This is a genomic window from Cyanobacterium sp. T60_A2020_053, from assembly GCA_015272165.1.
GTDB lineage: Bacteria > Cyanobacteriota > Cyanobacteriia > Cyanobacteriales > Cyanobacteriaceae > Cyanobacterium.
This window is the reverse complement of record JACYMF010000058.1, coordinates 1-57,671: the sequence shown is the minus strand read 5'-3', so window position 1 is coordinate 57,671 and position 57,671 is coordinate 1. Positions and strand designations below refer to the sequence as shown.

Here is a 57,671-nt window from a genome sequence, read left to right as displayed (position 1 = left end):
TAATGAGCTAAATTAGCTATAATTTGAGCAAAATTTGCCCTAATTTTCTTAACCACCATGAATAAAAAAGTAAATTTACTGCTAACAGTAATCTCAGGCTTACTTTTTAACCATCATACCAGCGCCCTCGCCCAAGAAATAAAAATTGATGGTACAACTGCCACCATCATCACCAGAGAAGGACAGCAAATCACCATTGATGGTACAAGTTTATCAAGGGATGGTCAAAATTTATTCCATAGTTTCCAAGAATTTGGTTTAAGTCAAGATCAAATCGCTACATTCTTGACTAATCCTAATATTCAAAATATTTTAACTCGTGTAACCGGTGGCAATGTTTCCCAACTTAATGGGTTGATGGAAGTTATGGGCGGTAACTCTAATCTCTTTTTTCTCAATCCTGCTGGTATTGTTTTTGGGGATAATTTTAGTTTAAATGTACCAGCAGATTTTACCGCTACCACTGCCACAGGTATCGGTTTTGGTGAAGAAACCTTTAGCGCCCTCCACCCCAACAATTACGATAATTTGTTAGGTAATCCTAGCAGTTTTATTTTTAATCAAGATAATATCGGTAGCATCGTCAACAAAGGTGATTTATCTTTAGCCACAGGGCAAAATTTAACTCTTATCGGTGGCAATGTTATCAATACCGGAAAAATCACCACCCCATCAGGAAATATTCTCATACAAGCCATTGAAGGCACATCAAGGATAAAAATAACCCCTGAAGGCAGTTTACTGAGCTTAGAGCTTAATATACCGCAAGATGAGCAAGGAAATTTATTAGGGTTCACCCCCCAAGATTTGCCCACTTTATTGACGGGGGAGAAAGTTACTATTAATAATACAGAAATACCAACAGGGCAGGGCAACGCCATTGTTAATAATAGTTTGAATGCTGACGGAGTAGAGACGGGAGGAAGCGTAACAGTTTTAGGGAAAAATGTCGGTTTATTGGGTGCAAATCTTTCCGCACAAGGGGAAACGGGGGGAAGTGTCAAACTTGGTGGCGATTGGCAAGGTAAAGGAAATTTACCCACCTCAGCGGTTACTGTGATGGATAGTGACTCGACTATTAATGTGGATGGTAGTCAACAGGGGGGAACTGTTGTATTATGGTCAAAGGAAAATACCCAATTTTATGGCAATATTAGCGCCCGAAATGGTGGTAAAGTGGAGACATCCAGCGCCCTCCACCTTTCTGCATTAGGATCAGTTTTAGCAGGGGAATGGTTGTTAGACCCCTCAAATATTGTTATTAATAGAACAGAAGATGGTAGTATTGACGGTAATTTTGACGGTGGTAATCCTAATTTATTTCAACCCACAGCAGATAATTCCTTTGTGGATGCCACACAAATTGAAAATTCTTTAAATGAAGGGGTAAGCGTCACCATTACTACCGCCTCGGAAGCATTGGCAGAAGGTAATATCACCGTAGAAACTGATATTAATGTCACTCAGGAAGGAGAAATAGTGCCGACTTTGAGTCTCATTGCTGATAATGACATTATTTTCAAGAATAACTTTTTGGGGGGAGGGGCGCTTAATGTTGCTTTAACAGCAGGGGGAGATATAAAAGGCGCAGATTTAGAAATCTCTAGTAATAACGGTAGTATTAACATTATCAGTGGTGGCGGTATAAATATTGATAATCTTGATAGTTCATCTTTATTAAGCGGTGGCAATGGCGGTAATATTAACCTTGAAACTGGGGGAAATATTCTGATAACCAGTTTAACCACAAGTTCAGATGATCCGATTAATAGTAACGGTGGTAATTTAAGTATTAGTAGCGGTGGTAATGTGGCATTAGGAGGAATTTTTACAGGAGGTGCGATTTCCTCTGGTGATATAACCATCACAGGGAGTAATATTCTTCTCAGTGGTGCGGTGGCTGATTTACCCTCTATTCCTCAAGATAATAGCGCACCTAACCCCACGGAGGGCGCTGGGGATATTACCATCACGGGAGGTGATACTATTGTTTTATCTGGTTTATTTGGTAAATCTTTAACGGTTTCGGGTAATTTAGCCTTAGTTACTTTGAAAGATAACCCTCAATTAGCGCCCTTCTTCCCAAATGGTGGCTTAAATGCGGTGGCAATCATTGACGGTAAAATTATCACAAGCGGGAATCAAACCGTTAGCGGTAATCTTTTCTTAGGTAATGATTTTGCTTTTCAAGGTAATAACTTAACTTTCAATCAAATTAACTCAGCTAATATCAATATTCCTGTTAATCCAGAAGATAGCGCAGAAACAACCATTAGTAATGCCTTTGGGGTGTTAGCGACTTTACCTATTCAAACCAATGCCAACCCTCGTAATTTACTGCTAGATAGTGCTGGATTAATTAACTTTAATGCAGATGTGGGGCGCCAAAATCCTCTCAATACTTTAACAATCGCTGATAGTCAAAAAGTTAATTTGGGCAATGATTTAATTAGTGTCAATGATATTCTAATTAACGCGCCCCTCGCCCTATCAGGTAACATATTGATGGATTCTCAACAGGGTAGTATTACTGTAACAGAAGACACCACAGTAGAAGCTGGTAGTAATATTACTCTTTCCGCTACGGAAGACTTAACCTTAAATAATGTTACCGTGATTCCTGCTTCGGAAGTTGATGAAACAAGAAATGACGGCGCTAATAGTAATAATAATTTAACTGTCACCGCTTCTAATGATGCCCAACAGTTAGCTGATGCCATTGTGGGAGAAGGTGTTGACGTCACAGAGGCTAAATTTACGGGCGCTGATACTTCTGCTGGTAGTTTTAGCGGTGGCAGTGGTGTAGGTTTGGGTATTGATACGGGGATTATCCTTTCTACGGGTAATGTTAATGATGCGGTGGGCGCTAATACAGAAGGCGGTAAAACTACTGATAATTTAACTCCCGGAGATGTGGACTTGAATGGTTTAATTACGGAAGGTTTAACTCAGGATGCTTCAGTATTAGAGATTACCTTCGAGACGGAAGGGGGAAATTTATTTGTTAACTATATTTTTGCTTCAGAAGAATATAACGAGTTTGTTAATAGTAGTTTTAATGATGTATTTGGTTTCTTTCTCAACGGTAGAAATATTGCTGTAGTGCCGAATACTAATCAACCAGTGACAGTGAATACTATTAATAATGGTAATCCATCGGGGGTTGATGCCACTAATCCACAGTTATTCAATGATAATACTATCAATCCAGAAACGGGACTCTCTCCTTTTAACTTAGAGTTTGATGGTTTTACCAATACTTTAACCGCTCAAACGGGGAATCTTGAACCGGGTAGCTATACCATTAAATTTGCCATCGCTGATGTGAGTGACACTGCATTAGATTCGGCGGTATTTATTCAAGGTAGTTCTTTTGGTGATACTCGTGTACTGGGTGGCAATACGGGAGGTTTAGCTAATATTAACCTCGAAAGTCGTCAAGGTTCAGTTATTACCAATAACCTTAACTTAGCTGGGGTGAGGGGCGCTGATCTTAATATTAATGCTGGTAACAATGTTTTAGTTAATACTATCAATGCGCGCGGAAGTGACGGTAGAGGGGGAATTGTGGATATTCGCACTGGTAATTTATTCCAAGCTACGGGGGTATTACCTGAATCAAATGTGAGTATTTCTACGGTAGGGACAGAATCGGGAGATTTAGTTAAAATTCAATATGGTGGTTTAAATGATAATAATTTACCTGTGCCTTTTCAGGTGACTGGTGAGGATATTATTAATGGCACTAAAGGCAATATCGAAACTTCTCGCCTCAATATTTCTGATGAGGTTTTCCCTTTTACTTCTATTCAAGAAAATGTTAGTATTATATCTCAGTCTCCTTCTGTAGAAGCTCCCGTAGAAACTCCTATCGATCCTAGAGAGGAATTATTAACAGAAGGGAAAATATTTCCTAACCCCACTAATAACGAATCACCTTCTAGCACAAATCTTGATCCCAATGCCAATTATACGCCCAATCTAGCGGTAACAACTATTGAGGGCGCTCAAGGAATTTTACAGGATTTGGCCACAGAAACGGGGGTTAAAAGTAGCTTTATTCATGTCACCTTTACTCCGGCTAACTATAATCCTGCCACAGCCGATGATGATTTGGCACGGCGAGAGGCGCTGAAAACTCAAGAATTTGAAGCGGTAGGGGTTGACACTCCTGATATTGCTACTTTTTTGCGCCCAGATAGCGCCCCTAGCGATCGTCTGGATATTCTCATGATTACCCCAGATGGTAAACCGTTAAGGGTAGTTGTGCCTGTTAGCCGTGAGGAAGTGGTGCAAACTGCTACGGATTTATGGGCCAATGTTTCTAATGCTTTTGATTTGAATGATGATTATTTGCCAGACGCTCAAAAGTTATATAGCTGGTTAGTGGAACCTTTGGAGGAGTTACTGACAGCGCAGGAAATAGAAAATTTGGTATATTTATTACCCGGGGATATTCGTTTTGTACCTTTGGCGGCACTTCATGATGCCAAGAGTGGTCAATTTTTGGTGGAAAAATACAGTAGTGGTTTAGCACCAAGTATTAATCTTAATGATAACCGTTACCGTAGCATCAAAGACCGTAATTTACTGGCCATGGGCGCTTCTGAGTTTGCTAATCCTGAAGTTGTACCTTTACCGGCGGCTGGACTAGAATTACCTACGGTGCAGACTGTTTGGCAAAATAATCCTAATGTTTCCCGATTGGATAGTAGTAATTTTACTTTAGATAATGTTCGTGCTAGTTTGAATCAGAGTTATGGTATCGTACATTTTGCGACTCATGGGGAGTTTAACCCTGATGATTTGAGTCAAAGTTATATTCAATTATATGATTCTCGTCTCAATATCAATGAGTTACGCACTTTAAATCTAGGTAATTTGGACGTTGATTTATTGGTGTTAAGTGCTTGTAATACTGCTTTTGGTAATGAGTTGGCTGAGTTGGGTTTTGCTGGTTTGGCTGTACAAGCTGGGGTGCGGAGTGCGCTGGGTAGTGTGTGGCAAGTCAGTGATACTGGCACTTTGGCTTTAATGACGGAATTTTATCAACAATTACAAAATCAAACTATTAAGGCGGAAGCGTTACGTCAAGCCCAACTGAGTATGTTAACAGGTGATACGGCTAAATCTGCTGATGGTGAAATTATTACTACTTCAAATAAAGAGATTTCTTTGGCTGATTTACCGCCAGTGTCTCGACAAGGGGAGGATTTTTCTCATCCTTTTTATTGGGCGCCCTTCACCATGATTGGTAATCCTTGGTAATTTAGAATGTAGAATTTTTGATTAGAGTAAAGACTGGATTAATCAAATTAAGTTTGGGCAATGATCAAAAGATTCTATCTTGGCAATTTGCCCATTTTTAAGAGATTAAATTAGGATAAAATAACTTGGTTAAACCTAAGATTAAAGCTACTATTATACCGCCTACGACGGTGCGCGCTAGAAAGTCTAAATTATCAATTCTTTTATTAACATCATCAATCCTTTTGTTAACATCATCAATCCTTTGATTGAGTCCATTTTGTCCTTCTTTTAAAACAGCTATATCAGTTCTTAAATCACTTAATTTAAGATTAACTTCTTCTTTGACATGGTTCAATTTTTGATTAACTTCTTCTTTAACATCATTCAATTTTTGGTTAACTTCTTCTTTAACATCATTTAATTTTTGGTTAACTTCTTCAAATTTGTGGTCGATGCGCTCAAATTTAGTGTCAATACGATCAAATTTGCTGTTGATTAAATCTTTTAATTCTCTTAAATCATTATCGGTAATGGTAGCCATTTCAACACCTCTCAAATATTCCCTAGATTTATTTTAACAAGGGGCTTAAGCCCCATGTTACCCCTTGCTATATTAATTAATCTTTTAATCTTTTTAAGACTTTTTCAGCAGACCCTAGATAGTATGCTACGAAGACTGTAACCCTTACTCTCTCGTTCTCAAAATGCAATTTGCATACCAAGTAATGAAGAGCCAATTCTACATTCTAAATTCTACATTCTAAATTCATTCCATTGTCAATTATCAATTGTTAATAGAACTACCGTCACCCACAATAATTTGCTTGAGGGTGGTAAAAGTTTCTAAACTAATTAAACCCCGGCGATGACCTTTTTGATTAGAAACTCCCAAAAATACCGAGTTACTACCCTGTAAATAACGATAAAAACGAGGGGATGAATTGATATACACAAGGGCGCTATCGGCTTCCATGGCAAAAATGCGCCCTTCTTGGTAAGAATCAGTTACTAAACAATTAGCATGACCACTACTATATTCATTGATGAAATTAATGGCGCTGTGGAGGTCTGGAGTGCGCTGGAAAGCGATTTTTCGAGTCAAAAAGGGTTCGCTCCATTGAGTGCTTTTAAGAGGGCTTAAATATTCGGGAAATTCCTCAACTAAATCAGCTTCTCCTTTGAGGATAAATTCTTGTTCTTTGAGGTAGCTAAATAAACGTATGATCGAGTTGGATTTTTGTTGAGCGCTAATCAATACTTTTTCGATGGCATTAACAGGATCAGGGATACTATTATGACTATCCACAATGATAGATTTTAACAAGTCTAAATCGCTGGATACTGACCAGTATAAATAACAATTACCCATAGCTGATTTGAGGACGGGCGCTGTGGCCATTTGTGTCACCTGTTGAATTAAACGAGGCCTGCCGTAGGGGATAATTAAATTCAGATATTGATCTTGGGTAATTAAATCTTGAATGGAGTAACCTTGTTCTGAGGGCAAAAATTCCACGCAACCATCAGGAAAATTAGCTTCTTCCAGCGCCCCTCGCAATATTTCTGAGATCACTGTGTTGGTATTACTAGATTCACTACCACCGCGCAAAATTAGACTATTACCCGTTTTTATGGTCAAACCAGCGGTAATAATCGCCAAATCGGGTAACGCCTCATAAATTAAAGCAATTACCCCTAAAGGCATCAACTGAGAGTAATTTTGACAATATGTCACCTGATAGGGAGAATTAATCACCTTTTGAAAAGGATCGGGTAATTCGGCTAGGGTTTTGAGGATTTCTACCGCACTGATTAACCTTTGGGGTGTTAATTTTAGCCAATCTAAAATCAAATCAGGTACAGACATTTCTCGACTAATTTCCAAATCAAGGGTATTTGCTTGTAGAATGTCATCGAAGGAATCTTCTAGCTTTTGCGCCATCAAAGATACCGCCAAAGAGCGCTCAGTGCCTTTTATACTAGCCATGGCGAGGAAGGCTTCATGAGCTTTTTTTACCCTTACTTTAATTGATTGAGTCATGGAATTAGTGGTCATAAAAATTAGTATCGATAGGGTAAAAACCAAATAAGTAAACTAATCATCATTAAAATAATGATTGCCACCGCCCAAAAAGTGATACCCCTAGGCATTACCGCCAATAGTAATGACATGATACCAATGGTAAACCACAAAGCGAACAAAAAATAATTTTTCGGAATACTTTGTTGTTTTCTCAAAACCCATGTTTTGCCACTCCAAAACCATTGTTTTTTGTAGGGTGACACGGTGGATAACTGTTCTATGTATTCCTTTTCCCCATCAGCGACGAAGATTTGTTGACACTTCTCGCAACCTAACGCTTCCGTTAAGACAATAGGGCGTATTACCCCTTGCCGACAGCAAGGACAAGGGTACTCTTGGTTAAGGTCAATTTTTTTCTTTTCCTGAGAAAACACCTTTAATAAATTATGAATTATGAGTTATGAATTATGAATTATGAATTATGAATTATGAATTATGAATTATGAGTTATGAATTATGAATGATAAAACTCCCCTTCTCCCTCTGCTTCCCTTTCTTCCCCTGCTTCCCTTTCTTCCCCTTCCCCCTCTGCCTCCCTTTCCTCCCCTGTCTTCCCCTTCTTCCTTTAATATTAAAACAAAAAAACCCTCTCCTAGAAAGGAGGAGGGCGCTGAATCAGAAAATCGATGGCTAGATAGCTTCGAGATTCTTCTCACCAGTTCTGATACGGATAGTTTCCTCTACAGGAGAAATGAAGATTTTACCATCACCAATTTCTCCAGTACGAGAAGCCTGAACGACTTTCTCTACCACCATATCCACTTGACTATCTTCCACAATGATTTCGATTTTGAGCTTTTGTAAAAATTCCACAGTATATTCAGAACCACGATAACGCTCCGTTTGCCCTTTTTGGCGACCAAAACCGCGCACTTCAGAAACCGTCATCCCGACAATACCCGCATTCACGAGGGCAATCTTCACCTCATCTAGTTTGAAAGGGCGAATAATAGCTTCAATCTTTTTCAATGTAAAAACTCCTCTTATTTATTTACTTATATAGGTTATACAATTTTCATGTTAATTTCTAACACTCTTATCTTAGGCATTTTTGTTAAATTGATTACATTTTTCCTTAAAGTATTATTTTTAAAGGCTTACGGATGCAAAATTTTTTTTCATAACCAAGCAGTTTCTCTGGTCTGAAGTGCGCTCATAACTCAATTCATCTGCTATTTTAGCGATAATTTCTATACCTCTACCACCAGTATTTAATTGATCTTGTTTTTTCCCCATTAATTCACGAAAGGCAATTAAATTAAAAGGTTGCCCAGAATCCCAAATCTTAATTGTTATAGAAGTAGGGGTGACGGAAATATAAATCTCGATGGCTGTTTCTTTTGGTTTATTTTTATGGGCATGACGTACAGCGTTGGTAAAACCTTCGGCTAGAGCCAGTTGACACTCTAACCAATGTTGGCGACTAATGTCATCGATTTTCAGGGTTTCATATTGATTTAAAACCTCTGCTAAACAAACTAAGTCGCTGTTGACGATAAAAGATGTTTGTTTGAAAACTTCCAATGGTGCCTCAATCCCTTACTGATTTTCCAGTAACAACTCAACTAATTTACACTACACAAAGATAATTTTATCAAAAAAATCAGGGTTAAAGCCCTTGTTAAGACAATAGTTTAAATTTTTTACTGTTTTGAAATATGCCATCATCTATTACATAACTTAATAGTTAATTTTTCTGATAGGGTTATCTTAGCTTAAATTTATTTGTTCAGCATTTTTAAATTATCATGTTTACTCAACCAGAAACAAAATATTATCAGTGGAAAAAATATCGTTGTGCTTATCGAGAATACAATATCAATCCAGACCATGATTCTTTACCATTGGTTTTAGTTCATCCAGTCGGCGTTGGCTTATCTGGACTATTTTGGCATCGTTTTTTAGCTAATATAACTACTAAATTACCTCAGCAGTCAATCTACAATTTTGAGCTTTTGGGGTGTGGTGAATGTGATTTACCTCGTATTGCTTATGATCCTAAAGATTGGGCTAGTCAGTTAAAGTTTTTCCTTGAAAATATCGTTAAAAAACCAGTTATTTTAGTGGTTCAAGGTGCTTCTTTTCCTGTGGCTATTTACACGGGCGCTGGGGATTTAAAATGTGACTTAATTAAGGGAATAATTCTCTCTGGTCCTCCAGCTTGGAATGTCATGACTAATGGAAGTAATCGTAATATTAGTGATATTACTTGGAATATATTTTTTGATTCTTTAATTGGTAATTTTTTCTATAAATATGCTCGACAAAGAAAATTTATTAAGTCTTTTTCAGAAAAAGAATTATTTGCTAATGCTAATCAAGTTGATGAAGAATGGCTTAATATGTTGGAAAAAGATGGTTTTGAGATGAAAAAACGTTACGGTGTGTTTTCTTTTTTAGCTGGATTTTGGCGTAAAGATTACACTAAGTTAATGAAGCAAATGGATCAAAAAATTTTGTTAATCATGGGAGATAAAGCTACCAGTGTTAGCAAAGAAGGTTATAAGGAAAAACCTGAAAAAAGAGTTGAATTATATCAACAAAATATTCCTAATTTAGAGGGAAAAATTATCCATGGGCGCAATGTTTTGCCCTACGAATCAACAGATAGTTTTGTGGCAGAAGTAATGAATTTTATTGATAATTTTGCTATTATTTCCTAAGCATTATCTCCAGACATTGAAATGTTAATATGGTAGTCTAAAAGTCGGGCTAGAAGCCCGATATACGTTGAAAAATATTATTTTGGAGAGGTCAATAAGTTGAATTTCTTACTTTTTACTTCTTACTTGTTACTTTTTACTTAATAAAGCGCCCTCCACCCCGTTCTATTGTGTTGGTTTTATAGTATAATGGATTATTTGGCAATAATTGAACGAAAGCGCCCTTCGTCGTTGTCAAAAAAGGTAGATTACGAGATATAACTCAATATAGTAGCATGACAACCAAGCAACAAACTAGACAATTTGACTACGTTAAAATCGGCATTGCTTCCCCCGAAAGAATCAGAGAATGGGGGGAAAGAACCCTACCTAACGGCATCGTAGTTGGAGAAGTAACCACCCCAGAAACCATTAATTATCGTACCCTCAAGCCGGAAATGGATGGGTTATTCTGTGAAAAAATTTTTGGACCTTCCAAAGATTGGGAATGTCACTGCGGAAAATATAAAAGAGTACGTCACCGTGGCATTGTCTGCGAACGTTGTGGAGTAGAGGTGACAGAATCTAGGGTGCGCCGTCACCGCATGGGTTATCTCAAACTAGCAGCGCCCGTCACCCATGTATGGTATCTCAAAGGTATTCCCAGTTACCTCAGCATTTTGTTAGATATGCCCTTAAGGGATGTAGAACAAGTAGTTTATTTCAATTCTTATGTGGTACTCAATCCGGGTAATGCCAGTAACTTGAGCCATCGTCAACTGCTCAACGAAGACCAATGGATGGAAATTGAGGAGCAAATTTACGCCGAAGACTCTGAGTTAGAAGATATTGAAGTAGGTATCGGGGCAGAAGCGGTGGAACGCTTATTACAAGAAATTCAACTAGAAGACGAAGCAGATAAATTAAGGGAAGAAATTACCAACAGTAAAGGACAAAAAAGAGCCAAGTTAATCAAAAGATTACGATTGATTGATAACTTTATTGCTACGGGTTCAAAACCAGAATGGATGGTTTTAAGTGTAATTCCAGTGATCCCTCCTGATTTACGTCCTATGGTACAGTTAGATGGAGGGCGCTTTGCTACTTCCGACCTTAACGATTTATACCGTCGTGTAATTAACCGTAATAACCGATTAAAACGCTTACAGGAAATTTTAGCGCCCGAAATTATTATCCGTAATGAAAAACGGATGTTGCAAGAAGCTGTAGATGCTTTAATTGATAACGGGCGCCGTGGTCGTACGGTGGTAGGTGGTAATAATCGCCCTCTCAAATCCCTATCTGATATTATCGAAGGAAAGCAAGGGCGCTTCCGTCAAAACCTCTTAGGTAAACGGGTTGACTACTCTGGACGTTCTGTTATCGTAGTTGGTCCTAATTTACAGATTTATCAGTGTGGTTTACCGAGAGAAATGGCTATTGAGCTTTTCCAACCCTTTGTAATCCATCGTTTAATTCGTTTGGGTATTGTTAGCAATATCAAAGCAGCCAAAAAAATGATCGTCAAAAATGATCCTAGTATTTGGAAAGTATTAGAAGAGGTGATCACAGGGCATCCTGTGTTATTAAACCGAGCGCCCACCCTGCACCGTCTAGGTATTCAGGCATTTGAGCCTGTATTAGTGGAAGGAAGAGCTATTCAACTACATCCCCTTGTGTGTCCTCCTTTTAACGCTGACTTTGACGGTGACCAAATGGCGGTTCACGTTCCCCTTTCCATCGAAGCTCAAGCCGAAGCGCGCCTGTTGATGATGGCTTGTCATAATATCCTTTCTCCGGCTACGGGTAAACCCATTATCGCTCCTTCTCAGGATATGGTTTTAGGTTGTTATTACCTCACTGCTGACAATCCGGCTGCGGTGAAGGGCGCTGGGACTTATTTTGCTAACCTCGAAGATGCTCTCAGGGCTTATGAACAAGATTTGGTGGACTTACACGCTCCTGTCTGGGTTCGCTTTAAAGGTGACGTAGATGGTAGCGATGGCGAACCCGATAAGGTGGAAACTCTCTCTGATGGCTCTATGTGGAAATATTACTATCAACGTGATAGTAAAGGTAAAGTGTTGAAGGACATTAATAGTAAAGTCAGGGAGAGCGCTGATGGCAAGAGACTTTCTCAGTATATTTATACCACTCCCGGCAGGATCATTTATAATAAAACCATTATTGATGCTTTAAATTTTGAAGTAGTTTAGGGGAGGTAGCAGGTTTCAGGTTGCAGGTTGCAGGTTTCGGGTTTAAAACCGTTCCCTCAATAGACTCTAGTAGAAGAAAAAGATCAATAAACATAAGTTTCTTGTCAATTCTTTAACCTAACACCTGACACCCGACACCTGATACCTATTCTCACCCTATGTTTTCAGGCATTGCAAAGCGATTGCCCAATCTTCTTCGGTATGAATTACCAAAATTTCACAGCTAGAGTCTGATTGAGCGATATTGGTATTGATGCACTTAGTGGCATTTTTGTCAAGGTCTAATTTTAAACCAACATAAGACAAACCAGCGCAGACTTTTTCCCTGACAAGGGCAGAATTTTCTCCGACTCCGGCAGTAAAAACCAGCGCCCCTAACCCCCCCAAACAGGGCAACATACTAGCAATTACGGATTGCAGACGATGGATATAAATATTAAAGGCTAGTTGTGCTTGAGGATTATCGTCAAGGGCGCTGATAATGTGGCGCAAATCAGCAGAAATTCCCGAAACACCTAATAATCCTGATTCTTTATTGAGTATGTGGTTAAGTTGAGGGGCGCTGTAATTATATTCGGTGATGAGATGAATCAAAATCGCTGGATCGATGCTACCACAACGAGCGCCCATCATCACTCCTTCGAGGGGGGTAAAACCCATACTGGTATTAATGCTTTGACCATTTTTGATAGCTGTAACTGAGCAACCGTTACCTAAATGACAGGTAATCAAATTCAATTCAGACAAGGGTTTGTTGATAATTTGTGAAGCGCATTCCGCCACATATTGATGAGAAATGCCATGGAATCCATAACGCTGGATACCCTGCTCATAAAATTTATAAGGTAGCGGATAAATTTTGGCTTCGGGGGGTATCGTTTGATGAAAAGCGGTATCAAATACTGCGATTTGAATGGTATCGGGTAAAATTTCTGAAATGGCGTTGATACCTTCGAGGTGCGCTGGGTTGTGATTGGGCGCTAGGGGAATTAATTTTTCGATGGTGTTTTTCACTTCTGGGGTAATGACACAGGCTTCACTATATTCTGCCCCTCCGTGTACTACTCGATGTCCTACTCTAGTAATTTCTGTTAAATTATCTAATACTTTTGTTTTACCTGTGGTGATAGTTGCCAGCATCATTGATATGGCGGAAGGGCGCTGGTTTTTGGGGATAGTAATTTCTACTTTTTCTTGATTCGCTTCAACTTTTAATAAACCATAATCATCGTTAACTGTCCAGTCGATAGTAGCGAACCATAGTGGGGCGGTGGAGTGCGCTGGTATATCGTGAGGGCTAATATCATAGATACAGCTTTTTTGGCTACTTGAACCAGCGTTTAAAACTAATATTTTCATAGTCTTGCACTCCTTTGTAGGGTGGGCATCGCCCACCATTAACTATTTTTTTGACAAAATTACTATTATTAGAGTTTGTAATTATACCCTCACCCCTAACCCCTCTCCCATAGGAGAGGGGAATAAGTGTGGTAAGGTTTCATTTGCAAAGGATAGTAGTGAGATATTAACCTAAAGGCAAAAGATAAACCAGCACAAATAAAATAATCCAAATGACATCAACAAAGTGCCAGTATAACTCAGATGCTTCCACGCCAAAATGTTTGTCCGCAGAATAATGACCTTCTTGGCGAGAGCGCCACAAAACCGCTAGGATAAATAATAAACCAGCGGTAACGTGTAAACCGTGAAAACCAGTCAACACATAAAAGCAACTAGCAAAGAGATTTTCTGTTAAACCAAAACCAGTGTGCATATATTCGTAACCTTGCCCGAAGAGGAAAACAGCGCCCATCACCGCAGTAATAGCAAACCAGAATTGTAAACCTTTGACATCGTTATTTTTAATACAACTTTGTCCTTTGTGCATGACAAAACTACTAGAAATTAAGATCACACTATTAACACCGGGCAATAATAATTCTAATTCAATATCACCCATAGGCCATTGTGGCATAGTGGCATAGTAAATCATATAGGCGCTAAAAAGACCGAAAAAGATCATACTTTCGGCAATTAGAAACAATACCAAACCAAACATCCGTAAATCTGGATGATGGGTGGAGGGCGCTTCTTTTTCGTAATCTATTGTGACTTGAGAATCAATGGCTGAACTTTGCATAATTATAAAACAATTGATAATTGATAATGGACAATTGATAATGAAAAACTACTGATTAGGGTATGCTGAATAATTTAGAAATGTTGATCAGAAGGAAACATTATCCTACCCTTGCTACGCCTTTTCTTGTTGGGTTTCGTGCCTCAACCCAACCTACTACATATCAAATAAGCCCCTCGCCCTTTGGGAGCAGGGCGTTTTCATTCTCAAAAATGTTAGTTTCTCAAACTAGCCAATAATCTGAAATTCAGAGGTTTTTAACTACCAATAAATCAATTAATAGTAAAAAATCCTCCTGTCTCCCTGTCAACCTGTCTTCTTGTCAAAAACAAATCAATTTTGATCCTGACTTTGAAAACGCCCTGCTTTGGGAGAGGGGTTGTGGGTGAGGGCAAAACCCTATTTAGCGCCCATCTCCGCTAACATATCGCTAACGGATTCCTCTTCTCCTTCCTCATCATCAATACCGTAATCATAAGGTCCAGTCCATAAAACAGGCTCTTCCTCAAAATTTTCAATGATGGGAGGAGAAGCAGTTTGCCACTCCAAAGTTAGCGCACGCCAAGGATTACGCGCCGCTTGACTACCTTTTGCTAAACTCCAAATTACATTAATAAGAAAAGGTAAAGTCGAGATAGCCATAGTATAAGCGCCCGCCGTACTAAGCAAATTAAGGGGTTGAAACTCCACATCATACAAAGCAATACGGCGATTCATGCCCATTAAACCTAACTGATGCATCGGCATAAAAGTGATATTTAAACCGATGAAAGTTAGGATAAAGTGTAAACGACCTAAACCCTCATGGTAATTTTTACCAGTCATCTTGGGAAACCAGTGGTAAAAACCAGAGAATAACGCCAAAGCCGACCCACCGAATAGCACATAATGAAAATGTCCTACCACAAAATAAGTATCATGGACATGAATATCAAACGGCACAGAAGCTACCATAACCCCTGTTAAACCACCGATGAGGAAAGACGACACAAACCCCATAGCGAATAACATCGGCGTATTGAGGGCAATTTTTCCGCCCCACATGGTAGCGCACCAGCTAAACACTTTAATTCCCGTCGGTACAGCAATTAACATGGTAGTTGCCATAAAAAACATCCGTAACCAGCCGGGAGTGCCACTGGTAAACATATGATGCGCCCACACAATCAAACCTAAGAAACTAATGGCTAAACTAGAGTAAGCAATGGCACGATAACCAAAAATAGGCTTACGGGAGTGAATAGGAATCACCTCTGACACTAAGCCAAAAAATGGCAAAATCATGATATATACTGCCGGGTGGGAGTAAAACCAAAATAAGTGCTGATATACTACAGGATCACCACCACCAGCAGGATTAAAGAAATTAGTCCCAGCGATGAGGTCAAAAGATAATAAAATCAGCGCCCCTGCCAAAACAGGAGTCGAAAGCAGGATTAACGCCGAAGTAGCCAACATTGACCAACAAAACAACGGCATACTGTGTAAATCCATATCCTTCATGCGCATTTTGAGGATAGTAGTAGCAAAATTGATGCCACCCAAAATGGAAGAAGTACCCAAAATTAAAAGGCTCATAATCCAAAACTCCTCACCCCATTTTCCCGTCATTAAACTTAACGGAGGATAAGATGTCCAACCAGATTGAGGGGCGCCGACTAAAAAACTACTTAATAGTAAAATACCGCCGGGAGGTACCATCCAAAAAGCGATAGCATTAAGGCGGGGGAAAGCCATATCTTCAGCACCAATCATCAAAGGAATGAGATAATTAGCAAAAGCCGCCCCTGCCGGTACAATCCATAAAAAGATCATAATCGTACCATGAAGGGTAAAAACTTGATTGTACAACTCAGGAGAAACGAAATCAGGATCAGGTGTCGCTAATTCCGTGCGTACTACTTCCGCAAATGCACCACCAATGAAATAGAACAAAAATGAGGTGACGAGATATTGAATACCGATTACTTTATGGTCAGTATTAAAGGTAAAGTAATCAATTAATTTACGCTCCTTGTGGTGCGTATGTTCTGTAACTTGATTTGTAGTCATAAATTGATATTTGTAATTGATTGCTTATGTTTTTATAAAAGGGCAAAGTTAAAAGGGCAAAAGAAATTCATAATTAATTATCTCCTCTGTTTCCCCCTGCTTCCCCTTCTCCCTTTGCCTCCCTTTCTCCCTCTGCCTCCCTTTCTCCCTGTCATCTATTCATGTAATACGGCTAAAGTATCAGGATCAATCCCTAAATGGTGGGAGTGCATCGCCAAGCGCCCTTCATCCGTCATCGGAGCGGATAATACTGCCATTTTTTCAGCGTTTTCTTCCGCATTAGCAAAAGTATTATCTTGTATCCATTGCTGATAATCTTCCTCACTGTGAACATATAAAAATGTTTTCATACCACCATGATAAGGACCACACAATTCAGCGCAGATAATGGGATATTTACCAATTTTATTAGAATTAAAAGCAAAATTAGAATCCCTACCGGGTAAAACATCCTGTTTTAATCTTAATTGAGGTACCCAAAAAGCATGGATTACATCACCGGCTTTCATATTCAGTTTAACTTGCTTATTAATAGGTACATGAAGTTCACCGGAAACAATCCCAGTATCAGGATAAGTAAAAATCCAAGCATATTGGATGCCATTAACTTCTACTTCCATATCAGCATTACCGTTACCAATGCCGAGGGATAAATGTCCTTGATGGGGATTATAAGCCACCATCTGCGCTTCTTCTTGGGGAAAATCCCTAGAGGTTTCCGGGTCTAAACCACCAAGATTGTTATACACTTCAAAGCTATAGAGAGCAAGGATGAACACAACTACCGTAGGAATAGCAGTCCAAACGATTTCAAGAGGGACATTTCCTTCGATACCTGGTCCATCCGTTTGATCGCCTTCTTTGCGCCTAAACCTAAATAAACAATAAACTAAAACCCCCTGCACGATGAGAAATAAGCCCGTAGCAATGGTCATCATGAGATTAAAGAGTTCGTCCACATCTTGCGCCCCTTGGGATGCTTCTACGGGCATCAAACCGTGATTTTGTCCATACCACAAACTGATTACAGTCAGGGCGATTCCTGCAATCAGGGTAATAATACTACTGGGAATATTCATAATATATTTGCTAAATAATTTAACTGCTTCTTATTACTAGGATAGGTCAATTTCCTTAATCTGTGCGTTTTTTCTAGGGTGAGGGGCGCTATTCTTTAGGTTTTTTTTATTTTGGTGAGGGGAGGTATCAGGTTTCGGGTGTCGCGGTGTCGCGGTGAAATGCTTATAAATTAAAGAATGAAGCCAGATAGTTATTTTTCATAAATTGCTAACTCATATCAATATTTTTTTGATAAGGGTTTTGATTTATTAAGCGCCCCCTAATTATCCATTATCAATTGTCCATTATCCATTATCCATTTGTCCTCATGACACCACTAATGAGTGCAAACCCAAAATTAGATTGACTTCCTTTCTTGGTCAATATTGAGTAACAATAGATAGAGATCAATATCATAGACTTTTAATTTAATTGTTAAATTTATAAAATGACAACTACACTACAAGCCCCTCCCAAAAATCGTCGCCTAGTATTTCCTTTTACAGCTATCGTAGGACAAGAGCAAATGAAACTTGCCCTATTACTCAACGTCATTGACCCCAAAATTGGTGGGGTAATGATTATGGGAGATCGGGGAACAGGTAAATCGACCACCATTAGGGCATTAGCAGATTTGTTACCAGAAATTGAAGTGGTTGCTGGTGATCCTTTCAACTCGGATCCGGAAGATCAAGAAATGATGGGAGACGATCTCAAGGAGAAATTAGCGCAAAATCAACACCTAGAAACAGTTAAGAAAAAAGTACCCATGATCGATTTACCTTTGGGAGCGACTGAGGATCGTGTGTGTGGTACTATCGACATTGAAAAAGCCTTGTCGGAAGGGGTAAAAGCCTTTGAACCGGGGTTGTTGGCTAAGGCAAATAGAGGCATCCTCTACGTTGATGAGGTTAATTTGTTAGATGATCACCTCGTGGATGTGTTGCTTGATTCTGCGGCCAGTGGTTGGAATACGGTGGAAAGAGAAGGTATTTCTATTCGTCACCCAGCGCGCTTCGTCCTAGTCGGTTCTGGTAATCCAGAGGAAGGAGAATTACGTCCTCAATTATTAGATCGTTTTGGCATGCACGCTGAAATCCGTACGGTAAAAGACCCTGATTTGCGGGTACAAATTGTGGAGCAACGGGGGGAATTTGACCGCAATCCTCAAGAATTTTTAGAGAAGTATGAAGAAGGGCAACGGGCGCTACAGCAGAAATTAGCAGATGCTCAAAATCTCTTACCGCAAGTTACCATGGACTATGAAATCAGGGTCAAGGTATCGGAAATTTGTTCTGAGTTGGATGTGGACGGTTTGCGCGGTGATATTGTGACTAACCGAGCGGCTAAAGCCATCGCTGCTTTTGAATCTCGCACGGAAGTAACAGTAGATGACATTCGCCGAGTCATGCCTTTATGTTTACGTCATCGTTTGCGCAAAGACCCATTAGAATCTATTGACTCTGGTTATAAGGTAGAAAAAATTATCGCTAAGGTCTTCGGCTTAGAAATCTAATTGATAATGGATAATGGACAATTGATAATGGACAATGGATAATTAATTCTTCCTCTATTTATTAACTCATAATTCATAATTCATAACTCATAATTCATAATTCATAATCTCCCCTCTTGATTGCTAATAAGGGTTAAGAGGGTTTTCCATTGTTAAACATTTAACAATAATTTTTGCTAATGAAGAGGTTACTCCCAAAACGGGCATCATGTTTAATTGAATGTGAGGATATTTTAACTGTAAATCTTGGCATTGTTGCTCCAGCGCCCGTGAAATTTTGCCAGTAAAAAGAAAATAAGGTAATAAGCTAATTGTTTGATACCCTTCACTGATTAATTTTTCCACTACATAATTAACATCAGGATTTATTGACCAAAAGGCGAGGTGCGCTGTTATTTTCTCTGCTAATTTTTCTGCTTCTTGTTGTCCTTCTTTTACCTTTGTGCCATGACAAATTAATACTCTTTGAGCTTTCGGTGTTTTTTGATATTTTTCTTCAATCAAGTCTATTACAGCTTCATTTAAGCCCAAATGCGGTAATATTTCAAGAGTTATAGTATTACTTAAAACTGCTTGAGCTTGATTAATTTCGTGGGGAATATCATCCAAAACATGAGTACCTGAAAATAAAAAGAGTGGTAAAATTTTAATTCTTTTATAATTTTGCAAATAGCATGAATTAGCAAACTCTATTATATTTTCACTGAGAGATTTTTCGCTTAATTCAAGACAAAAAATTGCCAATTTACTATATAATCCTTGCTTTTTTAGGGTGGCTTCGGTGAGGTGCGCTATTTGGTCTAAATTATCTTGATATTTTCGGTTTCTACTACCATGCACCACCAATATATAAGCGTCACTATTATTCATAATTTATCTTGTTAATTTTTTATATTTTAATACCTAATTAGGGGTTGCTAAAAAAGTATTTTGGTGAGAGGAGGTATCAGGTTTCGGGTGTCAGGTTTCGCGGTGAAATGCTTATAAATTAAAAGCCTTCACCAAGCAGTGACTTTTCATAAATTGTGCTTAAAACCTTTATATATCCGAGATTTTGCTTTATTCATTAACTCCTAATGAATACTTAATTGTTGTAATCGACAATTTTCACAAAGTCCAAAAAATTCCAGAGTATGATAATAAACTATAAAGTTTTGTGATTCACACCACTGATGTAATTGTGCATCGATAGGGCAATTATTGAGAGGGATAGAAACACCACAGGAAACACAATTTAAATGATGAGGATGATGTTCATGTTTGATAATACTATAAAGAGATTCTCCACTTGATGCAATCCTTTCTTGAATTAATCCTTCTTGATGGAGATTTTTTAATGTACGATAAACCGTTGCTAAACCAATCTTTGAACCTTGTTGACGTAAATCAAAATGTAGTTTTTGGGCGCTAATTTCATCTTTTGATTTATTTAATTTCTCTAAAATTAGTTTGTGATTTTTATTAGTTGCCATAAATTTTTTAGGCGCTATTACTATGATAAATTATTAGTTGGTATAAGGCAAAGGGCAATAAAATTCTCTAACAATTAAGATTTTGTAAGGTTAAACAGTCATTTTGCCTGTATTTTTCGAGAGGTGTTATCGGAATAAATTATCTTGTAAATAACTGATGATTTTTAAGTGGATTTCATCTGGTTTATTCTTAGCATCTATTTTTAATAAATGGTGATTATAATTAGCAAAAATATCTGAAAATCTGTTTTGAACTTGGACTAATTTATCTTTAGTTTCATAAATTTCCTTATGACTTCTAGTCGCCATTCTTTCTAAGGCTAATTCTACGGGTAAATCTAAATAAATTACTAAATCTGGCGGAGGAAATTTTTGATTTAATACACTAATAAATTGATAATCTTTTTCTGTTTTACCATTATAAGCAAGGGAAGAAAAATAATATCTAGTGCTAATAACATGGATATTTTGGTTAATTAATTCATAAACGCCATCTCTATTATTGTAAAGGTGATAAAAACGATCAGCAGCGAATAAATATGCCATTTGTTGATCGAATAAATCTATTTTATTGTAGTCATTTTCTCCTCCTAAATATGTTCTAATTAATTGACCAATTTTTCCGTTAGAAGGTTCAGGGCTAACTACTGCTTTTTGTCCTGAATTAATAAAAAAATTAGCTAACATTTCGGCTTGAGTAGAAGTTCCTGATCCATCTATTCCTTCAAAAACGATAAAATATTTTGATGGATAATTTTTTTTTTCTGACAAGTTATACACTCCCTGATAAAATATTTCTGGTGAATTACATTAATCACAATAATGGATAATATTTTAGCCCCTTTAGAAGAATATACCGAAAAAAATCCCCAAGAAGTTTTAATAGTTCATGCTCAAGAAAATGAAGAGAAAGTAGAAATTATGATTTTTCGTGGCTTTTCTAGTTGTTTGACGGGCGCTACGGAATTTGATCCTGACTTACCAATTTTATCATCCCATGCTCAAATAATTGCGCTTGATCGATTAAAAGCGCCCTTCACCCCAGCCAATCCGCAATATATTCAACAAAATATTTCCCTTACTGATTTTAATAACTGACGTTACGCACTGATTCAAGTTTTAAGTTAAGGGAGGTTTCAGGTAGCAGGTAGCAGGTTTCAGGTTTAAAACCTTTCCCTCAATAGACTCTTGTACCAGAAAAAGATCAATAAACACAAGTTTCTTGTCAATTCTTTAACCTAACACCGCGACACCAACAATTAATTCTATTTTTGCGTAACATCAGTATTTAACTTTATCAAAAAAAACATGAAAACGATTATTTGTCAAGGAAAAGAATTTGCTAATATCGAAGCAATTATTTTCGATAAAGATGGTACATTAGCTGACTCAGAAAATTTCCTACGAGAATTAGCCTTGAAAAGAGCGCGCTTAGTAGATGCTAAAATACCTGGTATTGGTGAGCCTTTATTGATGGCTTTTGGGGCAGAAAGGGATTATCTCAACCCCACAGGATTGATGGCAGTAGGTAGTCACCAAGAAAACTTATTAGTCACAGCCGGTTATATCGCTGAAACGGGAAAGAGTTGGTTTGAAGCCAGAGAAATCGCCCGTCAATGCTTTGCTGATGCTGATAGGGCTTTACCTAATCGGGGCAACACTTCTCCCCTTTTTGCCGGAAGTTTAGAAGTTTTAACAAAATTATCGTCTGCTGGGTTAAAATTAGGTATTCTTTCTGCCGATTCCACTGAAGGTGTCAGAGAATTTGTCACTACCCATGAATTAACCCCCTATATTAACTTTATTATGGGAGTTGACGGTGCTTTATCCAAACCAGACCCTCGTCTTTTTCGACAAGCCTGTGAAAAAATGGGCGTTAACCCCAGTCATACTCTCATGGTGGGAGATTCTCTTAATGATATTATGATGGCAAAAGAGGCGGAGGGCGCTGGTGCTATTGGTATTTGTTGGAAAATAGCTAACGCTACTCATTTACAAGGTGCCGATGTGGTTATTGCTGATTTAGCGATGATTCAATTATCATAACTTGACAGTAAAACTAAATTAGGTTATAATCGTAAAGGTAACGCGGGATAGAGCAGTCAGGTAGCTCGTCGGGCTCATAACCCGAAGGTCGGTGGTTCAAATCCGCCTCCCGCCATTTAAAATAAATAAGCTAAGATTGTGCTGGTTGCCTACGGTGAAAATAAGCGCCCTCCACCGTGGTTAAAAATAGTAAGATAGACCTGTGGTTTTCCTCAACTTATATCATGAGTCAATCCGAAAAAATAATTCATCCTCTTATTAGTGCAACTATTAAAAGTCTTGATTTAGACCTTACCTTTGAGCTTAACCGCTATGAGGGTAATTGGCAAGGTAATCATCCTATTCTAGCTTCCACCTCAGAAGATCAACTAGGGCGAGGGGCGCTGGTGCAAAAATCTTCTGAAAACAACTTAAATGAGCAAAAAATAAGCCCACAAAAAAGCGAAGAAGACCCAATTCCTGTGGCATCAAGAATTATTACCCCTCAACAAAAATTAGGAGAAATTATTTTCACTCCATGGGGAATTTTTGGCTTAATTATTTTTATTGCTACCAATGCAATTATTGTTATCAACCCTAACTTATTTAATTTTTTAGCCACTAAAAACTCATTAGATAATGAAGAAATAATTTCCCAAAATAATTCTACTCCAGAAGAAAATCTTAGTCTCACTGAGCCAAAAATAACCGATAATTTAACCACAATTATCAATCAGCCTCAGCCAAACAATATTAATTTACTTCCAGCGCCCGTCATACCCCCCTTAAACCCTAATGAAGTAAAGCAAGAGCAGTCAAATCAAGACAGAAACGCAAATCAGAATCTTTATCCCGACTTGCAAAGCGCCTTATTAAGCGAAGCCTTGTTACACCTTGCCGAATCAGGAATAACAGTCACCCCAGCACCAAATCAAAATCAATCCTCATCTCAATATTATCTAATTACTAACTACGAAAATCCTCAACAATTTAGTAGAATAAAACAGTCAATTCCCAGCGCCCTTGTCACCAAAATTGACCAAGAAATGAAGATTCAATTAAAAATATTTACAGATAAAAATGAAGCAGAAAAACAAAAAGAAACATGGCAAAACTTAGGCATAGAAATTAATATTATACCGTAATAAAAAAGAATCCTTCGGCGGAAGCAACAAAGCTGAAAATCTAGTAATACTGCATTATTACTGTCATAAAGTGGCTGTGAGAAAAACACAGAAACAAGAAACGGACACTTCAACGAAGCAATACTCACCTGAGAATGTAAGAGAAGAAATGTCAATTAACAAGCAACTTAGTTTGTGTTAATACCCTTTTAGTATTAAAATTATCAGAAGTAGTGTAAATACTTGAGCCGAGTGCTTGGAAACTTGCACGCTCGGTTCTTAGGGGAGAAAACCCCTCTACTTACTGGACAAAATCTTACAACATATACATAAAATTATATTTGGAGGCTTAATTGGAAGCAATACTAGAAACTCAAGAAACAATTAATATTGATGGTCGTTTTGTATTAAAAGTTGTCTGGTTAGATAAAGACGTGGCGTTAGCTGTGGATTATGTTATCAGTAAAGGTACAAGTCCTTTAACACCTTATTATTTCTGGCCTCGTAGTGATGCTTGGCAAGATTTAAAAGATGAGTTAGATAAGAAAAACTGGATTACTGAAACCGAAAAAATCGAATTACTCAATCAAGCTACTGAAATTATTAATTTCTGGCAAGAAAAAGGTAAAGTGACTTCAATGGTACAAGCTCAACAAAAATTCCCTAGCGTTGTTTTTTCGGGAACTAATTAATTATGTAATGGGGCAATAAAAGCCCCTTTTTGTTAAGTTTATGGTGATAGGCTTTAGCCATTAAATTTAGTCAAATAAAACAAGTAATTATATGGGTTATTTCGATGCTTTAATTGACAAATTTGCGGAAGATAAGGAATTAGAAAAGGCTTTTGGTAAACACATTCACTGGGGTTATTGGGCAAATCCTTCTCTGGCGGATGGTACTTTAAATGATTTTGCGGTGGCGGCAAATAATCTTTCTAAATTGGTGATTGAAACGGCACAAGTTAAAGACGGGCAAAAAATTTTAGATGTTGGTTGTGGTTTCGGCGGTACGATTAGTTTACTGAATGATAGTTACGAATATTTAACCCTTAAAGGTGTTAATATTGATGGTACACAAGTGGAAAGAGCGAAACAATTAATTAAGCAAAAAAATCGTAATCAAATTGAATTTATTGAGGGTAATGCTTCTGATTTACCTGACTTTAATGTAGTCTTTGATATTGCTATTGCTTTAGAGTGCATTTTTGCGTTTCCTAGTAGAGAAAAGTTTTTTGAAGGTGTCAGAAAAAATATTGATGGAGGCGGAAAATTAATTGTGGTTGATTTTATTATTAATCCACAAATTAGCTCACTATGGACTTGGTTTGAGAAAGAAATATTAAGTCGTTTAATTACTGGAACTTATGGCTCAAAAGCTACTCAGGAAGTAGAATTTATTAGTAAAAAAAGCTATGAAGAAATAGCTAAGAAAACTGGTTTTAAGTTAGTAGAAGTAATAGATATTAATAAAAATGTTCAACCTACTTATCCTGTTATTAATAAGCTAATTGTTAATAATTGGCAGGATTTATTAACGGCTAAAGGATTAGAGGTTTTCAGTCAATTTAATTGGATTAGTTATCAAGTTTTAATTTTTGAGCCTAATTAGAAATCAGATTAATAAATCAAAACCTTTGCCCTTCACCTTTCGACTTAACTTTTCCGCAATCCCTAATTAGTTGGATTAATAACGGAGTGAAGGGTGTTGTTTGATTCCTCTTACCCCCTTTGAAACAGAGAAATAAGAGGATTTGGATTGGGTAAAAGGCACTGTTTTTAATATTCTTAACCTTCTTTAAAAAAAGGAGGGATAAGATGATATGGTAAGCCAAATCTTAAATTAAAAATTAAAGAGCCCCTAAACTAGCCAAACCGAGAATAACACCAACACCTAATAAATGACCAAAACTGGTGGTAGCGAGTAAAGCAGGTAAACCCATACCGCCAAACATAGCGCTAGCGGGTAATTGAGGACCGGTGCTAGGATATTTGATGGTAAATTTACCGATAGCAATGGCAACTACGTTACAAGCAATCATGGTGAAGGCGACATTGGTATTCCATTCTAAAGTGGGAGGCACAGCAGTAGCTAATAATGTGGTTAAATGTAACATATTTTATTTTTTGTTAATTACAAGAAAACTAATCTTTAAAAACTTAATTTTAATTTCCCTGAGTCAAAAAATTTGCTTTTGTTGCAATACTTAATATGTGACGTTACGCACTGATTCAAATGTTAAGTTAAGGGAGGTTTCAGGTAGCAGGTTTCAGGTTTAAAACTCTTCCCTCTATAGACTGTTGTACAACAAAAAGATCAATAAACATAAGTTTCTTGTCAATTCTTTAACCTAACACCCCATACCAACAATTAATTCTATTTTTGCGTAACATCAGTTAATATGTGAAATTAATTGATTACCAAGTTTTTTCCAATAACCAGCGTCTTTTTCCCACCACAAAAAGACTATATAAATCCGTATCTACTTGTTTAAGACTGTAACCGTTACGGAGATAGACTGTTTTGCCAGTTTCATTTTCAGCTAAAACATGAAGATAAAGGCTATTAAAACCCCAGTTTATTGCTACTTCTTCACATTTTTGTAGTAAAGCGGTAGCGATGCCTTGTCGCCGATAATTTGGTAAGACTGCTAAGTTAGAGAGATAAACATATTCTTTTTTTCCATGCCAATGATAACTGGTTCGGACAGTTAGTTCAATAGTACCAATAATTTTCTGTCGTTCTTTAAAGGCAATAAGACAGCAGTATTCGTTTTGAGGGGATGAAGTGCGCTGGGATAAGTCATCTCGAATACCCATTTTTAAAACTGGGTAAAGCCACCATAACCATTGATTGAAACTATGAAAACCATAGGTTAAGACTTCGGCAATTTTAGGGATGTCTTCTTTGGTTGCCTTACGAATAATAATATCTGATTTTTTTGGGGAATTGGCAAGGGATGACAAGGGATATTTATATCTGAATTGACTATGATTTGCTTACTAACTACTTTACCTCAAAATAGAATTAGTAAGAAAAGTTATATTAAGTTCGGATCATTAATTACAAATATAGCTATACTTAACTTAGTTTACTAAACTAAGTCAACATGAATATTGTTAACATACATGAAGCAAAAACACAACTTTCCCAGTTATTATCTAGGGTTGAAAAAGGAGAAAAAATTATCATTGCCAATAGAGGAAAACCTATTGCCTATTTAACTCCTTATAGTGAATCATCCTCAAGCCAACGTATTGAGGGAAGACTACTGGGGCAATTTACAGTATCAGAAAATTTTTATCACTCAGATGAAGAAATTATTGATTTGTTTGAGGGAGAATAAAATTGAAGATATTATTGGATACTCACTGTTGGTTGTGGTGGTTAGTTGAGCCTGAAAAACTAAGCAAAATTGCGACACAGGTAATAAAAAATAATCAAAATGAATTATATTTGTCTGTGGCAAGTATTTGGGAAATTGGCATTAAGTTTAAACTGGGTAAGTTAGATTTGCCTTTGTCTCCAGAGGTTTTAATTCCTCAACAAATGCAAATTGATCATATTTTACCCTTATCAATTTCGATGGATCATGCCATCAAAGCATCTAATTTACCTCTATATCATAAAGACCCTTTCGATCGAATGTTAATTGCTCAAAGTCAATTAGAGTCAATGATAATTATTAGTAATGATTCTATGTTTCATGGTTATGATGTGGAGGTTTTATGGTAGTATTTTTCAATTGACCTATTTTGATGAGGGTTGAATCTTATGCAACCCTCACAAATAGCGCCCTCCACCGTTCAAAAAATATTAACCACCAAAAGCCACAGGAAAAGTTAATTTTAGAGCTGCAGTGAGTAATAAATTAACTAAAGAAACAGGAAGCAAAAATTTCCAACCTAAATCTAATAATTGGTCAATTCTTACCCTTGGTACTGTCCAACGTAATAATACCGCAATAAATACCAAGAAATAGGCTTTTAATACCATCATGGAAATACCCAAGGAAGCCAAAATGACTTGTAACCAAGGAGTAGTTTCGCTGATACCTAACCAACTGGCAACGTTTTCTACAGGTACAGGAAATGTCCAACCACCTAAGTAAAGCACGGCAAACACAAGAGCGGATAACACCAAGTTAACATAAGAACCTACATAAAATAAAGCAAATTTCATGCCAGTATATTCAGTTTGATAACCTGCGACTAACTCTTCTTCAGCTTCGGGTAAGTCGAAGGGTAAACGCTCACATTCTGCTAAAGCTGACACCCAAAAAATTAACAATCCTACGGGTTGGCGCCAAATATTCCAGCCTAAGATGCCATATCCTGATTGTTGCTCCACCATATCAATGGTACTTAAACTATTGGACATCATCACCACTGCTAAAACTGCAAGGGCGAGGGGAATTTCATAGCTAATTGATTGCGCGGCTGCCCTTAATCCTCCTAAAAGGGAGTATTTGTTATTGGAGGCATAACCTGCCATTAATAAACCGATGGGCGCAATACTAGAAAGGGAAATCCAGACGAAAATACCCACGTTTAAATCGGTAATGACGAGGTTTTGTCCAAAGGGAACGATAAGATATGATAAAAATACGGGAATTACTACGATAGCAGGACCTAAGGTAAATAAGATAGGGTCTGCTTTAGCAGGGGTAATATCTTCTTTGAAGACTAATTTAATACCATCGGCTACGGGCTGTAATACGCCCAAAGGTCCGGCGTATTCTGGACCAATTCTTTGTTGGGCGGCGGCGGAAATTTTACGCTCTAACCATACGGTAACTAAGACTCCCACGGTGGCGCCAATAATCATTAAAATTAGGGGTAAGGGTATCCAGAGAGTTTTGGCTAATTCTGCGGATAATCCTAATTCTTTCAGGGAGGTGATAAAACTTCCTTGTAAGTCTATGCCTGAGTTCATTTTCAGTATTTTTATTATTTTTTATTTACTTATGCTGTTCATTCTATACTAAACTAGGTTTTAAACCAATATAGTGGGATATTAATTATTATCATTATTGCCCTTTCGTCTTCTTTACTCTTTGCCCTTTTGACTTTTTGTGTGATTTTTGCTTTAGTATGTCTAGGTTTAAACATTCTCTCTCTACGGTAATTTTTAGCCATCTGGATGATTTTTCTGAGGGTTTGTTTTCTTCTGCTTATTTCCGTCCTACTGCTTATTTCTTGCTTGGTTTGACGGGCGCACTCGGTGATAAGTCGTTAGTTTCTGCGGTGATGGGCGCTGGTTTTTTACTCTTTTTTCTCTACAATTACCCTCGTTTTTCTTTTTCGTCTTCTCTTTTTAATTACATTTTTTCCCCCCGTCAGCGTCATTTTTCTTTAACGGTTTTGGCTAGTGCGACGGGCGCTGTTTTGATCTATTTCTGTATGGAATTGTATCAGCACATAGATAATTCTTGGTTAACCAGCGCCCTCCTCCTCCAATCAATTATTAGTATTAGTACTTTAATATTTTTGGGCTGGTTTTTTCTTAACAATAAGTCTCTTAATAATTCACCTAAAACTAAATTTACTGAACTAATTTTTAGTTTAAGTTCTGATGCACCGTTACAGCGTTTATATGGTCTTAATCAGATTAATTCTTATTGGCAAAGTGGTAATTTTACTTTACAAGAAATTATAGAAATTAGAGAATATTTACAAGTGATGAAACAGATTGAAACTGATTTAACTATTAAAAATAAGATTCTTTTATTATTAGAAACTATGGTGGAGGGCGCTGATTATCAGAAAATCAATAATGTTAATTATACTGTCAAAAAACCTTTATCAATTAAAAATAAATCTTTGCAAACAATAGTTATTAAATAAGACTAGATAATGGACAATAGATAATGAATTATACATTATTACTCCCCTCTCCTGTGGGAGAGGGGTTGGGGGTGAGGGCAAAATATTTTAACCTAAAGTCAAGCGCCCTCCCCAAAATATTAAGAGCATAAATAAAGCAATAATATCATTATTTTTTATGCTTAATTGGTGCCATTGTACTTGATGCTCATTGGGTGTGGTGAATCCTCTTGCTTCCATGGCAATGGCAATTTGCTCGGCTCTTAACAAAATATTTTCTAGTAATTTTTCCATGACAATTACCCAGATTGAAATACTTTTTTTAATACCTAATTTTTTCCATTTTATCGCCCTAGTCCGAATTGACCTAATTAAATTTTGTATTTCTTCTAAAACCAGAGGAATAAATCTTAACGATAGAGTTAAAGTTAAAATAACCTCTGTTATTGGTAATTTTAATCTTTTTAACGGTACAAGTAAATCTTCTATTCCTGCGGTAATTTCTTCAGGTGCTGTAGTTAATAAATATAAATTACTACTATAAATTAATGTAAATAATAATGTACCAACTTTTATACCCAAATCTAATGATCTTCTAGTAATTTTAAAGTTATTAAATTCATATAAAATATACTGATAATCAGTAGGTTGATTAATGGTTATTTCACTTTCTGGTAATCGAGGTTGATAATTAATAACTAAGCCATCAGGTGCAATAGCTGTTAATAATATCACGAAGAAACTAAATAATAATAGCCATGTAATTTGTTTTTTTTGCACTCGCCAAGGTATAAATGATAACCATGTAATTAATAATAAAAAAGCCACTAAAAATAAACGCCAAGGGGCGCTGGATAATAAAGGCGATAAAATTAAGCTCATTAACCATGCTAATTTTACTCTAGGGTCAAGTTGATGTAACCATGAAAAGGGTTTTTCTATATATAATCCAATGGGAAGTGATCTTAATAAATCCATAATTTCAATAAATATTTAGAATGTGCTGAAAAAGTATTTTGGTGAGGGGAGGTGTCAGGTTTCGGCTGTCGCGGTGTCGCGGTGAAATGCTTATAAATTAAAGACTTTAGCCAAATATTTATTTTTCATAGATTGCTACTTTACATCAAGAATTTTTGATTAGGGTAAACAAAAGAGGGCATTTTAGAGAAAATAGGGGCTGATCAAATCATAATTGATTGGTCAATCGGTTAAACTTTTTACTTGTTACTTTTTACTTGTGACTTCATGAAGGCATGGCAGATGTTAATTTGTATAAGTTAGACTGTTAGGTTAAAATTAGTTAGTTTTATATTCAAAACTATTATGATAAGTGACCAAACCCGTTTACGCAACGAATTTATAAATACGCAAGTAATTACTCGAAGTACAGGGAAAAAACTAGGGGTAGTCAAAGAAGTATTAGTGGATGTGGATCGCCGAGAGGTGGTAGCTTTGGGTTTAAGGGATAATGCGTTAGCCCTTTCTGGTATTCCTAAATATATGTATCTTAGTAGTGTGTCTCAAACTGGAGATGTGGTATTAGTGGAGACAGAAGACGCTATCGAAGATATGGACATCGAATTATATAGCGTTTTAATTAATTCTGAAGTAGTTACGGAAACAGGTGAGCCTTTGGGCAAGGTGAGAGATTTTCAATTCAATCTTGAAACTGGAGAAGTTGACTCCATCACTATTGCAGCGCTGGGTTATCCTCAAATTCCTGATCAGTTAATTAGTACCTATCAACTATCAGTAGAAGAAATTGTTAGTAGTGGCCCCAATCGGATTATTGTTTTTGAGGGCGCTGAAGAAAGGATCACACAAATAACAGTGGGAGTTTTAGAACGTTTGGGCATCGGGCGCCCTCCTTGGGAAAAAGATGATGAGGAAATGTATTACGCGCCCACCACCGCCCCCGAAAATCAGTTACCGACGGGGATGCCTTCTCGTCCCGTAGCGCCCCCCATGGCTCAACGTCAGCCCGTTATGGAAGAAAATTGGCAGGAAGATGAATGGGAGGAAGTGCGCCCCATGACGCCTCCCCCGCGCCGTCAAATGCAGAAACCTTTATATGAAGAGGAGTTAGAGGAAACGAACTGGGGTGCTGATGCCATCGAAGCAGAACCAACCCCTCGTTATCAATCCTCTGATGCACCCCGTAGCGCCCGTTATGATGATGCTATGGCGGAAGACGTGTGGGATGATGAAGATTCTGAATATCGTCCTCAACGGGTTAATATTCCCCAGAAAAAGAAAATGCCTGAATATGAGGAAGAATATTAAATTTGGTTAGGGTGGGAAATTATGAATTATGAATTATGAATTATGAATTATGAATTATGAATTATGAAATAATAATTTCCTTTGCCCTTTTCCCTACCTCAACGACACTACTTTTTCAGTACCATTTAAGCAAAATTCCACATGACTAAATTATCATCTAAATGATCAGTAACGGTTTTACCGATGTCACTAATTTTCTGTAAATCTTCCGCACTGAAATCAATGTGCATCGCTTGAGCATTTTCCTTGACTTGTTGACTATTTCTAGCGCCCACAATCCCATTGGTTTGCGGTTGGTTGATTAACCACACCAGCGCCCCTTGCCCCGGAGTACAATTATAAGCCTTGACGATGGGCGCTAATTGTGCTAAACCATTTTGGACTCTTTCCCAGTGGGGAGATTGAAATAAACGATGATCTTTGCGGTGATCGCCTTCGGCAAAAGTTGGTTTTGAGCCAAATTTGCCTGTTAAAATGCCTTGAGCGAGGGAAGAATAAGCCAAAATTGAAATATTATGCTCCACGCAGTAGGGTTGGATTTCCTTTTCAATGCCACGCCAAAACAGGGAGTAAGGGGGTTGAATGCTGTCAATTTGCCCATATTGTCTCGCTTCCTCTAACTGCGCTACGGAGAAGTTAGAGACACCAATGGCGCGTATTTTGCCTTCTTGTTTGAGGTGATTTAATGCTCTCATGGTTTCTTCTATAGGTACGATGGGAGTATTCCAAGTGCCAGAGGGCCAGTGAATTTGGTATAAGTCGATGTAGTCGGTTTGTAAGTTGGTGAGGGAATTATGACAGGCTTCGATTACTTGCTCATATTGCAGATGGTTAGCAAATACCTTGGTGGCGTAAATCACTTCATCTCGGCGCTGTTTTAAGGCTTTGCCCACTATTCTCTCGGAATGTCCTTCTCCATATACTTCGGCGGTGTCGATGGTGGTGATGCCTAAATCTACTGCTTCTTGAATGGCTTTGATGCTTTCTTTGTCTTCGATTCCCGCCCACATTCTCTTACCTGCTTGCCATGTTCCCATAATTATGGGGGTGATGTGGAGGGCGCTGTTTCCTAATTGTCTTTTAGTATTCATTTTTGCTTACATTTACTTCACTTTTTTTATTGTAAATGACTTCTCTTTTTTTCCCAGATTTCCTTCTTGAAAGTAGGGTTTGGCAAAATCAAAGTAGAATAATATAAATAGTCTTAGAAAATTAGTTATGACTACAAAATATAATGTTAGGCTGATCAAAGAAGGGAAAGAACAAATTTTAACCCTCCCTTCAGAGTTAAGTTTTAATTGAGATCAAATCTATGCAAAAAATGTCTATTGTTACCCCCCTACAACCATAAGGGTTTCAGCCTTCTGACTGCTTTAACTCTTACTGCTAGTGTCGCTAGTTTTGCGGTTTTTAGTGATGGGGCGGAGGGCGCTGTGATTATTACTGGTGAGGAAACTGGTGGTAATGTGATTTTCACTTACTCTGGTAAGATTGATACTACGGTACTTGATTCACCCATTAATGCTGGTACTGGTAAGTTAATTGATCCCATTAATTCTCGGTTCTTTAGTTCTGGGGATGATAATTTTACCAATAACAGATTTTATCTTATTTTTTTACCTGGTTCTGGACCTACAAATTTTGGCACAGCAGAACAAATATTAGCTTCTTCTGCTACTGGTGATTTATTTGGCTTTAGTAATTCAAAATCTTCATTGCAAATTGCACTCAAAAATAATTATGTTTCAAATGATCCTATTAATGGAAGTCTAACTTTTGATAACGCTACTTTTAGTAGTTTAGGAGTTGATGACAGTCAGTCTTATATTTGGACATTACTACCTAATAATGATACTATTACCCTCCAGTTTGCTTCTCCTACCCCTGTGCCAGAACCGAGTATGGTTTTAGGTACCGTGGTGGTTTTGGGTTTAGGCGGTTTATTCGGTAAAAGGAAATAATTAGCCCTCACACCCAACCCCTCTCCTCTGGGAGCAGGGGGTTTTCATTCTCAAAAATGTTAGTTTCTCAAACTAGCCAATAATCTGAAATTCAGAGGTTTTTAACTACCAATAAATCAATTAATAGTAAAAAATCCTCCTGTCTCCCTGTCAACCTGTCTTCTTGTCAAAAACAAATCAATTTTGATCCTGACTTTGAAAACGCCCTGCTCTGGGAGAGGGGAAAAGATGGATTTGGTTTAAGGAAGCCAATTTTCATCTAAAATTTGCTCTAAATCAGTAATGGGAGTTTGAGGGAAAGTATTAAGAGGAAGCCTTGATCTTTTACAGGCAATATCTCGTGCATCCTGATAAGATTCGTCAAATATTTCTTCGAGGTAACGTTTAAGACTTGGACTGGCTTTTAATTCTTTTCTGATGAGTTTACGAAGATTAGCTATTTCTCCTTCCCAATGTCCTCGATTTTTTTCTCTTTCCACTTCCCAATAACCTAATTTTAAAAGATGTTCAATTAATCTCATCAATAGACTTTCCATTTTCCTTCTTTTGCGTTCCCTCAAATCTAAAACCTCCTCAATTAAATTCTCCCAATCGAGAGAATCTAAATCTCTTTTTGCTAATTTTTCAACGGTTTTTAATATCCAGAGATTATAGTCAGTATCGTATAAACTTTTTTCTTGTTTGATTAATTCTTGTACCATAATTTTTATTTCTCTTTATTCATCTTCATTACAGTTTCTGGTGACGAAAGTTTTAAACTCCTTGCCCATATATAATTAATTTAATTTTGCACGATAAATTATTGTCAGAATCAAAGTAATAGTTTATTTTTAAGAGAAAATTAAGAATAAAAAAAAGTAATTATTCTTGATAACTACAAAATATTTATTGGTGTATTTCTAAAAATTAGCCTTGTGAAAGTGTCAGTCAGTCAGTAAAATAAAACAATGAAATAAAAACAAAAACACTGATAATGTCTATAATACCCGAATTACCTCAAATTCTCGGCTCTCGTTTATCATTTCAAGGCAGGAAATTTCAATTTGAAGTGAATAAATATCGTTTACCCAATGGGGTAGAGGGAGAATGGGAATGTATTCGACATCCGGGGGGCGCTTTGGCTGTACCCCTCACCGATGATGGTAAGTTAGTATTAGTAAGACAATATCGTTTTGCTGTCAAAGGTCGATTATTAGAGTTTCCTGCTGGTACAGTAGAAAAAGGAGAAAATCCCGAATTAACTATCAGACGAGAAATAGAAGAAGAAACGGGGTATCACGCCCAAACATGGCATAATCTGGGCAAATTTCCCCTAGCGCCCGGCTATTCAGATGAGTATATTTACGCTTTTTTTGCCAAAGATTTAATAAAATTAGCGCACCCCCCCCAACAGGATGACGATGAAGATATAGAAGTAGTTTTAATGACTCCCCATGAGTTTGAACGAGCTATTATGACAGGTAGTAGTATTGATGCTAAGTCTATTTGTAGTTATTTTTTAGCACGTCATTTAATTCACGGCAAATAAAAAAATAGCTTTGCTAATTTTAAATATGATTTGTATTTAATACCGACCAGTAAACGATTAAATAACCAATATTTAAGATTATGAATTTTTTATTTTCATAGCTTAAATCAGCAACACAAAAAAAATTATTTGAGAGTACAACCTATATCAAGTCCGCTTGATCAGCCGAAGGCTGCCGCTGCGCGATCATTTATAAATCAATTAACAATAATCTTAGTTCAATTTATTGAACGAGATACTATTGGTTCCGTGTAATTCATTACACGGTGGGTAAAGTGCGAAGAGACAATCTATTTATAACAAATTACTCGAACATGATATTAAATGAAAACTAACTTATGTCACGGCGGAAAATCTTACCGTTATGAGTGTTAAGAGATGGCGGTAAATCTTCTAGTTTTACAGTGGTTAAATCTTTCATATTATAGGTGGTATAAGTAGTTAATTGTGGACTTTCAAAATCAATATCAATTAAAGTGACATTTTGCATAGGTGGTACATTTCCACTAATCAAAGAACGACTGCCTTGCCCTAATACTCCAGCGTGTAGCATTTGTAAATTACCTTTGTGCGCTGGATAATAGGCGTGATGATGACCACTTATGTAAGTATGAACGTTATACTGTTCTAACATTTCCCGTAATTGATCAGCATTATTTAGCACCTCCCCCGGTTTGTCTCGCCCTTTAGCCACACCGTAAAGGGGTAAATGACCAATCATAAGGCGCATTTTGGCATTTTTTGCCTGTGAGGATGTCAGCGCCCCTCGCACCCATTGTAACTGCTGGGGAGAGATACGACTGTTAGAAGCATCCCAAACTAAAAAGAAAAGGTCTTGAAAAGTAAAGGTATAATAAAAGGGAAAATTGGTACTATCGACAAAGTTTAATCGAGTATCCTCTTTATGACTAAGCCAATATTGTTGGGCAAAATCTCGATCTCTTTGAAAAGTAAATCGACTTTCTGCTATATTAAAACTGGCTGAACCGTCATGATTGCCGATGGTAAAAGCAAAAGGCATCTGTAAATCTCGCAAAGGTTGAGCGACTATACGATCAAATCCTTGCCACATTTGTTGAATTTGAGCATTGCTAAGGGAGTTTTTTTGTCCAGCAATCATATCCCCCCCACAAAGTACCAAATCTGGTTGCCATGAAAGGATCAAATCCAGCGCCCGTGACACTTCTGGCTCGTATTCTGTTGAGCCATAAGCGCTGTTGAGATCGCTAATTACTAATAATCTTATATCTCCTTTTGACGGTTGAGAAATGAGGTGAGGGGCTTGGGTAATGGGGTGAGGGGCTTGAGAAATGGGGTGAGGGGCGCTGGTACTTACCATACTATAAATTACAATAATAATACAAGTAATTACGCCACCAATAAAATGTAAATTTCTGCGATTCATAAAATGTTAAAATAATAAGTTATGAAAGATCATTTAACCATTTTTGTAAATCATCGAAACTATTAAAATCAAATAAATCCTCTGCTAGAGTTTCTAAATCATCAATATCCAGCGCCCTCACCTGCACTTTTAAATCATCATTGATTTCCCCTAATTTACGAGCTAATAAACGGATAATTAATTCTTTATCTTTATCAATTCGTTGCTGTAATCCTTGAACCAAACCTCTTTCCTCAGCCATTTTTTCTAGTGGGCTAATTAACGGCATGTTTCTTTTCTCCTCATATTGACTAATTTTTTCTTTTAAATTTAACTGTAATTCTACTGGTAAAGTCATCATTAAATCGATAAACTTAAATAGTTTTACTACCTCAATTTTACTGTATCCCTTTTCATATAAACTCCTAACTAAAGTCCATTTCCATTGTGACCTTTCTTTTAAATTTTTAGTAGTTGCTTTGGTTTTTAAATGTGCCATGATCATGATAGCAAAAGGGTTTAAATTTTCCTCTAAATCTGACCATTTTTCTTGATAATCAATTAATTTAATCACAGGAAAATTGAGATTTAGTTGACATCCCCCTACCTCATAACCGTAGTGTGACGGGCGCCATTTTTGGCTTTCATCCCCTAGTATAGCAAGGCTAATCACTGGTTTTCTTTTTAGCTCAAAAATACGATAATGGTAGATGAACATTCGTTGGCTAAAATCCTCATCATACTGACTTTGGATCTCAATATGAATTAATATACATAATGTTTTTTGGTCTTTTAACCATACTTGAAATAATCGATCTACTATCCTTTTGATGTCTTGAGAATCAGCAGTAATTTTACTCAATTCTTTATCTAAAGAAATGGGGGTTTTTGACCAATCGATAAGGTGATAAATATCGGGGAAGAAAAATAGCAAAAATTGCTCAAAATATTCCCCGATTGCCTCTTTTCATGGTTCATCATAATTAGCGTTTAATTCTGTCATTTAGATAACCATGTTTGTAAATCATCGAAACTATTAAAATCAAATAAATCCTCTGCTAGAGTTTCTAAATCATCAATATCCAGCGCCCTCACCTGCACTTTTAAATCATCATTAATTTCTCCTAATTTACGGGCTAATTGACGAATAATTAATTCTTTATCTTTATCAATTCGTTGCTGTAATCCCCTTTCTTCAGCCATTTTTTCTAGTGGGCTAATTAACGGCATTTTTCTTTCCTCCTCGTACTGGCTAATTTTTTCTTTTAAATTTAATTGTAGTTCTACTGGTAAAGTCATCATTAAATCGATAAACTTAAATAGTTTTACTACTTCAATTTTACTGTATCCCTTTTCATATAAACTCCTAACTAAAGTCCATTTCCATTGTGACCTTTCTTTTAAATTTTTAGTAGTTGCTTTGGTTTTTAAATGTGCCATGATCATGATAGCAAAAGGGTTTAAATTTTCCTCTAAATCTGACCATTTTTCTTGATAATCAATTAATTTAATCACAGGAAAATTGAGATTTAGTTGACATCCCCCTACCTCATAACCGTAGTGTGACGGGCGCCATTTTTGGCTTTCATCCCCTAGTATAGCAAGGCTAATCACTGGTTTTCTTTTTAGCTCAAAAATACGATAATGGTAGATGAACATTCGTTGGCTAAAATCCTCATCATACTGACTTTGGATCTCAATATGAATTAATATACATAATGTTTTTTGGTCTTTTAACCATACTTGAAATAATCGATCTACTATCCTTTTGATGTCTTGAGAATCAGCAGTAATTTTACTTAATTCTTTATCTAAAGAAATGGGGGTTTTCGACCAATCGATGAGGTGGTAAATATCGGGGAAGAAAAATAGCAAAAACTGCTCAAAATATTCCCCGATTGCCTCTTTCCATGGTTCGTCATAATTAGCATTTAATTCTGTCATTAGAAAGCAGAAATATTTTTAAATTGAGTTTTATTAGCGTTAGCTGACTCGCCACAGGTGCGAGGGGTGGGAAAAATTTTCTCAGGATTCGCTAAACCAAAGGGATTAAAAACTGCGCGCACATATTGCATCGTTTCTAAATCTTCTTCGCTAAACATTTGCCCCATATAACATTTTTTATCACTACCAATGCCATGCTCACCAGAGAGGCTTCCCCCTACTTTAACGCAGAGTTTGAGTATTTCTCCTCCCAATTCTTCTACTTTCTCAAAACTACCTTTTTCGGCTCCATTGTATAAAATTAAAGGATGTAAGTTGCCATCCCCAGCATGAAACACGTTAGCAATACGATAACCATATTTTTCGCTCAAGGCATTAATTTCCCCTAACACAAAAGGTAATTGAGAGCGTGGCACAACCCCATCTTGGACAAAATAATCGGGGCTAATTTTACCCATAGCAGCAAAAGCCGCTTTCCTACCTTTCCATAATTTTAATCGAGTGGGGGCATCTTCAGCGCCCGTCACCGTGCGCGCGCCACACTGTAAACAAATGTCCTTTACCTGTTGACGATAATTATTAACTTCCACTTCCAAACCGTCTAACTCCACCAAGAGGATAGCTTGGGCATCCCGGGGATAACACTGAGTCGCCACCACATCTTCTACGGCATTGATACTAAAATTATCCATCATTTCCATACCAGCCGGGATGATGCCGGAGCGAATAATTTGCGCCACAGCGCCCCCCGCCTCCTCTACACTATTAAAATCGGCCAACACTACCGAGATACAATCAGGGGTTTTGAGAATCTTTAAAGTGATTTCCGTGGCGATGCCTAGAGTGCCTTCTGAGCCTACGAATAAGCCTGTTAAGTCATAACCGGGGGCTTCAGGCACTTTGCCCCCCACCTTGACGATTTCCCCGGCTGCGGTGACGATGGTTAAGCCTAAAACGTGATTAGTGGTGGTGCCATATTTGAGACAATGCACCCCCCCCGAATTTTCGGCAATATTACCGCCAATAGAACAAATGATCTGACTAGAAGGATCAGGCGCATAATAATAACCAGCGCCCTTCACCGTTTCCGTTACCCAATTATTGATGATACCGGGTTGCACGGTGATGCGTTGATTTTCATAGTCAACATCCAATACCTGTCGCATTCTCGCCGTGACAATTAACAAACAATCTTCGTAAGGTAATGCACCCCCTGATAAACCTGTACCAGCGCCCCTCGCCACCCACACAATGCCATATTTATTACAAATTGTGACAATTTCCTTGACTTGTTGAGTATTTTGTGGCAATGTTACTACCGTTGGACGTTGACGATATTGGGGTAAACCGTCACATTCATAGGTCAAAAGTTCTTCTTTTTTCTTAACTACTCCCCTTTTACCGAGGATGTCTTCTAATTCCTTGATAATTTGTGGCCATGGGTGGAGGGCGCTGGATTTCATATTTTCTCTGTGGTGGTGTATTTCTTTATATATTTTAGGTGATAATATGGCACAGAGATAGACGAAGCGAGGGAAAAAGAAAGCAGGAAGAGATTTACTAAATCTTAGATTTTCTATATAAACGGATCTAAAATGACATAAAAGGACAAATAAATAAAAAGTTTGTGAAAGTATTCGATTTCGGTTTCAGAAAAGTAATATTTGATGTACGATAAAGGGAGATTTTGGTTGCCCCTTTTGGGGAAGTACCTTACAAAAATAGGATAGTAATACTATTAACGCTTCCGTGGGTGAAGCAGTCTGTTAAATCAGATAACATAAGTGTCTTAAAAATATTTTTTAAGGCTTTGAGGGATACCTCCTTTTGAGTATTTTACTCAAATGCTATTGCAGTTTATTACGGTATATGCCGTTTTATTCTGCATAAACGTATCAGATAAGTAAAAAATGGAAAATTTACAAATAAAAGAAGTTTGTCAACAATTAAAAATCAATTCCCAAACTATTTATTACTACGAAAAAATTGGCTTGATTTCCCCTCCGCAACGTAGTGAATCAGGTTATCGTCTTTTCACCACAGAAGATGTGGAAATTTTAGCATTTATCCTACGGGTAAAGTCTCTCGGCTTAACTCTTGAGGAAATTCGACAATTATTAAACCTCAAGGAAGGGCGCTCTTTATCTTGTCAAGCAGTTTATAATCAATTAAATCATAAAATAGAAGAAATTAATCAAAAAATTAATCAACTACAAGCACTAAAAAAGGAATTAACACCACTTTTAGATCAATGTAAAACTAACATGAATAATCACAATTTAGACCATCAATGTCAAGTTTTAAACCTGACATAAAACTAATATAGCAATCCTAAATCATTGGTGAGAATTAAAAGGGTTATAACAAGCGCCTCCTAAAACCCAAAGATTACGCAAAACACCTAGATTTATAAGCATTTCACCTGAAACCTGACACCCGAAGCCTGACACCTCTCCTCACCAAAATATTTTTTCAGCAACCCCTAAATATAGATAGTAAAAATTATTATTTGTAAGCAAAATGAATCTTTTATTTTATTAAAAATTCCTGTACTGTAACGACTAAACTTCTATATTTTTTTATGGACTTCATTACTAATAAATCCTTATCTCCAGTAACTAAATAAGACGCTTTAGAATCCTTAGCTAAGGCTAAAAATTTATTATCATCGGCATCTCGACAATCATTAACTATCGACTCAACCTTAATAAATAAACTATTTTCTTTCAAAACATTCAAAAATTTTTCTCTTTCTAGGTTGGAAATATATTTGTCAAATCTGGCTTTATATATTCTCGTTATTAACTCTTGATATGTTTCTTCACTTTGTACTAAATAAAAATATTTATAGGCTTTATCTAATGCTTTTCTGGCACTTCCTTGAGGGCTTAAAACCGCACTAATTAAAATATTAGTATCAAGTACAATTATTTTAGGATTCATCAGCTAGTAATTCCGTTAAAATATCTTCTGTTAAACCTTTTGCTTGAGCATTTTTGCCAATCTCATCACATACTTCTAATAAATTAGTGAACTCAGAATAATTTTCTTGACTAATTTTTTTATAGTCTAGTTCTAAAAACCAATTTCGCAATTTTAAAAAATCACTATCAGGAAGATCAAGAATTGCTTGTTCAATTTCCGTAATACTCATAGATACAAAAATTATAATTAGTTGATAATCATTAATTTTAGCTTGATCATTTTAAAATAGCCAAGAAAAGCCAGCGCCCTCCACCATTTTCAAAGTCGAATCAACCAAACAGGAATTAGCACAAACTCGAAAGAAACGAGAATGTTCAGCAGAAGATATATAATTAAACTTAACTATAAAAAACTTAATATAAAAGAATTTAGTATTCAGTGAGCTATTCATCATTTATCGCTACCCAAAGAGAGTCAAATTCCGACTCAATCCTGAAATACGATGCCAAAGCCATCGCTAGTTACTACAACAAGCGCCCTTGGTTAGGATTATTTCGGGCTTTAAAAATTATTACCCTTTTTAGTATTTTTGTTGTACAACTACAATTTGATAAATGGTTTAAACAACAGGCAAAAAATAAACAGGCGCGCGCCGAAAGCCTCAGAAAAATTTTAACCAAACTAGGTGCAACTTTTATTAAAGTCGGTCAAGCCTTATCCACTCGACCAGATTTAATTAAACCAGATTTTCTGGAAGAATTGATCAAACTACAAGATCAACTTCCCCCCTTTGACAACGAAACCGCTTTTAACATAATCGAAACTCAACTGGATATGCCCGTATCACAGGCTTACCGAGTAATATCCCCCAATCCAGTGGCGGCCGCCTCCCTCGGACAAGTTTATAAAGCAGTGTTACATACAGGAGAAGAAGTAGCGGTAAAAGTCCAGCGCCCGAATTTGCTACCCGTCATTACCCTTGATTTATACATCATGCGCCTAGGCTCAAGATGGATAGCGCCCTTCCTCCCTCTCAATTTAGGTCATGATTTGGGTTTAATTGTAGATGAATTTGGCATCAAACTATTTGAAGAAATTGACTATGTTAATGAAGCTCGAAATGCTGAAAAATTCGCCGCCAACTTCCTCAATGATGATGAAGTGAAAGTGCCTTGTATTTATTGGCGCTACACCCACCACAAAGTATTAACCCTTGAGTGGATTAATGGTTATAAATTAAATGATTTGGATGCGATTAGGGGCGCTGGATTGGATGCCGATGCCATCATCAAAATTGGTGTTACTTCTGGTTTAAAACAACTATTAGAACATGGGTTCTTCCATGCCGATCCCCATCCCGGCAACCTCTTTGCCATGCAGGATGGTAGAATGGCTTATATTGACTTCGGCATGATGGATCAACTTGACGAACATACCAAAGAAACCATCGCATCTTCCATCGTACAACTCATTAACCAAGACTATCAAGCCCTAGCAAGGGATTTTGTGGAGTTAGGGTTTTTGTCCCCGACAACGGACATTACGCCCATCATACCAGCTTTAGAAACGGTTTTAGGCAATGCCGTAGGGCAAAGTGTAGGGGATTTTAACTTTCAAACTATCACCAATGATTTTTCTCAATTGATGTATGAATATCCCTTCCGAGTTCCAGCGAAATTTGCTTTAATTATTCGCTCCCTAGTTACTCAAGAAGGTTTAGCATTGAGTTTAAATCCTGATTTTCGTATCGTGGAAGTCTCCTTCCCTTATGTTTCGCGCCGTCTTTTAACAGGGGAATCTCCTGCTATGCGCAGTCGTCTTTTAGAAGTGTTATTCAAAGATGATAAATTTCAATGGGAAAGACTAGAACACATGATCTCTATTGCTAAATCTGATCATAAATTCGATTTATTGCCCACCGCAGGATTAGGTTTGCAATTTATCATGTCGGAAGAGGGAGATTATTTGCGCCGTCAGATTATCTATGCGTTAGTAGAAGATGATCGTTTGCACACAGAAGAAATACATCGGTTATGGCAGTTAGTGCAACCTGATTTACAACCTAACAAAATTTTAGATGTGGCTTTTAATGCTATTAAACAATTGTCTCTAAAAATTGCTTAACTTTGTAATATTTGTAGGTTGGGTTAGCCAAGGGGTAACCCAACAATAAATTTGTAACTTAAAAACAAAGAGATATAAAATGGTTAGAGAATTAATCAAAGAAAAGAAAAATTTGTATGAAAATGATTACAACTTATGGATATTAGAAACGGTTAATAAATTGAAAAATCAAGACTTTAATTCTTTAGATTTAGAAAACTTAATTGAGGAAGTATTAGACTTGAGTAAAAGGGATAAAAGAAAATTAGAAAGTTTATTGATGAAGTTGATAGAACACTTATTGATATTATCCTATTGGCAGACAGAAAAAACTAGAAATCAAGGACATTGGCAGAAGGAGATTTTTAGTTTTCGTAAACAAATCAACCGGTTATTAACAGACAGTCCTAGTCTAAAGAATTATTTAGAAAAAGAGTTTTATTCTTGTTATCAAGATGGTCGAAAAATGGCTAGTCAGCACTCTTTACTGGTTATTAATACCTTTCCTGAAGAACCTTTTACTACTCTAGCCAATATTTTAGATGAAAATTGGTTGCCTTAATTGCGGTAAATAACATTAGTAAAGCACTTAATCAATAGCAATCCTTTATGACTGATGATATAATGATGTCACGAATAATATTATCAATCATCATAATCTATGGCGCTGAGCAACACAGAAAAACAGAGTAGTCCTTTACCTTGGATTATTGGGATTATGGTGGGGGGAATCCTTTTCGTGGGGGGAGCAACTTCCTATCTGCTTAATCGTCCCAACTCTGCCACTCGATTAGATGAATATACTGTCATAGCAGAAGAAAGCTCTTTGAGTGTAGAAATTAAGGCTAGTGGTGTAGTACAACCGATCCAAAGTGTTAATATCAGTCCTAAAAATCCGGGTATTCTCAAAGAATTATTAGTGGAACAAGGTATGATGGTGGAGGAAGGGCAACCTATTGCCGTAATGGAAAATCAACAACTTTTTGCCCAAGGTGCGCAAGCCCAAGCCCAACTTGCAGAAACTCAAGCCCGACTACAGGAGGCAGAAGTTAGTCTCAAGGCGGATTTATTGGTTTTAGAAACTCGATTGGCACAAGCCCAAGCGCGCCTCGCCCAAGCTCAAAATCGTATCCCTCTTGACATTGAACAAGCTCGATCTCAACTAAGAGAAGCGGAATCACGTCTAAAATTGGCGGAAAATCAATTACAACGTAATAAAAATTTACTAGATGAGGGGGTAATCTCTCAAGATCAATTTGATCAATTTGCGAATCAATATCTAGTGGCTCAAGCTAATTTACAGGAAGTATTACAAAGATTACAACAAATTCAGAATACGGGAAGCCCAGAAATAGGTACTTTGGAAGGGGCGCTGGCAGAAATTCAAGCCTCCATACAGGAAAGAAAAGCAACGGGGGAAGCAGAAATTGAACGGCTAAAAACTACCATTCAAGCCTCGGAAGCTAATTTGGAAGTTGCGAAAATTCAGTTTCAAGATACCTTTATTACAGCGCCCTTCGCCGGAGTTGTGACCCAAAAATTTGCGTCGGAGGGCGCTTTTGTCACTCCCACTACATCCGCTTCTACCACCACTTCTGCCACCTCTAGTTCCATTATTGCCCTCGCTAAAGGTTTGGAAGTCGTCGCCAAAGTTCCTGAAGTGGATTTAAAACAAATTGGTATTGGTCAACCTGTGCGTCTTGTGGCTGATGCTTACCCAGATGCTATTTTTGAAGGAGTAGTCAAAAAAGTAGCCCCAGAAGCGATTGTAGAGCAGAATGTGACATCTTTTGAAGTGACTATTGCCATTATTAAAGGTAATGAGCAATTATTATCGAGAATGAACGTGGAAGCCACCTTTTTGGGGGAACAGCTAAGTAATGTTTTAACCGTGCCTACGGTGGCTATTGTTACGGAAGACGGGGAAACAGGGGTGATGATTCCTGATGAAAATAATAAGCCAAAGTTTCAACCTGTGACCATTGGTGTTTCTGTGGATGATCGTACGGAAATTATTCGAGGTATAGCATCCGGTGAGCGAGTTTTCATTAATTTACCCCCCAAAAGTTAGAGAGAGAAGGGGGGAAGGGGAAGAAAGGGAGAAGGGGAAGAAAGGGAGAAGGGGAGAAGTGAGAATTATGAATTAATTGGTAGGTGAAGAATTAATTATCAATTATCCATTGTCAATTATCCATTATCCATTGCTTACCAGCCTTTATCTGCTTGACTCAAGACATAACTAGCTACGTCTTCGATTTGTTGCTCATTTAATCTTCCTAAAAATCGAGGCATAGCAGCTTTACCGTTTGCTACTTGATAGACTATTTTTTCAAGGGAATACATATCATATTTTTCTAAATCAGACTTTTGTAAGGTTTTGGCAGAATTAACCACATTTCTACCACCCATGTGACAAGAAGCACAGTTAGCACTAAAGATTTTTGCTCCGTTGTCGATGTCTCCTGCTAATGCAGGGGCGCTGATACTAAATAACATTACTAGGCTTAAAATTAAGGCGTAAATTGTTTTCATGGTGTTTCTCAATTAACTTATTCATACTCCTTATTTTCAGCAGATTTATTCCTTTTGGTCAAAAGACTATTGGTCAAAGTTGTAACTTTTCTTTACAGTCCTACATTCCACCGTGTAATGAATCATATCAAGTTCGGATAATTAGTTACAAATAGATTATCTCTTCGCACTTTACCCACCGTGTAATGAATTACACGGAACCAATAATATTTCGTTCAATGAATTGAACTAAGATCATTTTTAATTGATTTACAGCAGTTTTCATTTCCTTAAACCACACTTTAGATTGTTACAAAGATTCCCTTTGCGTCTTCGCGCCTTTGCGAGAGACAAAAAATGTGGTTTATTCATCTGAAATGCGCTATTTTTTTGTGAAGTCTAGTGCCAAAAAATCTTCTAAGAAACCATGAAATAGTGAAGGGTTTTCATCATGGAGACAATGCCCGACATTATCTAATAATTGTAAAGTAATTAACGGATTAGATTGCTCGAGACGGCGCGCGCCCGTCGGCGGTATAAATCGATCTTGTTTACCCCATAATAATAACATTGGTACTTTTACCCGTTGCAACAATTCTTCCGCAGAAAGGGTAAAATCTGTTTGATTCACTGACTGACTGAGGGCAATTAAAGTACGACAAGCGCCCTCCTCCCTTGGCGGAGTGGCAATAATTTCGACCAATTCATCATCCACTGCCGTTTTATCTACATAGGCAACCCCTAGCCATTGACGAATAACTGCCGGATTACGCACTATCAGAAAAATAATTCTAATCAATAACGGTGAAGCAACTATTTTTTCTAAACTGGTAACAATGGGTAACGCCCAAGAGGGCAACATTTTTTCTCGCGCCGATAAGTCAGGAAGGCTCAACATCACTAATTTCGCAGTCATTTCGGGGTGGAGGGCGCTGGTATAAAGAGCAATAAGAGAACCAATGGAGTTACCAATCAAAATGACAGGTACATTAATAAATGTACGCCAAAAATCATATACTAATTCACCCCACACACTCACATCATAATCAGTGTAGGCTTTTTTTGATGCTCCAAACCCTAATAAATCAATGGCATACACCGTATGATTTTCCTTTAACACCGGAATATTATGGCGCCAATGCCCCACCGATGCCCCAAAGCCATGAATTAACAAAATCGGTATATCTGCGGGGAGAGCGCTGGTTTTTCTTTCATAGCAATAGTGTATTTTCCAACCGCGCCAATACCAATCTCTTTGTTTGCCAATTTTTTCTTGCCAATTCACCCAAATTCTCCTCAAATATTACCTAGTCTGAATGGAAGGCAAGGGGCTCACATCCCCTTGTTCATCTTTGCCTATCTACAATTTAACCCAATGATCAAATAATGATTGATATAAATGAGCAATTTATGAAAACTAACTACTTTGCTAAAGTCTTTGACTTATAAGCATTGAAACCTTTGCCCTTCACCCGACAACTCCCCTCACCAAAATATTTTTCAGCACCCCCTAACTATGATAAAATCACATAGGCATTAAGAAAAATATTGATGAATTATGGCGAGAAAACCCGACGAATATAGCATTCATCTCTTTTTAAGTAGTGGACATACCCAAGAAGTTAAATTTAGTAGTATTCAAGAGTTTCAAAAGTGGTACAGTGGCGAATTAGTACCCAAGTCAGATTCAAAAGATTTTATTAACGTGCCAATCAAAAACATTCAGGGAGAATACATGGTAGTGCGCCCTGCCAATGTAGTGGGTTTAAAGGTTGAGCCTGTATTTTTTGGTAGTGTTGATCGTGATTTTGCTGAATAAAAAAAAGGGCTTGTTATCAAGCCCCTGAAATGCCTAGAAAACTGGAAAATTACGGTTCGATCAAAGAACGCTTACCCCATTTAGGGTCAGCTTTAGTTTGAATTAAGATATAACCAGCAATAGCTTCTAAATCATCGTCATTATAGTTTCTCATTTCAGACCAAATATCAGACCTTTCGGTGTTCATGTGTAAAAGAGAAAGGTCTTCTTCACCATCATAAGTAGTGGGATATTTCATGTAGTCAATTAACGCTAAAACGTTATCACGGGCAGGAATAGCGTTGGCTAAAGCTTCAGCACTTAAACCCACGTTAGGATTAGTTTTAGTTTTGCCTTGAATATGGCATTGAGTACAACTGGCAACAAATAATTTTGAGCCTAATTGTGCATCTTGGTTACTAAATGTAATCATATCACCTTGTTCATTTAAAGGTACAGTGCGTAGTTCTTCGCTTAGGCTAAGGGCATGGGCGCTGGTAGCAAAAGATTGCCATACCAATAACATCCCAGCGAGAACTATTAAAAAAAATCTTTTCATAATTAGCAAACTAATATTTTTTTAGTATTTTTCTGAGATTAAAAAATCATACGTTAACTATTTTCCCTTAAAACAGGTGTTTATTTGACGAGGATTTGTAAACTTTTGTTAATATTTTAAGAATTTAATCGGCTGTTTCTACACCAATCACCGTGCCACGGAAGTTATAACGAGGATTATCTAATTCTAATACCGTACCAATTTTGACTTTTTGATTTGCCACCACATAACCATCATTGGTGTTTTGTCCTGTACTTGTCATGGTCAGAATCATATCAGTGCTATTGTTAACGATGGGGCGAGGGTCTAATAATGCTTTAACTGTGCCATCGGGTTGATTTACTACCACATTATTAGGTAATTCCTCAGCCTGAGCAATTTTGACTTTTCCGGCTGGTTCGTTTCTAACAATAACATTCATTTCTATATCTTGATTAAACTCTGCTACTGTATCAGAGGAATTTTGGGAAGCTAAACCTCTCACTAAAAGGGTTATTTTAACGGTTTCAGCGCCCGTCGTACCCCCCACCACTTGGGCAAGAGAACCAGATGAACCGGGTACAATAAAGATGCCTACCAGAGCTAAAATGACTACCATCAGCGCCCCTAAATCCAACAAGTTGATCTTGCCAAATAAACGCCCTTTACTATCAATAATTTTCATCGTTACCTATATTTTTGACCATATTGATTAACAATCAAAAATATAGCATTTCTTGATTACTTCAACGGCTGAGTTAGACCCATATTTTGTCAAAGGGGAAAATTGAGAGATACAATTATTAACATAACCGTAATAATTTTTAATATTTCCTCAAAAATGACTGCAAGTTCTAACATCGAAACATTTTTAGTTGATAACCTGCTCAAAAATAGCTATCAAACTTGGCAACAACTTAAAGCAGTTGTCAGCGTCGCCCACAAAAACTTCTTTACTCAATTAAAAGATACTCTTTTCCCCACTGAAGATAATCAACTTATTCCTTTAACGCCAGAAGTTTTTAAAATTCTGCAAGAAAGATTTAGTCAAATTACCGAAGAGGATTGGCAAGACGCCAAACAAGGGGTTTATCCTTACGAAATTCTTTTTGATGGTGATGTGGGTTATTTTCTGTCTAACTATGTCAAACTATTATGGGATCATCCTTTGGCATGGTATCGAGTACAACAGAAAAACTTTATTGATTTACCGACAAATATTGATTTAGAAAAATATCCGCAATATTATCGCCGTAATTTCCATTATCAAACCGATGGTTACTTAAGCGATAATTCAGCCCAAATTTACGATTTACAAGTGGAAATTCTCTTTAGTGGCATCGCTGATGCTATGCGCCGCCGTATCCTCAAACCTTTAAAAGAAAAATTACCTCGTTTCAGTCAAGACACCAAAATTTTAGATGTGGCTTGTGGCACAGGAAGAACATTAAAACTACTAAGGGCGACTTTTCCTGATGCTTCTCTTTACGGTATTGATTTATCCAGCGCCTATCTCCGGGAAGCTAACCGCTATTTATTATCTCAATTCCCTGAGGAATTACCTCAGTTAATGGAAGGAAAGGGGGAAGCCATGCCTTATCAGGATAATTATTTTCAGGCTATCAGCAATGTGTTTTTATTTCATGAGTTACCCAAACCTATTCGTAAACAGGTGATTGAGGAATCCTATCGAGTGTTACAACCGGGGGGGGTGATGGTGATTTGTGATTCCATACAACTTTCTGATTCTCCTGAGTTGGAGGTAATGATGGGTAATTTTCCCCGTGCTTACCATGAACCGTTTTACAATGATTATATTAACGATAATATGGAAGAGCATTTGGAGAAATCGGGATTTCATGTGGAGTCTGTCAATATCCATGCTTTTAGTAAATATTGGGTAGCGACTAAGTCTTTTTAATTAAAAGTGGTGTCGTGAGGGCAAATTGACAATGGACAATGGACAATTGATAATTGATAATGGACAATTGATAATTTAGAATTTACACATCAACAATTAAGCATTAAAACTACATAATTCATAACTCATAATTCATAATTCATAATTCATTTATCCTCTCGACACCATTTTTTTAGCAACCCCTAGGTAATATTTTAAGAGATGAAAAATTTAGTTTTATGGCGTAAATTATCGCCTTTTTTATTTTTGTTTCCTGCTTTAGCGGTTTTAACTGTTATTGTTTTTTACCCTGCTTTTCAAGCCTTTAGTCTTAGTTTTTCTAGTTATGGTTATGATTTAACTGCTTCTCCTCAGTGGGTGGGGGGCGCTAATTTTCAGCGTCTTTGGCAAGATGAGTTATTAAGAAAAATTTTATTAAATAGTTTAATTTATATAGTGGGAGTTGTACCTATTCTTGTGATTATTCCTCTGTTTTTAGCTATTTTAGTTAATCAAAAACTACGGGGAATTGCCTGGTTTAGGGGCGCTTATTATACTCCGGTGGTGATTTCCATGGTGGTGGCTGGTATCATGTGGAGGGCGCTGTATTTATCTAATGGTATTTTTAATCAATTTTGGTTGGCTTTGGGTTTTAGTCAGGGTTTGCCTTGGTTAACTAGCCCTAATTGGGCAATTTGGAGTGTGATGGTGGTAACTATCTGGAAGGGGTTGGGTTACTATATGGTTATTTATTTGGCTGGTTTACAGGGCATACCTAATGAATTATACGAGGCAGGGGCGCTGGATGGCTCTGATGGTTGGCAAAAACATTTTGATATTACTATCCCTTTAATGAAGCCTTATCTTTTTTTGGTGGCGGTAATTTCCGCTTTAAGCGCTACTAAGGTATTTGAGGAAGTCTATTTATTAACTCAGGGTGGTCCTCAAAATAGCTCAAAAACTGTGGTATATTATATTTATGAGAAGGCTTTTCAGGATTTAGATATTAATTATGCTTGTGCTATCGGTTTGGTTTTATTTGCGGTGATTTTGGTACTTTCTATCGCTAATCTAATTCTTTCTCGTTACACTCAAAGTTAGATTTAAAGATTTATATTTATCATGGCTACAGTAACGGATAATGACTTTAAGTTTAGACAATTTGTTTGTTACAAGTAGATTTTATCTTCCCACTTTACCCACCGTGTAATGAATTACACGGAACCAATAGTATTTCGTTTAATAAATTAAACTAAGATTATTTTTAATTGATCAAACTGACTTGATATTAGTCATATTAAAAAGGTCGATAAAATGTAAAAATTATACTTTTTTTGATAAAAATATAGTCAAAAGTACAAGATTACAGATACGACACGGGGATAATAAAACCTCATCATTATCAATTATCCATTGTCAATTGTCCATAATTCCCAATTATTTTATGTCCATTTCTGCTGTTTATATTCATATTCCTTTTTGTCGTCGCCGTTGTTTTTATTGTGATTTTCCCGTCACTGTTTTAGGTGATTCTGCTGGTAGTAAATATTCTAATTGGCAAAAAGAATATGTTAGTTTTTTATGTGAAGAAATAGCTGTAACTGCTGAAAATAATTCAGCAATTATCGAAACTATTTTTTTTGGTGGTGGCACTCCATCTTTACTTCATTTACAAGGTTTACAAGAAATTTTTACAACTATTCATAATTGTTTTAATGTTAGTAAAAATGCAGAAATTTCTTTGGAAATTGATCCAGCTACTTTCAATTTAGAACAATTACAAGAATATAAAAAATTAGGTATTAATCGACTTAGTTTAGGGGTGCAATCTTTCCAAGATAACTTATTAGCTAATTGTGGGCGCACTCACTCTCTCAATGACATTTATCAAGGTGTCAATTACATTCATGAAGTGGGTTTTGATAATTGGAGTTTAGATTTAATTTCTGGTTTACCGCAACAAACTTTATCCGATTGGCGCGAATCGGTGCGGAGGGCGCTGGATTTACAACCTCGCCATATTTCTTGTTATGATTTAGTGTTGGAGTCTGGCACGGTTTTTGGCAAAAAATATCAAGCTGGAGATAAACCCCTTCCTCCTGATGATGTCAGCGCCCAAATGTATTGTATCGCTTCGGAAACTTTACGAGAAAATGGTTATCAACATTATGAAATCTGTAATTATGCTTCACAGGGTTATGAATCTCGTCATAATTTAACTTATTGGCGTAATCAGCCCTATTATGGTTTCGGCATGGGCGCTGCTAGTTATGTTAGCAATAAAAGATATACTCGCCCTCGTACTCGTCAAGAATATTTTGATTTTGTACGACAATTACAGCAGAATCAAGGTTATATGGAAGTGGATACTACAGAGGAAACTGATCAACTTTTAGAAACTTTAATGTTAGGTTTAAGACTGCAAGAAGGCGTTAATTTAGCCGACATTGAAGTTAAATTCGGGCAAAATATTGTTAGTAGAATATTACACTGTTTACAACCTTATATTAAAGATAATTGGGTTATTTTTTCTGAGAGTAATAGTAATCTAAAATTAACAGACCCTGATGGTTTTTTATATTCTAATACGGTATTATCTTCTTTATTTGTTGAGTTTTAGTTTTGTCTAAAAGTTTGAAAGTGGGTTAATATCATTTATTTGTACCCACTTTCGCTATTACTTTTCAAGATAGTATGACCTCGATGTGGTTAGTTAAATTAATGTTAAAAATTAGTTTATCTAAACTAACTCATTAATAACTTTTACTGATATTCTTTTTAGTGTTTAACATTCCTTGACCTTTACAATTTGGACAAGCAATAGGGTAATAATCAAAGGAGTTTACATAGTCGGATAATCTTTGCTCTAAAATTTTGCCACTACCTTTACATTTTAAACAGAATTTCATCTTAGGCTCTCCTTTTTTTATTTTCTTGAATGCAATTTACCATAGATAGAATTATCTGTAATCAGCAAAATTACGCAAGTTATACTACACAATGTTACGGTTTTACACTTAGTCATCAAGACATTTACTTAACAAAAGTTTATGAAAGTTGAATTATTGTGTTTATCGTCACAAATTTCTGGGCAAATCTTTAATTGTATAAAATATGACCGAAAAATTGTCTTCACCGTAACCAAAATATGAGCATATATACTTACGCATTACCACCAAAGTATGCCACCACTAGAAATAGTCCATCAGTGAAAATGGTACTTAAAACAGCGCCCCCCAAAGCTAAATAATGCAGTTGTTTTTTCTGCAAAGCGTAGAGACTAATTGCTAGTAACAGATTAGCGAGAAGGATTGCCCAACTAATACCCCAAACGGTGTTGACTTGGGTTATGGCGCCCTGTAAAATGGGCTGCACAAGGTTAGGATCAGAAATCATAATTTTCTGCCAATAAGGTATCAAACCATCGATATAAAAGTATAAATCTGTAACGGCTGTGCCTATCAATGAGCCTAGATAAAAATAATTACCGATTAAGCCTTTACCACGCCAAATGCCCCATAAAGCAAAAGGCAACCCCACGGCTTCAATGGGAATATGAATGGCAGGATACCACCGTAGCCATCCCCAATAAATTGAGCCACAAAACCAACTCCAGCTAAAACCAATAAGAATATCGCCCCAAATATAAGTATCAGGGTTACGGCGCACTCTCAGGGCAAAATATACCCAGGGGAGGGTTAAAATTAAACTGAGAGAAGGCAAGATGCGCACGAGGGGCGCTTGGAAGAAAACTGGCACGGAAACGAGAAACGCTGAAGCTAGGAATATTAAAACGCTTTGACGTTTTTCCTTTTGCCACCACCACGCCACACAGTAGTTATTAACTACACTGACTGTGGAGGGAACAAAGGCGCTGATTTGGGAAAATAGGGTATGATTAAACAAAATTGCTTAGAATATCTTTACTTATCTTTACTTAAATCTTAATGTATTTTAATAATAAAACCAAATTTTGAGTATTAGCAATTTTAAACTAAGAATTACTATTGTTTAACACGTTTAAGATTATCCCCTAGGGGGGTATAACAAAATTATAGCAAATTGTAAAGCATATGACGAAAAAAGCAATTGTTTTATTATCAGGGGGTTTGGATTCTGCCACTAGCGCGGCTATTGCCATGGCGGATGGTTATGAGGTGATGGCGCTATCTTTTCGTTATGGGCAGAGGCACTCTAAGGAATTGGAAGCAGCGCACTCCGTCGCTCAATGTCTGGGCATTACCGAGCATCATATCATTGATGTTAACTTATCCCTCTGGGGGGGGTCTTCTCTCACGGATGAAACCATGATAATTCCCGATGGGGGGGTGATACCAAATCAAATTCCTTCTACTTATGTGCCGGGGCGTAATACGGTGTTTATTGCCATTGCCCTTTCTTTGGCTGAGGCGAGGGGCGCTACTGCCATTTATCTGGGCATTAATGCGGTGGATTATTCTGGTTATCCAGATTGTCGCCCAGAATATTTACAGGCTTTTCAGCATTTAGCTAATCTTTCTTCTAAAGTTGGCATCGAGGGTAATTCTCCCCAGTTAATTGCGCCTTTGGTTAATCTCAGTAAGGTTGATATAGTGCGGAGGGCGCTGGAATTGAATGTACCCATCGAAAAAACTTGGTCTTGTTATCAAGGGGGAGAATCTCCTTGCGGTGTTTGTGATTCCTGTCGTATTCGTGATGAAGCCTTGAAACTCGTCAGCTTATCTTAACCCTCTTTTGTCACTTTCCGAAAACATTTATCAGGCGTTGTTGATTTTAAATATGTTTTTGCTTGGAGTAGGGAATAGAGAGTAGTAATAATATTTTGAGTATTATATATTTGTTGTAATTCATTGATGTTTCAGAACACAATTCAGTAACGCCCTATTTTTTAATTAACCTTTACCGTTTTGTTCCATTAAAGCAAATGATGTTTAAAAGCAAAACTAACCAATTCGGTACGATTTTCAGCGCCCGTCTTCTTCAGCAAATTAGCCACATATTTTTCTACAGTTTTGGGACTAAGATATAAATTTTCAGCAATTTTATTATTAGAAAAACCATCCATTAATAAATGTAAAACTTCTATTTCTCTGGGGGTTAATTTAATGTCTAAATTATCATCATTAACTGGATAATCTTGAGGGAAAACAAGTTCAGATTGAATAACTTGAGACCTTTCTAAAAGATTTTTGACAATGGCTATTAATTCAATAGTTTGAAAAGGTTTAGCTAAGTAAATATCACATCCAGCTTGATAACCATGAATTTTAGCATCTACACTATCTTAAAAATGTCAAAAGAGGACTCCCGTTGAGTGCGACCTGAACTGGTCACTTTGACTACGACACCTAGTCGTCTGGTGATTTCTACCACCAGCCCTCATGGAAAACACTCTATCACAAAGTGCGGTCACACCCTAGTAGGTAACGAAACAGGTGGAATGCAGACCCCAAATGTAGCCGAAGCTGTTAGGGATTAAACGGTAAGGAGCTAGAGGGAAGATGTAGAAGGATGAACATAGTCTAAGTTGGCGATTAAACTGCGTTATAGTCCGAAGAGCTAAATTATCCCTGATAAGCTCTAACCAAAATGGTAAGAGGGTGAACTAAATACTTTAACGTTATTTAGTTGTAGAAACAAAATTCCCTTCGCAGAATAGTCAACCATCCTAACTACATGAAAACTCAAGATGATACAACAGGGTAAACCCTACAGAGTCTCGTAAGAGTAGGTCTGAGGCGACAAAGACGGAACTCTCTGGAGGGCAGAAGATGAGAGAAAAAAGCGAATGCTCAGGTGTAACGGCTGAGATAAGGGTTCAAAATTTGCCCTTGACCGAAAGGAACAGCAGACTTCTCTTGGGTCTTATACGGACAGAAAAGAAAACAATAATTCTAAATTGGAGTTAAAAGTTAGATGTCAAAAGCAATTTTGATAAATGGAGACACAAGACAACTAGAGGACTGGAGTCAGATCAATTGGCAAAAAGCCCATAAAGTTGTTAAGAATTTGCGTTGCCGAATCTTCCGTGCTAGAAAACTTAGTCAGGGTCAGCAGTTGAGAAGATTGCAGAAACTGTTAATAAGAAGCCTATCAAATCTATTGCTAAGTGTTAGACAAATTACTCAAGTCAATAACGGAAAGCAAACAGCAGGGATAGATAAGGAGGTGATAAACACCCCTGCACAGCGAGTAAAACTTGTCAATGAATGGGAAATGCCAAAAGCTGGATTTATTGATAGCGGTATTTACAACCCTAGCGAGACAGGCACTCCTCAAGGTGGTGTGATAAGTCCATTGTTAGCCAATATTGGTTTACATGGATTAGAAGAACTAATTAAAAGTGTGAAACTACCCAAGACAAAATGGGGGAGAAGACCACAATTAGGATTCATCCGTTATGCTGACGATTTTGTCGTAACAGCGAAGGAAAAACAAAACCTAGAAGACGTGCTAATCCTGATAAAGCAATGGTTAGAAGAAAGAGGACTAGAAATCAGCACTGAGAAGACAAGGATAGTTCACATAGATGAAGGATTCGACTTCCTCGGTTTTAATATACGTCAGTATAAAGGTAAATTACTGATAAAACCTCAGAAAGAAAAGGTACTAGCATTCTGCAAAAAGATAAAATCAACTATATCTAATATGAAAGCAAATACCCAAGAAGAAGTCATCGCCAAGTTGAATCCGCTTCTCAGAGGTTTTGCTAATTACTACAGAGGAGTAATTAGCAAAGAAACCTTCTCTTACATACATCATAGAGTAGTGATGTCCCTCTATTTTTGGGCTAAAAGAAGGCACCCCAAGAAATCAAAAACATGGGTTAAGAACAAATATTTTCACTACTTCAAGGGGGATAACTGGACTTTCATGTGTAAGACCTCTGATAGAAGAGGAAAGGAGAAACAACTCATCCTTAATGACATCAGTAAAATTGCGATTGAAAGGCACATCAAAGTAAAAGGTGATGCCAGTCCAGATGACTCTTCACTCCGTGAATATTGGAATAACCGCAAACTAAAACAGGGTAAAAACTACTGGGCAAAAGGTAGTAAATACTATCAAGTAGCCATTAACCAAAATTGGAAATGTCCTGTATGTGGTGAAAACTTGTTCAATGGAGAAGAAATAGAAACCCATCATATCGTACCTGTGATAAATGGTGGTGATGACTCCACTGATAATCTTGTACACTTACACAAGGCTTGTCATAAACAGGTACATTCAAAATCCAAGTTGAAGGCTTGAAGTAAGGCTTGAGCCGTGTGATTGGTAACAGTCACCCACGGTTCTTAGGGGAGGGGAGAGAGGTGACTCTCAAACCTTACCCGCTGTGCGACAACAAAAAAAAGACACTTCAAATCAACGGGAGACGGGGCTTATAAAGGGGCG

55 protein-coding genes, 1 tRNA gene and 1 pseudogene are annotated in these 57,671 nt (G+C 37.1%); 26 read left to right on the top strand and 31 right to left on the bottom strand.

The genetic code is table 11. From position 1 onward, the window contains the following. Window positions 1-57 precede the first annotated feature (57 nt). On the top strand, window positions 58-5,268 hold the full coding sequence (locus IGQ45_08370; protein MBF2057227.1) for a choice-of-anchor L domain-containing protein: 5,211 nt from the start codon (window positions 58-60) through the stop codon (window positions 5,266-5,268). 97 nt (window positions 5,269-5,365) lie between these two features. Here IGQ45_08370 and IGQ45_08365 read toward each other — a convergent pair whose 3' ends face one another. The 5 genes from IGQ45_08365 to IGQ45_08345 all read right to left on the bottom strand — a co-directional run bounded on the left by IGQ45_08365 (window position 5,366) and on the right by IGQ45_08345 (window position 8,857). Continuing rightward, window positions 5,366-5,791 carry a hypothetical protein gene (locus IGQ45_08365; protein MBF2057226.1) on the bottom strand — a complete coding sequence of 142 codons (426 nt, stop codon included), beginning with the start codon at window positions 5,789-5,791 and terminating at the stop codon, window positions 5,366-5,368. A 243-nt stretch (window positions 5,792-6,034) separates the two neighbouring features. Beyond that, a complete protein-coding gene (locus tag IGQ45_08360; GenBank protein MBF2057225.1) occupies window positions 6,035-7,306 on the bottom strand; it encodes a glutamate-5-semialdehyde dehydrogenase in 1,272 nt (423 codons plus the stop codon). Between the two features lie 5 nt (window positions 7,307-7,311). Further along, on the bottom strand, window positions 7,312-7,707 hold the full coding sequence (locus IGQ45_08355; protein MBF2057224.1) for a hypothetical protein: 396 nt from the start codon (window positions 7,705-7,707) through the stop codon (window positions 7,312-7,314). A gap of 256 nt (window positions 7,708-7,963) precedes the next feature. Beyond that, entirely contained in the window at window positions 7,964-8,302 is a 339-nt protein-coding gene (locus IGQ45_08350) for a P-II family nitrogen regulator (protein MBF2057223.1), read from the bottom strand. 120 nt (window positions 8,303-8,422) lie between these two features. Next, window positions 8,423-8,857 carry an ATP-binding protein gene (locus IGQ45_08345; GenBank protein MBF2057222.1) on the bottom strand — a complete coding sequence of 145 codons (435 nt, stop codon included), beginning with the start codon at window positions 8,855-8,857 and terminating at the stop codon, window positions 8,423-8,425. A gap of 224 nt (window positions 8,858-9,081) precedes the next feature. Between IGQ45_08345 and IGQ45_08340 the strand changes: the two genes are divergently transcribed. Together IGQ45_08340 and IGQ45_08335 are read left to right on the top strand one after the other, a co-directional pair. Then, a complete protein-coding gene (locus IGQ45_08340; protein ID MBF2057221.1) occupies window positions 9,082-9,996 on the top strand; it encodes an alpha/beta hydrolase in 915 nt (304 codons plus the stop codon). A gap of 275 nt (window positions 9,997-10,271) precedes the next feature. Then, entirely contained in the window at window positions 10,272-12,191 is a 1,920-nt protein-coding gene (locus IGQ45_08335; protein MBF2057220.1) for a DNA-directed RNA polymerase subunit gamma, read from the top strand. 156 nt (window positions 12,192-12,347) lie between these two features. Here IGQ45_08335 and IGQ45_08330 read toward each other — a convergent pair whose 3' ends face one another. The 4 genes from IGQ45_08330 to coxB all read right to left on the bottom strand — a co-directional run bounded on the left by IGQ45_08330 (window position 12,348) and on the right by coxB (window position 17,462). Then, window positions 12,348-13,550, bottom strand: a complete 1,203-nt coding sequence (locus IGQ45_08330) for an acetate kinase (GenBank protein MBF2057219.1) — start codon at window positions 13,548-13,550, stop codon at window positions 12,348-12,350. 166 nt (window positions 13,551-13,716) lie between these two features. Further along, complete coding sequence (locus IGQ45_08325; protein ID MBF2057218.1) at window positions 13,717-14,331, bottom strand: heme-copper oxidase subunit III; 615 nt, start codon at window positions 14,329-14,331, stop codon at window positions 13,717-13,719. A 399-nt stretch (window positions 14,332-14,730) separates the two neighbouring features. Further along, complete coding sequence (ctaD, locus tag IGQ45_08320; protein ID MBF2057217.1) at window positions 14,731-16,383, bottom strand: cytochrome c oxidase subunit I; 1,653 nt, start codon at window positions 16,381-16,383, stop codon at window positions 14,731-14,733. Window positions 16,384-16,538: 155 nt separating this feature from the next. Then, the gene (gene coxB, locus IGQ45_08315) at window positions 16,539-17,462 is read right to left on the bottom strand and encodes a cytochrome c oxidase subunit II (GenBank protein ID MBF2057216.1); all 924 of its coding nucleotides are present in this window, start codon (window positions 17,460-17,462) and stop codon (window positions 16,539-16,541) included. A 428-nt stretch (window positions 17,463-17,890) separates the two neighbouring features. On the opposite strand from coxB, the gene bchI reads away from it, so the two are divergent. Further along, complete coding sequence (bchI, locus tag IGQ45_08310; protein MBF2057215.1) at window positions 17,891-18,958, top strand: magnesium chelatase ATPase subunit I; 1,068 nt, start codon at window positions 17,891-17,893, stop codon at window positions 18,956-18,958. Window positions 18,959-19,081: 123 nt separating this feature from the next. Here bchI and IGQ45_08305 read toward each other — a convergent pair whose 3' ends face one another. The 3 genes from IGQ45_08305 to tmk form a co-directional block, all read right to left on the bottom strand. Continuing rightward, window positions 19,082-19,828: a sirohydrochlorin chelatase gene (locus tag IGQ45_08305; protein MBF2057214.1), complete on the bottom strand. Its 747-nt coding sequence runs from the start codon at window positions 19,826-19,828 to the stop codon at window positions 19,082-19,084. Between the two features lie 203 nt (window positions 19,829-20,031). Beyond that, on the bottom strand, window positions 20,032-20,430 hold the full coding sequence (locus IGQ45_08300) for a transcriptional repressor (protein MBF2057213.1): 399 nt from the start codon (window positions 20,428-20,430) through the stop codon (window positions 20,032-20,034). A gap of 126 nt (window positions 20,431-20,556) precedes the next feature. Continuing rightward, window positions 20,557-21,201, bottom strand: coding sequence for a dTMP kinase (gene tmk / locus IGQ45_08295; protein ID MBF2057212.1), 645 nt, complete (start codon window positions 21,199-21,201; stop codon window positions 20,557-20,559). 51 nt (window positions 21,202-21,252) lie between these two features. Here tmk and IGQ45_08290 point away from each other — a divergent pair, with 51 nt between their 5' ends. From IGQ45_08290 to IGQ45_08265, 6 genes are all read left to right on the top strand, one after another. After that, window positions 21,253-21,528, top strand: a complete 276-nt coding sequence (locus tag IGQ45_08290; GenBank protein ID MBF2057211.1) for a hypothetical protein — start codon at window positions 21,253-21,255, stop codon at window positions 21,526-21,528. A gap of 210 nt (window positions 21,529-21,738) precedes the next feature. Beyond that, the gene (locus IGQ45_08285) at window positions 21,739-22,476 is read left to right on the top strand and encodes an HAD family hydrolase (GenBank protein MBF2057210.1); all 738 of its coding nucleotides are present in this window, start codon (window positions 21,739-21,741) and stop codon (window positions 22,474-22,476) included. Window positions 22,477-22,517: 41 nt separating this feature from the next. Next, window positions 22,518-22,591, top strand: a tRNA-Met gene (locus IGQ45_08280). Window positions 22,592-22,700: 109 nt separating this feature from the next. After that, window positions 22,701-23,600 carry a hypothetical protein gene (locus IGQ45_08275; GenBank protein MBF2057209.1) on the top strand — a complete coding sequence of 300 codons (900 nt, stop codon included), beginning with the start codon at window positions 22,701-22,703 and terminating at the stop codon, window positions 23,598-23,600. 332 nt (window positions 23,601-23,932) lie between these two features. Then, window positions 23,933-24,271 carry a 30S ribosomal protein PSRP-3 gene (locus tag IGQ45_08270; protein MBF2057208.1) on the top strand — a complete coding sequence of 113 codons (339 nt, stop codon included), beginning with the start codon at window positions 23,933-23,935 and terminating at the stop codon, window positions 24,269-24,271. A 91-nt stretch (window positions 24,272-24,362) separates the two neighbouring features. Beyond that, on the top strand, window positions 24,363-25,187 hold the full coding sequence (locus tag IGQ45_08265) for a class I SAM-dependent methyltransferase (protein ID MBF2057207.1): 825 nt from the start codon (window positions 24,363-24,365) through the stop codon (window positions 25,185-25,187). A 238-nt stretch (window positions 25,188-25,425) separates the two neighbouring features. On the opposite strand, the gene psaK is transcribed toward IGQ45_08265, so the two are convergent. Together psaK and IGQ45_08255 are read right to left on the bottom strand one after the other, a co-directional pair. Continuing rightward, complete coding sequence (psaK, locus tag IGQ45_08260; protein ID MBF2057206.1) at window positions 25,426-25,692, bottom strand: photosystem I reaction center subunit PsaK; 267 nt, start codon at window positions 25,690-25,692, stop codon at window positions 25,426-25,428. 301 nt (window positions 25,693-25,993) lie between these two features. Next, window positions 25,994-26,542, bottom strand: coding sequence for a GNAT family N-acetyltransferase (locus tag IGQ45_08255; protein MBF2057205.1), 549 nt, complete (start codon window positions 26,540-26,542; stop codon window positions 25,994-25,996). A gap of 143 nt (window positions 26,543-26,685) precedes the next feature. On the opposite strand from IGQ45_08255, the gene IGQ45_08250 reads away from it, so the two are divergent. Both IGQ45_08250 and IGQ45_08245 read left to right on the top strand, forming a co-directional pair. After that, on the top strand, window positions 26,686-26,922 hold the full coding sequence (locus tag IGQ45_08250) for a type II toxin-antitoxin system Phd/YefM family antitoxin (GenBank protein ID MBF2057204.1): 237 nt from the start codon (window positions 26,686-26,688) through the stop codon (window positions 26,920-26,922). A 2-nt stretch (window positions 26,923-26,924) separates the two neighbouring features. Next, window positions 26,925-27,311, top strand: a complete 387-nt coding sequence (locus IGQ45_08245; protein ID MBF2057203.1) for a type II toxin-antitoxin system VapC family toxin — start codon at window positions 26,925-26,927, stop codon at window positions 27,309-27,311. An 81-nt stretch (window positions 27,312-27,392) separates the two neighbouring features. Here IGQ45_08245 and nuoH read toward each other — a convergent pair whose 3' ends face one another. Next, entirely contained in the window at window positions 27,393-28,511 is a 1,119-nt protein-coding gene (gene nuoH, locus IGQ45_08240) for an NADH-quinone oxidoreductase subunit NuoH (protein ID MBF2057202.1), read from the bottom strand. Window positions 28,512-28,669: 158 nt separating this feature from the next. Between nuoH and IGQ45_08235 the strand changes: the two genes are divergently transcribed. After that, entirely contained in the window at window positions 28,670-29,422 is a 753-nt protein-coding gene (locus IGQ45_08235) for a hypothetical protein (GenBank protein ID MBF2057201.1), read from the top strand. Between the two features lie 87 nt (window positions 29,423-29,509). On the opposite strand, the gene IGQ45_08230 is transcribed toward IGQ45_08235, so the two are convergent. After that, window positions 29,510-30,379 (bottom strand): hypothetical protein, encoded by an 870-nt coding sequence (locus tag IGQ45_08230; protein ID MBF2057200.1) that lies wholly within the window; start codon window positions 30,377-30,379, stop codon window positions 29,510-29,512. Between the two features lie 345 nt (window positions 30,380-30,724). Here IGQ45_08230 and IGQ45_08225 point away from each other — a divergent pair, with 345 nt between their 5' ends. Continuing rightward, window positions 30,725-31,684, top strand: coding sequence for a PRC-barrel domain-containing protein (locus tag IGQ45_08225; GenBank protein MBF2057199.1), 960 nt, complete (start codon window positions 30,725-30,727; stop codon window positions 31,682-31,684). 125 nt (window positions 31,685-31,809) lie between these two features. Here IGQ45_08225 and IGQ45_08220 read toward each other — a convergent pair whose 3' ends face one another. Then, window positions 31,810-32,775 carry an aldo/keto reductase gene (locus tag IGQ45_08220; protein ID MBF2057198.1) on the bottom strand — a complete coding sequence of 322 codons (966 nt, stop codon included), beginning with the start codon at window positions 32,773-32,775 and terminating at the stop codon, window positions 31,810-31,812. A gap of 237 nt (window positions 32,776-33,012) precedes the next feature. Between IGQ45_08220 and IGQ45_08215 the strand changes: the two genes are divergently transcribed. Further along, window positions 33,013-33,645, top strand: coding sequence for a PEP-CTERM sorting domain-containing protein (locus IGQ45_08215; GenBank protein MBF2057197.1), 633 nt, complete (start codon window positions 33,013-33,015; stop codon window positions 33,643-33,645). A 239-nt stretch (window positions 33,646-33,884) separates the two neighbouring features. Here the strand turns inward: IGQ45_08215 and IGQ45_08210 are convergent, their stop codons facing one another. Then, the gene (locus IGQ45_08210) at window positions 33,885-34,346 is read right to left on the bottom strand and encodes a DUF29 domain-containing protein (GenBank protein ID MBF2057196.1); all 462 of its coding nucleotides are present in this window, start codon (window positions 34,344-34,346) and stop codon (window positions 33,885-33,887) included. Between the two features lie 272 nt (window positions 34,347-34,618). On the opposite strand from IGQ45_08210, the gene IGQ45_08205 reads away from it, so the two are divergent. Then, the gene (locus IGQ45_08205; GenBank protein ID MBF2057195.1) at window positions 34,619-35,173 is read left to right on the top strand and encodes an NUDIX hydrolase; all 555 of its coding nucleotides are present in this window, start codon (window positions 34,619-34,621) and stop codon (window positions 35,171-35,173) included. Between the two features lie 331 nt (window positions 35,174-35,504). Here IGQ45_08205 and IGQ45_08200 read toward each other — a convergent pair whose 3' ends face one another. The 4 genes and pseudogenes from IGQ45_08200 to glcD all read right to left on the bottom strand — a co-directional run bounded on the left by IGQ45_08200 (window position 35,505) and on the right by glcD (window position 39,964). Next, entirely contained in the window at window positions 35,505-36,578 is a 1,074-nt protein-coding gene (locus tag IGQ45_08200) for a metallophosphoesterase (protein MBF2057194.1), read from the bottom strand. A gap of 19 nt (window positions 36,579-36,597) precedes the next feature. Next, a pseudogene (locus IGQ45_08195) lies at window positions 36,598-37,560 on the bottom strand (DUF4351 domain-containing protein). Then, window positions 37,557-38,501, bottom strand: a complete 945-nt coding sequence (locus IGQ45_08190) for a DUF4351 domain-containing protein (GenBank protein MBF2057193.1) — start codon at window positions 38,499-38,501, stop codon at window positions 37,557-37,559. The pseudogene IGQ45_08195 and the gene IGQ45_08190 overlap by 4 nt, the downstream one beginning before the upstream one ends. After that, a complete protein-coding gene (glcD, locus tag IGQ45_08185) occupies window positions 38,501-39,964 on the bottom strand; it encodes a glycolate oxidase subunit GlcD (GenBank protein MBF2057192.1) in 1,464 nt (487 codons plus the stop codon). The genes IGQ45_08190 and glcD overlap by 1 nt, the downstream gene beginning before the upstream one ends. 447 nt (window positions 39,965-40,411) lie before the next feature. On the opposite strand from glcD, the gene IGQ45_08180 reads away from it, so the two are divergent. Then, on the top strand, window positions 40,412-40,816 hold the full coding sequence (locus IGQ45_08180; GenBank protein MBF2057191.1) for a heavy metal-responsive transcriptional regulator: 405 nt from the start codon (window positions 40,412-40,414) through the stop codon (window positions 40,814-40,816). Between the two features lie 214 nt (window positions 40,817-41,030). Here the strand turns inward: IGQ45_08180 and IGQ45_08175 are convergent, their stop codons facing one another. The 3 genes from IGQ45_08175 to IGQ45_08165 are packed head-to-tail and all read right to left on the bottom strand — an operon-like array spanning window position 41,031 to window position 41,880. Further along, a complete protein-coding gene (locus tag IGQ45_08175) occupies window positions 41,031-41,444 on the bottom strand; it encodes a putative toxin-antitoxin system toxin component, PIN family (GenBank protein ID MBF2057190.1) in 414 nt (137 codons plus the stop codon). After that, window positions 41,434-41,655: a hypothetical protein gene (locus IGQ45_08170; GenBank protein ID MBF2057189.1), complete on the bottom strand. Its 222-nt coding sequence runs from the start codon at window positions 41,653-41,655 to the stop codon at window positions 41,434-41,436. The genes IGQ45_08175 and IGQ45_08170 overlap by 11 nt, the downstream gene beginning before the upstream one ends. A gap of 51 nt (window positions 41,656-41,706) precedes the next feature. Further along, the gene (locus IGQ45_08165) at window positions 41,707-41,880 is read right to left on the bottom strand and encodes a hypothetical protein (GenBank protein ID MBF2057188.1); all 174 of its coding nucleotides are present in this window, start codon (window positions 41,878-41,880) and stop codon (window positions 41,707-41,709) included. Here IGQ45_08165 and IGQ45_08160 point away from each other — a divergent pair. From IGQ45_08160 to IGQ45_08150, 3 genes are all read left to right on the top strand, one after another. Then, window positions 41,865-43,550, top strand: coding sequence for an AarF/ABC1/UbiB kinase family protein (locus IGQ45_08160; protein MBF2057187.1), 1,686 nt, complete (start codon window positions 41,865-41,867; stop codon window positions 43,548-43,550). The two genes, IGQ45_08165 and IGQ45_08160, sit on opposite strands and share 16 nt — an antisense overlap. A 79-nt stretch (window positions 43,551-43,629) precedes the next feature. Further along, on the top strand, window positions 43,630-44,091 hold the full coding sequence (locus tag IGQ45_08155) for a DUF29 domain-containing protein (GenBank protein ID MBF2057186.1): 462 nt from the start codon (window positions 43,630-43,632) through the stop codon (window positions 44,089-44,091). Window positions 44,092-44,190: 99 nt separating this feature from the next. Next, window positions 44,191-45,600 (top strand): HlyD family efflux transporter periplasmic adaptor subunit, encoded by a 1,410-nt coding sequence (locus tag IGQ45_08150; GenBank protein ID MBF2057185.1) that lies wholly within the window; start codon window positions 44,191-44,193, stop codon window positions 45,598-45,600. 134 nt (window positions 45,601-45,734) lie between these two features. Here IGQ45_08150 and IGQ45_08145 read toward each other — a convergent pair whose 3' ends face one another. Both IGQ45_08145 and IGQ45_08140 read right to left on the bottom strand, forming a co-directional pair. Further along, window positions 45,735-46,061, bottom strand: coding sequence for a c-type cytochrome (locus IGQ45_08145; GenBank protein ID MBF2057184.1), 327 nt, complete (start codon window positions 46,059-46,061; stop codon window positions 45,735-45,737). A 361-nt stretch (window positions 46,062-46,422) separates the two neighbouring features. Continuing rightward, a complete protein-coding gene (locus IGQ45_08140) occupies window positions 46,423-47,331 on the bottom strand; it encodes an alpha/beta fold hydrolase (protein MBF2057183.1) in 909 nt (302 codons plus the stop codon). A 267-nt stretch (window positions 47,332-47,598) separates the two neighbouring features. Here IGQ45_08140 and IGQ45_08135 point away from each other — a divergent pair, with 267 nt between their 5' ends. Next, a complete protein-coding gene (locus IGQ45_08135; protein MBF2057182.1) occupies window positions 47,599-47,859 on the top strand; it encodes a hypothetical protein in 261 nt (86 codons plus the stop codon). 49 nt (window positions 47,860-47,908) lie between these two features. Here IGQ45_08135 and psbV read toward each other — a convergent pair whose 3' ends face one another. Both psbV and IGQ45_08125 read right to left on the bottom strand, forming a co-directional pair. Beyond that, on the bottom strand, window positions 47,909-48,397 hold the full coding sequence (gene psbV / locus IGQ45_08130) for a cytochrome c-550 (protein MBF2057181.1): 489 nt from the start codon (window positions 48,395-48,397) through the stop codon (window positions 47,909-47,911). Between the two features lie 124 nt (window positions 48,398-48,521). After that, entirely contained in the window at window positions 48,522-49,061 is a 540-nt protein-coding gene (locus IGQ45_08125; protein ID MBF2057180.1) for a DUF4330 domain-containing protein, read from the bottom strand. Between the two features lie 156 nt (window positions 49,062-49,217). Between IGQ45_08125 and IGQ45_08120 the strand changes: the two genes are divergently transcribed. From IGQ45_08120 to IGQ45_08110, 3 genes are all read left to right on the top strand, one after another. Next, window positions 49,218-50,297: a class I SAM-dependent methyltransferase gene (locus IGQ45_08120; GenBank protein ID MBF2057179.1), complete on the top strand. Its 1,080-nt coding sequence runs from the start codon at window positions 49,218-49,220 to the stop codon at window positions 50,295-50,297. Window positions 50,298-50,498: 201 nt separating this feature from the next. Beyond that, entirely contained in the window at window positions 50,499-51,377 is an 879-nt protein-coding gene (locus tag IGQ45_08115; GenBank protein ID MBF2057178.1) for a sugar ABC transporter permease, read from the top strand. Window positions 51,378-51,720: 343 nt separating this feature from the next. Continuing rightward, entirely contained in the window at window positions 51,721-52,896 is a 1,176-nt protein-coding gene (locus tag IGQ45_08110; GenBank protein MBF2057177.1) for a coproporphyrinogen III oxidase, read from the top strand. A gap of 542 nt (window positions 52,897-53,438) precedes the next feature. Here the strand turns inward: IGQ45_08110 and IGQ45_08105 are convergent. After that, window positions 53,439-54,182, bottom strand: coding sequence for a DUF3120 domain-containing protein (locus IGQ45_08105; GenBank protein ID MBF2057176.1), 744 nt, complete (start codon window positions 54,180-54,182; stop codon window positions 53,439-53,441). A 167-nt stretch (window positions 54,183-54,349) separates the two neighbouring features. On the opposite strand from IGQ45_08105, the gene queC reads away from it, so the two are divergent. Continuing rightward, window positions 54,350-55,003, top strand: a complete 654-nt coding sequence (gene queC / locus IGQ45_08100; protein MBF2057175.1) for a 7-cyano-7-deazaguanine synthase QueC — start codon at window positions 54,350-54,352, stop codon at window positions 55,001-55,003. Window positions 55,004-55,191: 188 nt separating this feature from the next. On the opposite strand, the gene IGQ45_08095 is transcribed toward queC, so the two are convergent. Then, window positions 55,192-55,542, bottom strand: coding sequence for a response regulator transcription factor (locus IGQ45_08095; GenBank protein ID MBF2057174.1), 351 nt, complete (start codon window positions 55,540-55,542; stop codon window positions 55,192-55,194). A 650-nt stretch (window positions 55,543-56,192) separates the two neighbouring features. Between IGQ45_08095 and IGQ45_08090 the strand changes: the two genes are divergently transcribed. Then, on the top strand, window positions 56,193-57,527 hold the full coding sequence (locus tag IGQ45_08090; protein MBF2057173.1) for a reverse transcriptase N-terminal domain-containing protein: 1,335 nt from the start codon (window positions 56,193-56,195) through the stop codon (window positions 57,525-57,527). Window positions 57,528-57,671: the final 144 nt, after the last annotated feature.

What these genes read in the sequence shown, in the direction of transcription:
- IGQ45_08370 (MBF2057227.1), top strand. Translation starts at nt 58, where the DNA reads ATGAATAAAAAAGTAAATTTACTGCTAACAGTAATCTCAGGCTTACTT.
- IGQ45_08365 (MBF2057226.1), bottom strand. Translation starts at nt 5,791, where the DNA reads ATGGCTACCATTACCGATAATGATTTAAGAGAATTAAAAGATTTAATC.
- IGQ45_08090 (MBF2057173.1), top strand. Translation starts at nt 56,193, where the DNA reads ATGTCAAAAGCAATTTTGATAAATGGAGACACAAGACAACTAGAGGAC.
- IGQ45_08170 (MBF2057189.1), bottom strand. Translation starts at nt 41,655, where the DNA reads ATGAGTATTACGGAAATTGAACAAGCAATTCTTGATCTTCCTGATAGT.
- IGQ45_08120 (MBF2057179.1), top strand. Translation starts at nt 49,218, where the DNA reads ATGACTGCAAGTTCTAACATCGAAACATTTTTAGTTGATAACCTGCTC.
- IGQ45_08145 (MBF2057184.1), bottom strand. Translation starts at nt 46,061, where the DNA reads ATGAAAACAATTTACGCCTTAATTTTAAGCCTAGTAATGTTATTTAGT.
- IGQ45_08110 (MBF2057177.1), top strand. Translation starts at nt 51,721, where the DNA reads ATGTCCATTTCTGCTGTTTATATTCATATTCCTTTTTGTCGTCGCCGT.
- IGQ45_08250 (MBF2057204.1), top strand. Translation starts at nt 26,686, where the DNA reads ATGAATATTGTTAACATACATGAAGCAAAAACACAACTTTCCCAGTTA.
- IGQ45_08125 (MBF2057180.1), bottom strand. Translation starts at nt 49,061, where the DNA reads ATGAAAATTATTGATAGTAAAGGGCGTTTATTTGGCAAGATCAACTTG.
- IGQ45_08155 (MBF2057186.1), top strand. Translation starts at nt 43,630, where the DNA reads ATGGTTAGAGAATTAATCAAAGAAAAGAAAAATTTGTATGAAAATGAT.
- IGQ45_08225 (MBF2057199.1), top strand. Translation starts at nt 30,725, where the DNA reads ATGATAAGTGACCAAACCCGTTTACGCAACGAATTTATAAATACGCAA.
- IGQ45_08115 (MBF2057178.1), top strand. Translation starts at nt 50,499, where the DNA reads ATGAAAAATTTAGTTTTATGGCGTAAATTATCGCCTTTTTTATTTTTG.
- IGQ45_08200 (MBF2057194.1), bottom strand. Translation starts at nt 36,578, where the DNA reads ATGAATCGCAGAAATTTACATTTTATTGGTGGCGTAATTACTTGTATT.
- IGQ45_08300 (MBF2057213.1), bottom strand. Translation starts at nt 20,430, where the DNA reads ATGGCAACTAATAAAAATCACAAACTAATTTTAGAGAAATTAAATAAA.
- IGQ45_08220 (MBF2057198.1), bottom strand. Translation starts at nt 32,775, where the DNA reads ATGAATACTAAAAGACAATTAGGAAACAGCGCCCTCCACATCACCCCC.
- bchI (MBF2057215.1), top strand. Translation starts at nt 17,891, where the DNA reads ATGACAACTACACTACAAGCCCCTCCCAAAAATCGTCGCCTAGTATTT.
- coxB (MBF2057216.1), bottom strand. Translation starts at nt 17,462, where the DNA reads ATGAATATTCCCAGTAGTATTATTACCCTGATTGCAGGAATCGCCCTG.
- glcD (MBF2057192.1), bottom strand. Translation starts at nt 39,964, where the DNA reads ATGAAATCCAGCGCCCTCCACCCATGGCCACAAATTATCAAGGAATTA.
- IGQ45_08205 (MBF2057195.1), top strand. Translation starts at nt 34,619, where the DNA reads ATGTCTATAATACCCGAATTACCTCAAATTCTCGGCTCTCGTTTATCA.
- IGQ45_08180 (MBF2057191.1), top strand. Translation starts at nt 40,412, where the DNA reads ATGGAAAATTTACAAATAAAAGAAGTTTGTCAACAATTAAAAATCAAT.
- IGQ45_08325 (MBF2057218.1), bottom strand. Translation starts at nt 14,331, where the DNA reads ATGCAAAGTTCAGCCATTGATTCTCAAGTCACAATAGATTACGAAAAA.
- IGQ45_08190 (MBF2057193.1), bottom strand. Translation starts at nt 38,501, where the DNA reads ATGACAGAATTAAATGCTAATTATGACGAACCATGGAAAGAGGCAATC.
- IGQ45_08335 (MBF2057220.1), top strand. Translation starts at nt 10,272, where the DNA reads ATGACAACCAAGCAACAAACTAGACAATTTGACTACGTTAAAATCGGC.
- IGQ45_08230 (MBF2057200.1), bottom strand. Translation starts at nt 30,379, where the DNA reads ATGGATTTATTAAGATCACTTCCCATTGGATTATATATAGAAAAACCC.
- IGQ45_08235 (MBF2057201.1), top strand. Translation starts at nt 28,670, where the DNA reads ATGTCTAGGTTTAAACATTCTCTCTCTACGGTAATTTTTAGCCATCTG.
- IGQ45_08275 (MBF2057209.1), top strand. Translation starts at nt 22,701, where the DNA reads ATGAGTCAATCCGAAAAAATAATTCATCCTCTTATTAGTGCAACTATT.
- ctaD (MBF2057217.1), bottom strand. Translation starts at nt 16,383, where the DNA reads ATGACTACAAATCAAGTTACAGAACATACGCACCACAAGGAGCGTAAA.
- queC (MBF2057175.1), top strand. Translation starts at nt 54,350, where the DNA reads ATGACGAAAAAAGCAATTGTTTTATTATCAGGGGGTTTGGATTCTGCC.
- IGQ45_08290 (MBF2057211.1), top strand. Translation starts at nt 21,253, where the DNA reads ATGGATAATATTTTAGCCCCTTTAGAAGAATATACCGAAAAAAATCCC.
- IGQ45_08210 (MBF2057196.1), bottom strand. Translation starts at nt 34,346, where the DNA reads ATGGTACAAGAATTAATCAAACAAGAAAAAAGTTTATACGATACTGAC.
- IGQ45_08330 (MBF2057219.1), bottom strand. Translation starts at nt 13,550, where the DNA reads ATGAAAATATTAGTTTTAAACGCTGGTTCAAGTAGCCAAAAAAGCTGT.
- psbV (MBF2057181.1), bottom strand. Translation starts at nt 48,397, where the DNA reads ATGAAAAGATTTTTTTTAATAGTTCTCGCTGGGATGTTATTGGTATGG.
- IGQ45_08135 (MBF2057182.1), top strand. Translation starts at nt 47,599, where the DNA reads ATGGCGAGAAAACCCGACGAATATAGCATTCATCTCTTTTTAAGTAGT.
- IGQ45_08305 (MBF2057214.1), bottom strand. Translation starts at nt 19,828, where the DNA reads ATGAATAATAGTGACGCTTATATATTGGTGGTGCATGGTAGTAGAAAC.
- IGQ45_08360 (MBF2057225.1), bottom strand. Translation starts at nt 7,306, where the DNA reads ATGACCACTAATTCCATGACTCAATCAATTAAAGTAAGGGTAAAAAAA.
- IGQ45_08340 (MBF2057221.1), top strand. Translation starts at nt 9,082, where the DNA reads ATGTTTACTCAACCAGAAACAAAATATTATCAGTGGAAAAAATATCGT.
- IGQ45_08175 (MBF2057190.1), bottom strand. Translation starts at nt 41,444, where the DNA reads ATGAATCCTAAAATAATTGTACTTGATACTAATATTTTAATTAGTGCG.
- psaK (MBF2057206.1), bottom strand. Translation starts at nt 25,692, where the DNA reads ATGTTACATTTAACCACATTATTAGCTACTGCTGTGCCTCCCACTTTA.
- IGQ45_08150 (MBF2057185.1), top strand. Translation starts at nt 44,191, where the DNA reads ATGGCGCTGAGCAACACAGAAAAACAGAGTAGTCCTTTACCTTGGATT.
- IGQ45_08285 (MBF2057210.1), top strand. Translation starts at nt 21,739, where the DNA reads ATGAAAACGATTATTTGTCAAGGAAAAGAATTTGCTAATATCGAAGCA.
- IGQ45_08165 (MBF2057188.1), bottom strand. Translation starts at nt 41,880, where the DNA reads ATGATGAATAGCTCACTGAATACTAAATTCTTTTATATTAAGTTTTTT.
- nuoH (MBF2057202.1), bottom strand. Translation starts at nt 28,511, where the DNA reads ATGAACTCAGGCATAGACTTACAAGGAAGTTTTATCACCTCCCTGAAA.
- IGQ45_08265 (MBF2057207.1), top strand. Translation starts at nt 24,363, where the DNA reads ATGGGTTATTTCGATGCTTTAATTGACAAATTTGCGGAAGATAAGGAA.